Source organism: Endozoicomonas sp. ALB115, from assembly GCF_049310245.1.
Taxonomy (GTDB): Bacteria; Pseudomonadota; Gammaproteobacteria; order Pseudomonadales; family Endozoicomonadaceae; genus Endozoicomonas.
Genome location: NZ_JBLYZG010000013.1, coordinates 1 through 57671, shown reverse-complemented (window position 1 = coordinate 57671; position 57671 = coordinate 1). Strand labels below are relative to the sequence as shown.

Here is a 57671-nt window from a genome sequence, read left to right as displayed (position 1 = left end):
CTCTCAGGCATGGGACCTGTCTTTGATGATTTGCCAGTTGTGCTGTTCAAACCAGCGGTGCAGCTGCTGGACATGGTCGATATTCAGGTCCGCACCCCACTGTGCAGGATCTTCACCCTCAGCAATGTAGCCATAATGCGCGGCAACGGTGATCATGCCTGCTTGTTTTCCAGCTTCGATATCACGAATATGGTCGCCAATATAGACACTGAGCTGCGGTGAACTTCCGGACTGTCGGCAGGCAAGAAAGAGGGCTTCCGGGTCTGGTTTCGGCTTTATGACATCCTCCGGGCAGACAATGGCATGACTTCGTTCCAGCAGGCCAATTTGCCGAATCAATGAGAGGGCATAGGGTCTGGGTTTATTGGTGACAATACCCCAGGCGATATCCCGACGTTCAAGTTCCCCGATCAGTGACAGTATGCCGGGGTAGGGCCGGGCAAATGATGAACGACTGTGGTCCTGGATATGCCGATCATAGTATTGCAGAAACAGGGCCCTTTTCTGTTCCAGCTCATCGCCGGGCGCAAGATTGAAGGCAAGCTTCATCAGCGCCCGTGAGCCGGCAGAAACATTTTGCCGAATCAAATGGCTATCCATTGCCGGGTGCTGGTGATCTGCCAGCATTTGATTCACGGTAATCACAAAATCTTCTGCGGTGTCCAGCAGGGTGCCGTCCAGATCAAAAAAAACGCCTTCAATGGCTTTCATCATCGTTACTCTTGGTTATTCCCGGATGGCAGTGGTTCTCGTTGCCAGAAACTGAGCCATCAGTTAAGGGGTGGCTGACTTTGAGCCATAAATCAGGTAATTGACGTCTACATCCTTCGGGTTAAGCCGGTACACTTTCGTCAATGGATTGTAGGTCATCCCGGTCATGTCATGGATATTCAGTCCCGCTTTTCTCATGTCCCGGGTCAGTTCACTGGGCTTGATAAATTTCTTGTGCTCATGAGTGCCTTTTGGCAGCAGTTTGAGTATGTATTCCGCACCGATAATGGCAAACAGGAATGATTTGGGATTGCGGTTGATAGTGGCAAAAAAGATCTGTCCACCGGGTTTCAGGAGTTTGCTGCAGGCTTTGATGACGGAAGCCGGGTCGGGAACGTGCTCCAGCATTTCCAGGCAGGTCACCACATCGAACTGGCCGGGCATCTCTTCGGCCAGCTCCTCAGCGGTAATTCGGCGATAGTTCACCTCAACACCACTTTCCATGCTGTGCAGGCGGGCAACAGACAGGGGGGCTTCGCCCATATCAATACCAGTGACATGGGCACCCCGTTGCGCCATGGACTCACTCAGAATGCCGCCACCGCAGCCAATATCAATCACTTGTTTTCCGGCCAGTCCAACACGTTCATCAATATAATTCAGACGCAGGGGATTGATCTCATGAAGTGGCCTGAACTCACTGTCCGGGTCCCACCAGCGGCTGGCCAGTTCTTCAAACTTGGCGATTTCTCCGAGGTCCACATTTTGGGCTGAGCGCATGTCGGGCATTGTTCTGATCCGTCAAAGCAGTGTAATTGAGGCAGTCAGGGCTGCCATATCTGCGGATTATACCGTTAATCCTGCAGCCGACCACAGTGTTGAGTTTTGTAGTTGCCCGGGAGTGAAAAATTGAACTTCAGTACTGAATTTAATGTGATTAAGAAGAGATAAGGCTGAACCTTCAAATACAGCCTTTATGTCGCTGTCCGGTGTTTTACTGTTCTGCCAACTGCCTTCAGCACCCACTACATCCAGCCCGGTGCCGAGGCCCCGATAATGGTGGGTGGCACCAGTCGCACGTCATAAACGGCAGTGACCGACCCGGCGATCAGCAGGTGGTTCACCTGCTTCATGGTGAGTCGTACACCTTCTTGTCCGGGCTGACATGGACCTTCACACAAAACTTTTGCTCCAGATCCTCGCCGTCAATCGGGTCATTGATGCTGTCCACTGGCTGTCCCTTATATGTAACGCTGATTGATTTAATAGTCAGTCCAAGGTCCCTTGCAACTCTAACGGTGCTCTTGCCGTTGTCCGTCGTTTCCAGGAAGGCCGTTCGAAAATCATCCGAACGGTAATCTTTTTTATGTTGTATCAGAGTATCGATAGTTTTCTTATTAGTTATCGAATTCCGTTCAATGACCTCCGGCAGCTCCAGTAACAACTCGAGCGTGTCAAAACTCAGCATAAACTGATGGATAATCACATTGCTCATAAAGAAGTCTTTCGCCTTGGCAGCCTCCCCGGTCTTGTGGTTATCTTTAAATGTCCAGAGGTGTTGGGTAAAGTTGTTGACAAAACGATAGTTGGGGCCAGTAGTTTCCGCATCTTTGGTGAAGGTTTGGATGTGAGATCTGGTCAGCTTATCGAGTTTGGAAAATTCAGTGGCATACTTTGCCTTCAAAGTGGATAGCCGGTTTCGTATCTGCTGGTCCCACCAGATTCTGTCACGGTAATCGCCCAGAGTTTGCACGTCAGCCTTCAGAGTTCTCTCAACCATCCGCTCCCTGCGCACCGGTTTTCCGAAGGGATCGTCAAAATGTTTCATCTGAGGTATCAGAGCCCCAAGCTGGTGTTTAAACACCCGGTGCAGTTCCGGCCGCAGGCCCTCCTCCTGCTCTGCCAACCGCACAATCCGTCCGTCCGCCGTCATGCCAAGGGTGTTCAGTGGCTCATTGCCGGGGTTGTCCGCCAGGTAGCGCTCAATGGCCTGTGTTGTTGCTTCAGTCCTTGCTGATGTGGGGTTCATTGGGGATCTCCTTTTCCGGGTGAGGTTCAGTAACGGGGGGCAGTACCTGACTCATCCATGCCATGGGAGATACACCGCCTTGTCCGGGCTGACATGGACTTGCACGTTGAACTCTCCTGAGGCCTGTGGGATGGTAATCTCTCCATCGACCCCCTCAACTGGCCTGGTTTATAAAAAACGTTAAGGCTGTCAATAGTCACCGCTGTTATTTTTTTCATAGGGGGCGAGACGACTGGGGTCCAGCTTTCCGGGATTACCTGGTTTAACCGGTTTAGTCGCTACAACGGCAGGCTCATTTTTTTCATCAGGTGCTGTTTTAGTTGCTTTTGTTTTGTTACTTACCGCCTCAGCATTCTGAAGGGCACGGTCGGCAAGTGCTTTTTTGACATCCTCTTTTACTTCTGTACCATCGTCAATTGCAGAAGCCAGATAATTGACAAGGTTCCTTAATTCGTTTTTGGCTTCGACAGACCATTTATTCTCAAACCATGCCTGCTTTACTTTGCGTGAACAAGCAACTGCCAAGTCTACGTGCTCAGAAACTTTGTTATATACATTCGGGTCTATACCCATTCCACGGAGGAATTCTTCTCCTATCTGCATGGTAACAATCCTTTGTTGAGTTTAAGTATCAAGCGTCAGTGCTTACTTCAAATCTAGTCCGGTTCAGGAAAAAACACAGGTTTACCCAGTTGGTACTTTTTTGACAATTTCCTGAAAGCGGTTGTCCGCCCTGTGCCATTGATGGACCGGCAAAAAACATATTCCCAAAGTGATTGATGTATCTCGCGGATAAGGCATGAATTGTGGTAACATCGCGGTTTTGAAAATCAATTACCTTAGGCGATCATTCCATTGAGATGCTCTGGGAAAGAGCATTTTTTCTGTTTGGATAAGACTTTATTATCGGTGTCCTGGTCCACAGAACTGGGATGGATGCTGACCGCTATCTGTTGGCCGTAAGCAAAAGGACGACTGGGTTTCCATGACTGAAATTGCCAAAGAGATTCTCCCGGTAAATATTGAAGATGAACTCAAGCAGTCCTATCTGGACTACGCCATGAGTGTCATCGTTGGTCGTGCCCTGCCTGATGTACGTGACGGGCTCAAGCCCGTGCACCGGCGCGTACTGTTCGCCATGAGCGAACTGGGCAACGACTGGAACAAACCTTACAAAAAATCTGCCCGTGTGGTCGGGGATGTGATCGGTAAATACCATCCCCACGGCGACTCTGCGGTCTATGACACCATTGTCCGGATGGCGCAGCCATTTTCCCTGCGCTACATGCTGGTTGATGGTCAGGGCAACTTCGGCTCCATTGACGGTGACTCCGCCGCAGCGATGCGTTATACGGAAATCCGGATGGACAAGATTGCCCATCAGTTGCTGGCAGATCTCGACAAGGAAACCGTAGACTATGTGCCTAACTACGATGGCACAGAGCAGATTCCTGCCGTTTTACCCACCCGTGTTCCTAACCTGCTGGTGAATGGCTCGGCCGGTATCGCGGTGGGCATGGCCACCAATATCCCGCCTCACAATATGACCGAGGTGGTGAATGGCTGTCTGGCGCTGCTGGATGATGAAGCGCTGACGGTTGATGACCTGATGGAGTACATCCCGGGTCCTGACTTCCCTACCGCGGCGATTATCAATGGCCGGGCTGGTATCCTTCAGGCCTATCGCTCCGGTCGTGGTCGCATCTACATTCGTGCCAGGGCCGATATCGAGCACGATGAAAAGAAAAATAAAAGCACCATTATTGTCACCGAGATCCCTTATCAGCTGAATAAGGCGCGCCTTATTGAGAAGATTGCCGAGCTGGTAAAAGACCGCAAGATTGAGGGTATTTCCGAGCTGCGCGATGAGTCTGACAAAGATGGCCTGCGTGTGGTGATCGAGCTTCGCCGTGGTGAAAATGCCGAGGTGGTGCTCAATAACCTGTATGCCCAGACCCAGCTTGAGTCCGTGTTCGGTATCAATCTGGTGGCCCTGGTGGATGGTCAGCCTAAACTGCTCAACCTGAAGGAGTTCCTGGAAGCCTTTATCCGTCACCGCCGTGAGGTGGTCACCCGCCGGACCGTTTATGAGCTGAGAAAGGCCCGTGAGCGTGGTCATATTCTGGAAGGTCTGGCCGTTGCCCTGTCCAACATTGATCCGGTTATCCAGCTGATCAAGGACTCGCCAACACCGGCGGAGGCTAAAGAAAAGCTGATTGCCAAGGGTTGGAATCCCGGCCACATGATGGAAATGGCCGAGCGTGCCGGTGCCGATGCCTGTCGTCCGGATGATCTGCCTGAGGCTTATGGTCTCAGGGATGGGCTTTATTACCTGTCTCCGGTTCAGGCTCAGGCCATTCTGGAAATGCGACTGCACCGACTGACCGGTCTTGAGCATGAGAAGCTGCTGTCTGAATATCGTGAGCTGCTGGAGAAAATTGCCGAGCTGATTCTGATCCTCTGTGACCCAATGAAGCTGCGTGCCGTCATCAGGGAAGAGCTTGAGCAGGTTCGGGATGAGTTTGGCGATGAGCGCCGTACCGAGATCACCAGCTCCCGTCGTGACTTGACGGTTGAAGATCTGATTGATGAGGAGGATATGGTGGTCACCCTGTCCCACGGTGGCTATGCCAAGACCACGCCCCTGGATACCTATCAGGCACAGCGTCGTGGTGGTCGTGGCAAGTCAGCGGCTTCCGTTAAGGAAGAGGACTATGTCGAGCACATGCTGGTGGCTAACACCCATACCCAGATCCTCTGCTTCTCCAGCAAGGGTAAGGTCTATTGGTTGAAGGTCTATCAGATCCCCCAGGCTGGCAGAACCTCCCGGGGTCGACCGATCGTTAATATTCTGCCGCTGGAGCAGAATGAGAAAATCACCGCCATGCTGCCGGTGGAAGAGTTTACCGAAGGCCATTTCGTCTTTATGGCGACGCTCAATGGTACGGTGAAGAAGACACCTCTGGAGCAGTTTGCCCGCCCACGCTCTTCCGGCCTGATCGCCCTGGGTCTGGATGAAGGAGATACTCTGGTGGGGGCTGAAATTACTACCGGAGAAAAGCAGGTAATGCTGCTGTCTAATGGTGGTAAGGCGGTTCGCTTTGAGGAGACTGACGTTCGTGCCATGGGCCGGACAGCTCGTGGTGTCCGTGGTATGAAACTGCCTGAAGGTCAGCGGATTATCTCTCTGATTATTCCGGAGGAAGATACCCAGATTCTGACGGCCAGCGCCAAAGGTTACGGTAAACGAACTGCCGTCGATGAGTTCCGACTCACCAGCCGTGGTGGTCAGGGGGTTATCTCCATGCAGTGCACGGAGCGTAACGGTGAAATCGTGGGCGCTATCCAGGTTAAGAGCGGCGAGCAGATTATGCTGATTTCTGACCAGGGAACACTGGTGAGAACCGGGGTTGATGGCGTCTCTTCACTGAGTCGTAATACCCAGGGGGTTACGCTGATCCGTGTCTCTGAGGGTGAAAAACTGGTGGGTGTTGCCCGCGTTGAGGAGCCAGAGGCTGTGGATGCGCCTGAGCTTGAGACTGAAGGGCAGGATGATCCCATTGCCAGCGAAGGGACGGTAGAATCCTGATAGTTTGAAAAACGCCAGCCCAGTGCTGGCGTTTTTTCATCATGATACAGTTACTCACCCGAAGTCAGAGAGTTTGTCGGTAATGACCGGGGTAAACCGCCGTTTAGTGGCGAGGGAGTCATTGTGAAGCCTTGTGTAACAGATGGTGTAAATGATGTTCTGGCGCAGCTGGATCATCGGGTTTACAACTTTTCAGCCGGACCTGCACCGATTCCCTACGAGGTGCTGCAGCAGGCCCGGGATGAGATGATGAACTGGCAGGATGTGGGCGCTTCGGTGATGGAAGTGAGCCATCGGGGCAAGGAGTTTCTCGCGGTTGCCCATGGGGCCGAAAAAGACCTGCGTGATCTGTTGAAGATCCCTGATAACTACAAGGTGCTTTTTCTGCAAGGGGGAGCCCGGGGGCAGTTTGCGGCGGTGCCACTGAACCTTAAGGGAGACAAGGTTTTTGCTGACTATGTCAACAGTGGTTACTGGGCCCAGTCAGCTATTAAAGAAGCCCAGCGCTACCTGGATGTGAATATTGTTGCTGATGGCAAGGACAGGGGCTTTAATGCGATGCCTGCCGAAGACCAGTGGCGGATAAGTAAAGATGCCGCTTATTTGCACTACACGCCCAATGAGACCATCGGTGGTCTTGAGTTTTCCTTTATACCGGAGACCGGTGATGTGCCGCTGGTGGCGGATATGTCTTCCAATATCTTGTCCGGCCCGCTGGATGTCAGCAAGTTTGGTGTTATTTATGCCGGTGCCCAGAAGAATATTGGTCCGGCCGGTCTTACCGTGGTGATTGTTCGTGAAGACCTGTTGGAGCGCGGTTCATTGATGTGTCCTGCGGTGCTGGACTATAAACTGCAGGCGGGCAATGATTCCATGTACAACACGCCACCAACCTTTGCCTGGTATCTAGCCGGTCTGGTCTTTAAATGGCTGAAAAAACAGGGTGGGCTTGCAGCGATCAATGCGCTCAATCAGCGCAAGGCCAACAAGCTGTACGCTCAGATTGATGGCTCCGGTTTTTATCAGAACCCGGTGGACCCAAAGTGGCGCTCCCGCATGAATGTGCCGTTTACACTGATCAACCCGGAGCTGGATGCAACGTTCCTTGCCGAGTCCGAACAGGCAGGCTTTCGTTATCTGAAAGGGCACAAGGCAGTAGGCGGTATGCGGGCAAGTATCTATAATGCAGTGCCAGAGCAGCATGTGGCTGCTCTTATTGACTTCATGAAAGAATTTGAACGGCGGTATGGATAATGGCAGAAGAGAAGTTGGGGCAGTTGCGAATTCAAATTGATTCGCTGGATCAGCAAATCCTTGATCTGATCAGCGAACGTGCGCGATGTGCCCGGGAAGTGGCCCGTGTAAAAACAGAAGCTGACCCCTCTGCTGTGTTTTACCGACCTGAGCGCGAAGCCCAGGTACTTCGTAATATCATGAAGAAAAATGACGGGCCTTTGAATGACGAAGAGATGGCCCGTCTGTTTCGTGAAATCATGTCCGCCTGTCTGGCGTTGGAAGAGCCGGTCAAGGTGGCTTTTCTGGGGCCGGAAGGCACATTTACCCAGCAGGCTTCCCTGAAGCACTTTGGCCACTCTGCGGTTTGCGTGCCCATGGCGGCCATTGATGAGGTATTCCGGGAAGTGGCTGCCGGTGCGGTCAACTATGGTGTGGTGCCGGTGGAAAACTCCACGGAAGGTGTGGTCAGTCATACCCTGGACAGCTTTCTGGACTCTTCACTGAAGATCTGTGGTGAAGTGGTACTGCGCATCCATCAACACATGATGATTTCAGAAAACACCCGGCGGGATCATATTACCCGCATCTACTCCCATGCCCAGTCGTTTGCCCAGTGTCGCAAGTGGCTGGACTCCCACTGGCCCATGGCCGAGCGGGTAGCGGTCAGCTCCAACGCAGAAGCAGCGAAGCGGGTCAAGGGTGAGTGGAATTCTGCGGCCATTGCCGGTGATATGGCGGCAGAAATGTATGGTCTGGAAAAAATTGCCGAGAAAATTGAAGACCGTCCTGATAACTCAACCCGGTTTTTGATCATTGGCAATCAGCCGGTTCCACCCAGTGGTGATGACAAAACGTCAGTGGTCATCAGTATGCGCAACCAGCCGGGTGCGCTCCATGCGATTCTTGAGCCTTTCCATGTGCACAATATCGACCTGACACGGGTTGAGACCCGCCCATCCAGAACCGGCATCTGGAACTATGTGTTTTTTGTGGATTTTGAAGGTCATCAGGATGACCCTGTCGTTGGCAAGGTGCTGGAGAAGCTGGGTGAGCGTGCCAATGACCTCCGTGTGCTTGGTTCTTACCCCAAGGGTGTTCTCTGATCGTTGTTGTATTAAGCGGGCAGGGATGATGGCGGTTAAATGCCCAAGGCTCATGACCGGTGATGAGCCTTATAAGCTAACTTTTCTACCACCCTGCACAAAATATGCTTGCGGTCAAAGTGCAGGGCAGGTTGCTACCTGCCTTACTTGGGGATTTCCACGGGAGGCATTTCCGGCCTACATCCAGAACTCTAGTTCCATCTGATTATAACGATTGTAACCAGACAGAATTTTTTCCAACTCTTTTTGATCAACTGTGTTGAGCAACTTGAGTGCAGATTGTGCCTGTTCCATGGCGTTAGCAATGTCCACTGGTAATTCTTTTTCAGGCGCAGCTGACAGATGCTCCGGAAAATAATGCAGTGCTATCTGATCATCCAAATTGTGCAATACCCGAAAGAGGTGACCTGTTTCTACGCCCCTCTTACCCAGTTCCGCAAGTTTATGGGACAGGTAACAGGCTGCAATGCTCTGCTTCGCTTGCTTAACCTCATTATTTTTATCTCTGGTCTTTTGGTCCATTTCCCGTAACTCATCCACGGGTAATCCCATGGCTAAACCAATCAAAAACCAGTTATGGCTCAATGGTAAACGGCGCAGAAAATCCGGGGTTAGCGGTAGTGAACTGGTCGTGGTGACAGAGCTGTCATCATCCTGGCGATAGAGTGGTTTGATGACAGGGGGCTGCTCAGAACCGGGCTCCAGAACGGGCTCCAGAAATAAAGACAATTTCTTTCTGTTAATTGCAATGTAGCGATTTAACTTTCCTTCCAGTCTGGGTCCTGCAGCTTCGCGTAGAGCATATAAGATATGTGCCGGAGTCAGCAGCCCGGGCTGACAATGAGTTGCTGCAAGCAGTAGTTCGTATATCTGATCATGGTCGGCTTCATCAACAAATGATTCCTTGAGAATGCTCTGGATTATTGGCAATGACACCCCAAGGGCATTACCAATGGCGTCAGCAGGTATCTTGATCTTTGCAATTCCGTCAGCCAAACAAAGCATTTGTCTAGACAAATTGCCTTCATTTACAAGGCTAAAAGTTACTGGATGACCTCTTAAGGCCTCAATGAAACGATGTGCACAACGGATGGCCATAATCTCAGGGTGGCTCATTATTTTTACCAGCTCATTTGTGGTCATGACCCCCCCTTGTTTGTCCAGAATCCTCTTCAGCAAAATCATGGTTGAAAATCGGTTGACTCTTTTTGGGATAGATTGCAGATCCTGATCCATCATCAGTTCCGGATATCCGGCCGCAAAGGCAATTGTTGCCTCCGGAACTGTGCAAACCTGATAGTCATCTTTTTTGACGATCTGATGTAACTTGAAGAAATCCAGCTGATAATCCAGCTCAGCATTGGCATCAACAGTCTCTACTGAGGAAGGCGATTGAGTCCCGAGCCGATTCTGGTCAAATACAATACCAAAATTTTTACAGTGCAAATTAACCAGATCAAATCTTGAAATACCCAACAGCATTGTATGCAGTTTTTTATGGGTTATCAGCAGTTTTTCCATGATTGCTTTATCTTGTCGATTGACGACAGGCAGGGATAAATAGTTAGCCTGTGCATATTGCTGATGACTTGCAGTTTCTAAAATGTTGGCAATATCGGCTATTGGAAATCCCAGATATATGGCAAACAGTACCTGGTCCTCGGGTGATATGCCCCGGGTAAATTTATAGCCCAAATTATTCCAGTATACAGTGCCGTCCAGTGGTGTGTCAGGCAACCGGGAACATTCAGTGCCGGAGATGACACTCCGTTCAAGCATCGGGGCGACGTTGTTTGCATTAACAATGGAAGGCTCTGTTTTTACTGACTTCGGGGGGGGCGATTCAGTAGCTGGATTGACAGTGGGTGGCCTTTTCAATGATTTGAAAGTAATTCGACTTGTTGCAACTGTGCTCATCATAGCGTTGAGAAATTTTATGCTTTCCGAACCGAAATAAGGAACAACCCGGGCCATTAATTGTCCCTGTCTGGTGGCTTTAGCGATCTTCCCGGGTAATTTTTTTTCAGGTTGGTCATCCGCATGCTTTGGAAAGTAAGCCAGTGTTGCCTGATCATCCAGAATCTTCAGTGCCTGGTAAAGATGACCTGTTTCCAACCTCTTTAGAACCAGTGTTCGGGATAATTCCGGAGCTGCAAGGCTCAGCCTTTTTTTGTCTGGCGCACCGTTTTCAAAGATCGTTCTGGAACCAATCCTTTCCAGCTCATCCCCTGACAGCCCCATGGTTAAACCAATCAAAAACCAGTTATGGCTTAATGGCAGGTTACGCAAAAAATCCAGGGTCAACGGTTGCGAACTGACAATCCCGTTAGAGTTGTCATCTTCCGGCCGATAGAGTGGTTTGAGTTCAGGTAACTCTTCAGGAGTGAATTCGTTTAGCCAGGGTAAACATGTATTCCTTTTGTCTGATTTTTTATCCTTTTCTATCCATTTTTCTAACTCTTCGCGACAACCACTGGCACTGCCTGCTTCCCGCAGTGCATGGATAATGTGCCCGGGTGTGAGTCGGGGTGAGCAAAGGATTGCTTGATTGAATAAATCATCGAACATTTCTTGATTGCTTACCAAGTTATAATCTCTATCAACAATTTTCTGGATGATATGCAACGGTACCCCCAGTGCCCGGCCCAAATGTTCAGCGTTTATCCCAAGCACTGAAACCTGGAATGTCAGATCGACAATCTGCTTATTCCAGCTTAAGTTATGGCTGCGGAAAAAAGGTATGGTGTTGCCTTTCAGCGATTCAATGAGGCGGTACGCGCAGCTGATAATCATAATCTCAGGATTGTGCATTATTTTAACTATTTCATTTGTGGTAATGCTCCCACCGTGTTTATCCAGGATTTTCTTAAACAGGAGTGTGTTTACATAAAAGTTTGCTACGTCAAAGCATTGTTTAATATCCTGATCATCCATCAGGTCCGGGTATCCGGCAGCATAGGCTAATGTTGCCGTCGGAATATTATAAAAAAAAGGGCGTTTTTCTATTTGAAAGATCTTGATCAGCTTGAAAATATTCAGCTTGTGATTTAGCGCAGCATCATTATCTGCAGCCTGTACACAGGCAGGCCAGTCAGACAGGAACTGACTCTGGTCAATGGCAACACCCGACTTTTCACAATACAATTTCACCAGTTCTGGTCTTGAGGTATTCGCCAGCACTATGAGCCATTGTTCATAGGTTAACTTATGATTTTCCAGAGTTAAAAAATCTTCCAGCAGATGAAAAGGTGTAGTTGCATCATGCTGATTCGGAAATTTTTGCTCGAGTTTAAATAATTGATTTAACGGAAGATCCAGATAAATAGCGAACACATACACATTGAAGAACGTTAGGCTTTCTCTGATTTGCTGGTCCAACTCTCCCCATTTGACAAAGTCACCCGGTTGTTTTGCAGGCAGTGGGTCAGAGGCAAAGCCGGATTCAAGACTCCGTGCAGATATGGCAATTGCAGATGTTGATGATGCTGGCTCAATGGGTTCAGAGCCGCCCCCGGCAACGGCGACACGCTTTCCGGCAAAAGGGGAAATTGACGAATAACGGCTTGATGGCCCGTGGTCTGCCAATCCCGGGAGCCTGGCAGGTGGATCAGATGGAGGGATCGGTTGATGACCGGTTGAATTAATCATGAAACTGTCTCCAAAATTTTCATTGTTCAATGTCCAGCGGCACACGGCTGTTAATAGGGATTGGTAATCCGTGTTTTCGGTCACCCTGCATAATGAATATGCCAAACTCTCCGGGAGGCTGTCCGGTAATAATCTGTGCTGTGCAGCAATTGCTCCTGCATTAAATTGTTATGCCTGGCTTGGAGAATTAGCACTGAAAAAGCCGTACAAATGATTTAGACGATCGGACAGAAAAAAAGTTCAGTCGTCATTACTTAAACGCCTCACGAGACTGTCTTCCTGGCAGTAATAGCTGGAGCTGACGATCCAGAAAGCAGTCTTGTCCCGGCGTTAACCAAACACTGGACGATGTGGAAGTCGTTATGATGACACTGTTGAGAGTCGTTACAAATGCTCTGTTTGGCGCAGCAGACGAACTGTCCCCGGAGGACAAAAATCTGCTCAAGGCGGCTGGGAATGGCGACCTGGGATCGGTGAAGGCGATGTTGGATCAGGGGGCTGATATTGAGGCCAGGGACTGGTCTGGCAAAACCCCGCTATTTCGTGCGGTAATGTCGGAAAACCCGGAAGTTCTCAACGTTATTCTGGCTGCAGGTGCTTGCCTTAATGCCCGCGATTGTTATGGTCAAACTCCGTTGCACAAAGCCCGTAGCCGTGAGATTGTCAACGAGCTGCTGGCTTGGGGAGCCGATATTGAGGCCAGGGATAATGATAAAGCAACGCCACTAATGTGTGCGATTACACATCATGACAGACTGGAGGCGGCCAAGGCGCTTCTGTTCGCAGGTGCCAATATTGAGGCTGCTGATGAATTTCAACGGACACCATTGCATCTTGCGGCTATCTCTAAGTGCTCCGACTTGCGGTATATGGAGGTACTTCTGTCCGAGGGAGCCAATCTTGAAGCCAGGGAAAGAACTACACAATACACCCCGCTGCATGAAGCAGTATTTAGTGGTTCGGGCAAGAAAGTACAAGTATTGGTGGCTGAGGGTGCCAACTATAAGGCGCTAGATTGGAATAGGAGAACACCGTTGCATTTGGCCATGGGCAGAATTGACAAAATGAACGAACTGATGGCAGCGGTCGGCAGGTTTGACAGTATCGATTCGGATAATAAGCCGGTTAGTTTTCAGCCCCAATCACTTCAGGCCTGCGCCCGTACCGCTATCCGCTCGCGCCTGGTTAAACACCGGAAAAATACCGGACAACCGTTGTCAGAATCGGTACAGGATCTGCCGCTGGGTCCGACGCAGAAATCCTATCTTTATAAGCCCCTCATGGGAACTTATCTATAACCAGCGACTACTTTTAATCGTCGGTATTTAAACTCCTCCTGAAATTATCTTTTTGACAATAATTTGTTGGAGCTATTGATGAATAACTCATCAAGCAGGTCTGAACCAGGCGATAAGCAAACACTGAAAGCGCAGCAAATTAGCGAAATATTAAACGACAGTAATTTTAATTTGCTTGATGCAGCCAGTCATGGAGATCTGGCATCGGTGAAGGCGTTGCTGCAACAGGGGGCTGATATTGAGTCCAGGGACCGGGCGGGCAGAACCCCGCTGTTTCTGGCGGTAATGTCGGAAAATCCGGACGTTGTCAACGTTCTTCTGGACGCAGGGGCCAGAGTTAATACCTGCGATTGTGGTCATCGAACTCCGTTACATGAAGCCCGTAGCCGGGCGATTGTGGAAGCGCTTTTGGCAAGGGGAGCCGATATTGAGGCCAGGGATATGAAGGGTAGAACCCCGCTGTGCCTGGCGGCTAGTTCAGAAAACCCGGAAGTTTTCAACGTTCTTCTGGATGCAGGTGCCAATATTGATGCCCGCGATGATGTTGGTGAAACTCCGCTGCATAAGGCTCGTAGCAAAGAGACAGTGGAAGCGCTGCTGGACAGGGGTGCTGATATTGAGGCCAAGAGCAGGTGTAACGGAACTCCGCTGATGTCTGTGGTTTCTAATCCAGGCAGCTTTGGGGCTGTAAAGGCACTTCTGGTCGCAGGTGCCAGCGTTAATGCCCGCAATCGTCTTGGTCGAACTCCGTTGCATTTTGCCCATAGCCAGGAGGTTGTGAAAGAACTTCTGGCTTGGGGAGCCGATATTGAGGCCAGGGATCATACCGGAGAAACTCCACTGTTTTCGGCTTGTCATCAAGACAGTCTGGAGGAGTTAAAGGTACTTTTGGCCGCAGGTGCCTGCGTTAATGCCCGGGATGATTTAGGCCGGACTCCGTTGCATAAGGCCAGGAGCAGTGAGATTGTGAACGAGCTGCTGGCCTGGGGTGCCGACATTGAGGCCAAGGATAATGATAAAGCAACACCACTAATTTGTGCGATTATTATTTATGGCAAATTTGAGGCGGCCAAGGCGCTTCTGTTCGCAGGTGCCAATATTGAGGCTGCTGATGAATTTCAACGGACACCATTGCATCTTGCGGCTGGCGATATGCGTCACGACTTGCGGTATATGGAGGTGCTTCTGTCCGAGGGGGCCAATCTTGAAGCCAGGCAAAAAATTACACGATATACCCCGTTGCATGAAGCAGCATTAAGTGCTTCGGGCAAGAAAGTCCAATTATTGGTGGCTGAGGGTGCCAACTATAAGGCGCGTGATAGGCATGGGAGTACACCGCTGGGTGTGGCCATGGGCAGAATTGACAAAATGGACGACCTGCTGGCAGCGACTGGCAGATTTGACAACATTGACTCGGATGATGAGCCGGTTAGTTTTCAGCCCCAATCACTTCAGTCCTGCGCCCGTTCCGCTATCCGCTCGCGCCTGGTTAAACACCGGAAAAATACCGGACAACCGTTGTCAGAATCGGTGCAGGATCTGCCGCTGGATCCGACGCTGAAAGCCTATCTCTATAAGCCTCTCATGGGAATTTAGGAATTGGCCCGAAATAATTCCGACATTTCTGAGCCTCAAACTCCGTTCGTCCTGAGCCTGTCGAAGGGCGTGTACTCCGGCCTCGATTATCGTGCCAGTCACCCTTCGACTCCGCTCAGGATGAACGGAGACCGAGTTTAAAATGTCGGAATTATTTAAGGACAATTCCTTGTCTATAATCAGCGACTACTTGTTTTAATCGTCGGTATTTGAACTCCTCCTGAGATTATCTTTTTGACAATAATTTGTTGGAGCTATTGATGAATACCCCATCAAGCAGGTCTGAACCAGGCGATAAGCAAACACTGAAAGCGCAGCAAATTAGCGAAATATTAAACGACAGTAATTTTCATTTGCTTGATGCAGCCAGTCATGGAGATCTGGCATCGGTGAAGGCGTTGCTGGAACAGGGGGGCTGATATTGAGTCCAGGGACCGGGCGGGCAGAACCCCGCTGTTGCTGGCGGTAATGTCGGAAAATCCGGATGTTGTCAACGTTCTTCTGGACGCAGGGGCCAGAGTTAATGTCTGCGATCGTGATTATCGAACTCCGTTGCATGAGGCCCGTAGCCAGGCGATTGTGAAAGCGCTTTTGGTCAGGGGAGCTGATATTGAGGCCAAAGGCTGGTGTGAAGAGACTCCACTGATGTCTGTGGTTTCTTATCGAGGCGGCTTTGGGGCTGTAAAGGCACTTCTGGTCGCAGGTGCCAGCGTTAATGCCCGCAATCGTCTTGGTCGAACTCCGTTGCATAATGTCCGTAGCCAGGCGATTGTGAAAGAGCTTCTGGCCCGGGGTGCCGATATTGAGGCCAGGGATAATAACGGAGACACGCCACTGGCGGTTCAATACAATCTGGAAGAATTAAAGGCGCTTCTGGTCGCAGGTGCCAGTGTTAAAGCCCGCAATAACTATGGCCAGACTCCGTTGCATGAGGCACGTAGCCATGGGGCTGTGAAAGAGCTTCTGGCCTGGGGAGCCGATATTGAGGCCAGGGATAATTATCAGGCAACGCCATTACTTTTAGCGGTTTCAGGTGCTTACGAGCCGGAGGTGATCAAGGCACTATTGGCCGCGGGTGCCGATCTTGAGGCTACTGATCAATTAGGCTGGACGCCATTGCACCATGCGGCTGGTAATGGTGGATGCGACCTGCGGCATATCGGTGTGCTGCTGTCTGAAGGGGCCAACCTTGAAGCCAGAGCTGGTAACAGGCAATGGACCCCGTTGCATAAAGCGGCAATGGGGGCTTTCGGCAAGAAAATAAAAGTGCTGCTGGCTGAGGGGGCCAACTATAACGCAAAAAACAGCAGGGGCGTGACACCGTTGGACGTTATAGGTGGCAGCAACGAAGGCTTAAAAGCTCTGTTGGATTCAGGTGCCAGATGTAATCGCAGACTGACTGGCAGAAGGAGTTGCCTTATTCCGTGTAATTTTCAGCCCCACTCACTTCAGGCCTGCGCTCGCACCGCTATCCGCTCGCGCCTGGTTGAACACCGGAAAAATACCGGGCAACCGTTGTCGGAATCGGTGCAGGATCTGCCGCTGGATCCGACGCTGAAAGCCTATCTCTATAGGCCCCTGAGTTGGGAACTTATCTATAACCAGGGACTGTATTTGTCGTCAGTACTTAAACTTCCCTAGGGATTATCTTCTTGACAATAGTTGAAGCTGATAACAACATTTTCAGGCTGTTTTTGCCCGAAAAGCGTATTACCGCTGAAATTTTCCATAATCAATAAAAATTGCCACGAGTTGAAATGGCTTTTTCATCGGCTGAAATGAGAGAGCCCGTTTTCAAGTTTAATAACCCAACTGAAGGTCAAATTATGTCCTGTGATTTTCTGCAGCTGGCGGTACCCGGAGTAAGAGGAATGAGTCCTTATCAACCAGGCAAGCCTATTGAGGAGCTTGCCAGGGAGCAGGGCTTGAAGGTTGAGGATATTGTCAAACTGGCCAGTAATGAAAACCCTCTGGGGCCACCACCTGCTGCGCTGAAAGCAATGGCCGAATCCCTGGCAGAGCTGGCCCGTTATCCCGATGGCAGCAGTTATCAGTTAAAACAGGCGCTGGCAGAAAAACTGAAGGTAGCACCGGAGCAATTAACCCTGGGCAATGGGTCCAATGATGTGCTGGTGCTTCTGGCGGAGTCGTTTCTGGATACCAGCAGTTCTGCGGTTTTTTCTCAGTATGCTTTCGTTGTTTATCCTCTGGCTGTGAAGGCCGTCGGTGCTGAGAGTGTTGTGGTTCCAGCGCTGAACTATGGTCATGATCTGGATGCCATGGCGGAAGCGATTCAGGCCAATACCCGGATTGTCTTCCTGGCAAATCCTAATAATCCCACCGGTACCAGCTTTAGTGAACAGGATCTGCTGGGTTTTCTGGGTAAGGTGCCAAAAGAGGTGATCGTTGTCCTTGATGAGGCCTATTTTGAGTATGGGGTGGGTGGTGACCTGCCTGATGGTATCGACCTGCTTGACCGCTATCCCAATCTGGTGGTGACCCGAACCTTTTCCAAGGCTTATGGGCTGGCGGGGGCCCGGGTCGGTTATTCGATATCCAATCCTGAAATAGCCGATGTACTGAACCGATTGAGGCAGCCATTTAACCTGAATCTTCCTGCTCAGTTCGGTGCGGTTGCCGCGCTGAAGGATGAAGCTTATCTGCAGCAGTCCGTTGAGATTAATCAGCAGGGGATGGTATTCCTGGAGCAGGGGTTTTCTGGCCTTGGGCTGAACTGGATCCCTTCATCGGGTAATTTCATCACCGTCGATCTCAAGCGGAATGCCATGCCGGTCTATGAAGGGTTGTTGTCCAAAGGCATTATTGTTCGGCCAGTGGCCAATTACGGCATGCCTGAACACCTCCGTATTTCCATTGGTTTGCCGGAAGAAAATCGTCGTTGTCTGGAAGCGCTGAGCCAGGTTCTTGGTCAGTCGTCGTAAGGAGTTCGTTTGTGAAAACAGTTGATACACTGCTGGTGGTTGGGTTGGGCCTGATCGGGGGATCTTTTGCAGCGGCGGTAAAGTCTGCCGGTGCGTGTCGGCAAGTGTATGGTTATGACCAGAATAAAGCCTCACTGGAAGAGGCCGAGGCGCTCGGGATCATTGATTATGGCTGCGAAAGCCTCTCCGCCGGTGTTGCCGCTGCTGATGTGATTATGCTGGCCGTGCCCATGCTGGCAATGAAGCCCGTTCTTGCGCAGCTATCTTCCTTTTTGCCCGATGGCGTTCCTGCTGAAAAAGTGATTACTGATGCCGGGTCCAGTAAAAAAGCGCTGCTGGATGCTGCCCGTGAGGTTTTTGGCAAAGTTCCCTCCTGGCTGGTACCCGGCCATCCAATTGCGGGGTCGGAAAAAAGTGGTGTTGGTGCCGCAAAAGCTACCCTGTTTCAGGCCCATGATGTCATCCTGACCCCGTTGGCAAATACCGACTCTCTGGCACTGGCAAAGGTCAGGATGCTTTGGGAGGCCTGTGGGGCAGTGGTCACCAGTATGGATCCCTGTCATCATGATGAGGTTCTGGCAAAGACCAGCCATCTTCCCCATTTCCTGGCGTTCTCACTGGTGGATACGCTGGCCGGGAATCCGGATAATCAGGATATTTTTCGCTTTGCTGCGGGCGGCTTTCGGGATTTTACCCGGATCGCTGGCAGTGATCCTATTATGTGGCATGATGTGGCGCTGGGTAATCATCAGGCGGTGCTGGAAGCGCTGGATGAATTTACCGAGGGCCTTCAGGTACTCCGGGAAGCGATTGTGCAGAAAAACAGTCAGTCGCTGCTGGGAATATTCAGTCGTGCGCAATCAGCGCGTCAGCATTTCTCTTCTCTGCTGGAGAGCAGGAAGCAGCGGGTGAAGCCATTGCCTGATTCTGTCATGACGTCTGGTTTTTCGGGCTCTGTGCTGATTGAAGGTGAAGATTCAGATAAAGACGTTATGGACACTATGAAAGAAAGTACCCAGACATTTATTGCCAGCCCGGGAGGATCTATCTCCGGTGAGTTGCGTGTTCCCGGAGATAAGTCTATCTCTCATCGTTCCATCATGCTCGGTGCCCTGGCGGAGGGGGAAACAGTGATTGAAGGGTTTCTCGAAGGCGAGGATGCCCTGGCAACCCTGAAGGCATTTCGGGATATGGGGGTTCAGATTGATGGCCCCTATCTTGGCAAGGTCACCATTCAGGGAGTTGGCATGCATGGCCTCAAGCCGCCGGAAGGGCCGCTTTATCTCGGTAATGCCGGTACTGCCATGCGCTTGATGGCCGGGTTGATGGCAGCCCAGTCTTTTGATGTTACGTTAACCGGTGATCACTCCCTGTCCGGTCGCCCCATGAATCGGGTGGTGGACCCGCTTGGCCAGATGGGTGCCACCATCGAGACCTCAGAAGGTGGTCGCCCACCACTGAAGATCAAAGGCGGTAGACGGTTGCAGGGTATTGAGTATCATCTGCCAATGGCTTCGGCCCAGGTGCAGTCCTGCCTGTTGCTGGCGGGCATGTACGCAGATGGTGAAACGGTGACGGTTGCTCCGGGTATTGTTCGTGACCACACCAACCGTATGCTGAATGGCTTTGGTTATACGGTCTCGGTCGATGGTGAGGATGGCAGCAGGGTCGCGATTAAAGGAGGGGGCAAGCTGACAGCTACCCGAATCGATGTGCCCTCCGATGTGTCTTCAGCGGCGTTCTTTATGGTGGCAGCCTCAATCGCCGAGGGGTCAGAGGTTCGTCTTTGCCATGTTGGCATGAACCCGACCCGTTCTGGTGTGGTTGAGATCCTGCAGCTGATGGGGGCGGATATTACCCTTGAAAACGAGTCCGTTGTGGGTGGCGAGCCCGTGGCCGACCTGGTGGTGCGTTCCGCGCCGCTGAAGGGTATTGATATTCCTGAGCGTCTGGTGCCCATCGCCATTGATGAATTTCCGGTGCTTTTTGTTGCAGCAGCCTGTGCAGAAGGCAGAACGCTGCTCACGGGTGCCCGTGAGCTTCGGGTGAAAGAGAGTGACCGGATTCAGGCCATGGCCGATGGCTTGATTGCCCTGGGTATTGATGCACAACCATTGTCTGATGGTATGATGATCAATGGTTCCGGTAATGCTGCTTCTGAAAAGAAGGGGAAGCCTGTATTTAACGGTGGCACTATTGACAGCCATGGCGATCACCGGATTGCCATGTCATTCGCAGTAGCTGCACTGCGGGCAAAGGACGATATTCGCATTCTTGACTGTGCAAATGTGGCGACTTCATTCCCGGATTTTGCAGGCCTGGCCAATCGAGCCGGTATGCGTATTGTGGTAAAGGTAAATACCAGTGAGTGAGTCTCAGACACCAGTGACAGTGGTCACCATTGATGGTCCCAGCGGGTCTGGCAAGGGAACGATTGCAGCCCTGCTGGCCAGAGAGCTTGGCTGGAGGTTGCTGGACAGTGGGGCGTTGTATCGGTTAACCGCCCTGGCAGCGATGAATCATGGGGTTGATTTTGCCGATGAGTCATCCCTGGAGGTTTTGGCAGGCCACCTTGATGTTCAGTTCTTACCATCAGAATCAGGCGCAGGTCTGACCATCATTCTTGAAGGTGAGCGGGTGGGTGCCAGTCTGCGCACGGAAGAGGTGGGTGCCATGGCTTCCAGGGTTGCGGCACTGCCGGGTGTTCGGGCGGCACTGTTGCAACGCCAGCGCGATTTTGCCGAGCTGCCGGGTCTGGTGGCTGATGGCCGTGATATGGGGACGGTGGTGTTTCCCGATGCGGCGCTGAAAGTCTTCCTGACCGCCAGCGCCGAAGAGCGGGCCAAAAGACGTTATGACCAGTTGCATCAAAAAGGGATTGATGCTAGCTTTGATCGCCTTTTGGCAGATATTCAGGCCAGAGATGAGCGAGATAGTCAAAGAGCTGTAGCGCCGCTCAAGCCTGCCGATGATGCCATCATTCTCGACAGTACCCGCATGAGTATCCAGGAGGTATTCAATAAGGTGCTGGAACAGATGCGCCTGAGAGGGCTGGTTTAGGGATTTTCCTGACAGCCTGCCAGGGAAGTGGGTTCGCCACTTCAGCAAACCTGAGTGCGCCATAAGTTGCACTCAACATTATCTGGAGGTTCGTTTCTGGCGTTAAGCCAGCATTGCAGATTCGAACCTGATTAAAGTAACCCACTCCGGCTGGCGGTGTGGATGACAACCAGTGTACGTTATCCGGTTATCATTGGCTGGTTTTTGCTGATAAGGCAGGGACTTTGCAGATGCGTACACTGTCACAGGAAAAATCATGAGCGAAAGCTTTGCAGAACTGTTTGAAGAGAGCCTGAAGGAAATCGAAATGAAGCCAGGCGCCATTGTCAGTGGTGTTGTGGTTGATATCGACAGTGACTGGGTAACTGTTCATGCTGGCCTGAAGTCTGAAGGTGTTATTCCCAAGGCTCAGTTTCAGGATGAGAACGGTGAACTGACCATCGCTATTGGTGATGAAGTCCAGGTAGCTCTGGACGCGGTAGAAGACGGTTTCGGTGAGACCCGTCTGTCCCGTGAAAAAGCCAAGCGTATGGAAGCCTGGAAGGAACTGGAAAAAGCCTTCGAAGCTGAAGACGTTGTTAAGGGTGTTATCAGTGGCAAGGTCAAGGGTGGCTTCACTGTTGACGTGGCGACTATCCGTGCGTTCCTGCCAGGCTCTCTGGTAGACGTTCGTCCGGTTCGCGACACGGCGCACCTGGAAGGCAAAGAGCTTGAGTTCAAGGTTATCAAGCTGGACCAGAAGCGTAACAACGTGGTGGTTTCCCGTCGCAGCGTTCTGGAAGCTGAAAACAGCGCTGAGCGTGAGCAGCTGCTGGGCTCTCTGCAGGAAGGTCTGGAAGTTAAGGGTATCGTCAAGAACCTGACTGACTACGGTGCCTTCGTTGACCTGGGCGGCGTCGACGGCCTGCTGCACATCACTGACATGGCCTGGAAACGCATCAAGCATCCTAGCGAAATCGTTAACGTTGGTGACGAAATCAACGTTAAGGTCCTGAAGTTTGACCGTGACCGTAACCGTGTATCCCTGGGTCTCAAGCAGCTGGGTGAAGATCCATGGGTTGCTATCACCAAGCGCTTCCCTGAAGGTGCCCGTGCTTCTGGCCGCGTAACCAACCTGACTGACTACGGCTGCTTCGTTGAGCTGGAAGAAGGTGTTGAAGGTCTGGTACACGTTTCTGAAATGGACTGGACCAACAAGAACATTCACCCATCCAAGGTTGTTAACCTGGGTGACGAAGTTGAAGTTCAGGTTCTGGACATTGACGAAGAGCGTCGTCGTATTTCTCTGGGTATCAAGCAGTGCAAGACCAACCCATGGGAAGACTTCTCCGGCTCCTTCAACAAGGGCGACAAGCTGGCTGGCAAGATCAAGTCTATCACTGACTTCGGTATCTTTATCGGTCTGGACGGTGGTATCGACGGTCTGGTTCACCTGTCTGACATCTCCTGGAACGAAACCGGTGAAGAAGCTGTTCGTCAGTACCGTAAGGGCGACGAAGTAGAAGCGGTTATCCTGGCGATTGACGCTGAGCGTGAGCGTATCTCCCTGGGTATCAAGCAACTGTCTGAAGATCCGTTCAATGCCTACGCTGGCCTGAATGAAAAAGGTTCTGTTGTTAAGGGTATCGTTAAGGAAGTCACTGCCAAAGCGGCTGTTGTCGAGCTGGCGGAAGACGTTCTGGCTACCCTGAAAGCTTCTGAAATCAGTGTTGACCGCGTTGAAGACGCAACTAACGTCCTGAAAGAAGGTGAAGAAGTCGAAGCTCGTATCATCAGCATCGACCGCAAGAACCGCAACATCAGCCTGTCGATCAAAGCGAAAGACCAGGCCGATGAAAAAGCAGCGATGAAAGAGTTGCGTACCAAGCAGGACGAAGAAGCTGCCGGTCCGACCACCATTGGTGATCTGATCAAGGCGCAGATGGAAAACAAATAATCCATCCTGTTCCTGATTGCTCAAGGGGTGCTTTTGTTTGAAAAACTGCCACTGATAGCAAAGAAAACCGCGAGTGCTTTTGCCTCGCGGTTTTTTTTGATCAAAAGGTTGTGTGAGATTTAGCCATTGTATTGCTTCGCTCTCAGCCGGGAACAGGAAGTGGCAGGTATTCTTATGAAATGTGTGGGCTAATCAAAGGGTTGCTTGATTTCTCGGTGTGGGTTAGCTAGTGTAGAAACAGTCTGGTTATTTAAGGCGCATTTAAACAATAAGCGGTGTCTAAGAAGGTCTGCAGGATCTTTTAGACATTCCGGGAATGGCAGGGAAAGGAAAAACGACGATGACCCGGTCTGAACTGATTGAGCGGATTGCCGAGTTGCAACCGCAGCTCTCTATCAAGGATATTGAGTTAGCTGTAAAGGCTATCATTGAGCAAATGTCCGATTCGCTGGCCAATGGCGAGCGGGTTGAGATCAGGGGGTTTGGTAGCTTCTCCCTTCATTATCGTGCCCCAAGAGTCGGGCGTAACCCTAAAACCGGTGAAGCTGTGAGCCTTGATGGCAAATATGTTCCCCATTTCAAACCGGGCAAAGAGCTGCGGGAAAGGGTGAATCGTGGCTTACAGGCAGAAATGGATTGATCGTGAATTAAGTTTATGGCGGGCTACGAGTTGCCTCTTGTCAAGAGCAGTTTTACGACAATAGTCGTGTGGTTCAAACGTCTTCTGGTTTTGGCGTTGTTTGTTGTTTTACTGGTGTTTTTCGTCAACTTTACCCTCTCCAATACCGAGCAGATCAGCCTTGAAATGGGTGGGTTAATGATGCCGACCGTAAGCAGTTCCACGCTGGTTATGGTGCCCTTTGTACTGGGTGGCTTTGCCGGTTTGCTGGTTTCCCTGATGCTGGTTATCCGTTTGCGACTGGCTAATGCCAGCCTGAGAAGAAAGCTTGCGCGGCGTGACGCCGAACTCCAGAAGTTGAGATCCAGTGCCCTGAAAGGGTTAACGGATGCCTGATATTGCGTTATTGGGCCTTATTCTAGCTGCAATCGTCATTGGTTATTTTCTGGGCTGGCGTGATCAGAAGAGAAGGCGGGTGAATAGCTCTGGCCAGCTGTCGAAGGACTATTTTGTTGGTCTGAATTATTTGATTAATGAGCAGACGGATGAAGCTATTGATGTCTTTATCAAAGCCCTGGATATCAATAATGACACCGTTGATACCTATCTGGCGCTGGGAAACCTGTTTAGCAAGCGCGGAGAAGTGGAAAAATCCATCCGTGTTCATCAGGACTTGCTGGCGCGCCCAAGCCTGACGTCCATCCAGTCTTTCCAGGTTCAGCTTGCCCTGGCTCAAAACTACTCTTCTGCTGGTCTGCTGGATCGTGCTGAATCCATTCTGATTGATCTCAGTCGTCAGAATCATGAGCTGCGGGACCAGGCCTTGCAGCAATTGTTGCGTGTCTATGAACAGGAACGGGAGTGGGTTAAGGCAGCAGAAGTTGCAGAAAGGTTGAGGCCGGGCCGGGGAGAGCACTTTGCTGTCATTCTGGCACATTATTACTGCGAGCAGAGCGAAACAGCCCTTAAGCAGAATGACCGGGTAAATGCACGCCGCCTGATACGTCAGGCGTTTTCCCGGGATAAGAACAGTGTCAGGGCCAGCCTTTTGCTGGGTCAAATGGAATTTGACGAAGGCAGCTACAAAGAGGCAATTAAAGTGTTGCAGAGAATATCGGTTCAGGATATCAGCTTCATGCCCCTCTCGCTGCCATTATTGGAGAAATCTTTTGAGCATACGGGAAGTGTGAGAGGGCTTGGCGCTTATCTTGGCCGTTGCCTGAATGAGCGTCCCGGTACTGCGGTTATCATTGCAATGACTCGTCTTTTGCTCAGGGAGTCAGGGGAGTCTCAGGCTGTTAACTTTCTAACGGCGCAACTTGAGCGTCATCCTACACTGAGAGGCTTGAATGAGCTGATTGGTCTTCGTCGTCAGTTTCAGGGTGACCTGTCGGACAATGTACTGGAATTGATTCACCATCTTACGGCGCGGATGCTTGAGTTTAAACCGGTTTTTTCCTGTGGTCGATGTGGTTTTTCCGGGAAAGAAATGCACTGGCAATGTCCCCGCTGTCATCATTGGGGAACAGTGAAACCGATTCAGGGTTTTGAGGGAGAGTAGCTCCAGTATTTATTTATTGTATTAGTCTGAATATGTTTCTTGAGAATTTCTGTTAATCCCTTCTTGTTTTGACAGGACTTCAAAACGTTATTCTAGCTTTGAACCAGACTCAGGACTGCCAACGGCGCATCACGTTTTTTTGGAAGGGACCGGGTTGACCAGGGAAGAAAGTTAACTGGATAGTTCCAACGAGGTAAAGTTCACTTTTGATGAACCATAAGGGTAGAGTGCAGTGTACTGATAGAAGTGTGGCTCCCCGAGCTGGACTCGAACCAGCGACCCAATGATTAACAGTCATTTGCTCTACCAACTGAGCTATCGGGGATCAAAAGATAAGGTGAATGATACCTTGCTTGTTGTGCCTGTCAAGTTACTGAGTACCAGAAGCTGGTACTCAGTAAAAATAGTCGGTCAGGTCAGGGCCGCTTGAAGTCTGTCCAGAGCCTTTTCCAGCGCTTCATCGCTGGTGGCAAATGATAGTCTCATGCAGCCATCAGAACCAAAGGCAGAGCCGGGGACCAGGGCAACGCCATTTTCCAGGAAGAGAGCTGCCAGATCCGTATCCTTGGTAAAGCCCAGCTTTTTCATTGCTTCACTGAAATCAGCAAACGCGTAGAAAGTACCGTCACCCTCAATAGCGCTGACGCCCGGCAGCTGATTCAATCGGCGAACAACGTAGTCATGGCGCTTCTTAAACACCTTGACCATCTCTTTCACGCAATCCTGTGACCCATTCAGTGCCTCAACGGCAGCAGCCTGGGCGATAGAGCAGGGGTTGGAGGTGCTCTGGGACTGGATTTTTTTCATGTTTTTGATCAGCCACTCTGGCCCGCCAGCGTAACCGATCCGCCAGCCGGTCATGGAGTAAGCCTTGGAGACGCCGTTCAGAACAATCGTGCGGTCATAGAGTTCAGGGCAGACCATCAGGATGTTGCAGAAAGGCTCTTCAGTCCAGAGGATATGCTCATACATATCATCGGTGGCGATCATTACCTCCGGGTACTTTTTCAGCACATTGCCTAGCGCTTCGAGCTCTTTGCGGTTATAAGCGGTTCCGGTCGGGTTTGAGGGGCTGTTGAGTACCACCAGTCTGGTTTTGTCAGTGATGGCGGCTTCCAGTTGCCCGGGAGTGATTTTGAAGCGGTTTTCCAGACCGGCTTCTACGATAACCGGCACACCCTCGGCGATGACCACCATATCCGGGTAAGATACCCAGTAAGGGGCTGGAATAATGACCTCATCACCTTTGTTCAGCAGTGCCAGGGCCAGGTTGAAGAAGCTCTGTTTGCCGCCGCAGGAAACCAGAATCTGGCTTTGGCTGTATTCAAAGCCGTTATCCCGCTTGAATTTATCAATAATGGCCTGTTTCAGCTCGGTGGTTCCATCCACGGCAGTGTATTTTGTTTTCCCTTCAGCGATGGCTTTGACCGCTGCGGCTTTAATATGCTCCGGAGTGTCGAAATCGGGCTCTCCGGCACCCAGGCCAATAATGTCATGTCCGGCAGCTCTCAGTTCGGCAGCCTTGGCGGTGACTGCCAGAGTTGGAGATGGCTTGACCATTTGCACGCGTTGGGATGGATGACCAGTCACAGTTTTCCTCATTTATGGTTGTAACACTGAGAATTATAATGCTGTTTGCCTTCCGCTATTGGCTGGAGAAGTTCTCCCGGAGTCTGTGTAAGCTCTCTGCTGGTTTGGTTAGACTTCCTGTGGCGGAAACTATCTACCAATAGCTGTACTATAACGGTGATGAGTAGCAATTATCCGTCATGCGACCAACAGAAGGCATCATACACAATACGATGTACCGTTGGTATGCGTTTGTCGGTTACCGTTGGCAAATTTTTCTGCTCCAGATGGAAGGGTAGCATGAGTCGATCGTTTAAAGTTTCTTCCCGCTTCGGTCCTGCCGGTGATCAACCGGTTGCTATTGAACAGCTGGTCAAGGGCATTGATGCTGGCCTTGCCTGCCAGACATTGCTGGGGGTAACAGGCTCCGGCAAGACCTTCACGGTGGCCAATGTGATCGAAAAAATACAGCGGCCGACGATCATCATGGCCCACAACAAGACACTGGCCGCACAACTCTACGGTGAGTTCAAGGAGTTCTTTCCAGACAATGCTGTGGAGTATTTTGTCTCCTACTATGACTATTACCAGCCAGAAGCCTACGTACCCACGTCAGATACCTATATCGAGAAAGATGCATCGGTTAATGAGCATATTGAACAAATGCGTCTCTCTGCCACCAAGGCCCTGATGGAAAGACAGGATGCGATTATTGTGGCAACGGTTTCGGCCATTTATGGTCTGGGTGATCCACAGTCCTATCTGAAAATGATGATGCATCTGGACCGTGGTGACAGGGTGGATCAGCGAACCATTCTGCGTCGCCTGGCGGAATTGCAATATACGCGCAACGATGCGGATTTTCGGCGGGCCACTTACCGTGTTCGTGGTGATGTTATTGATATTTTTCCCGCTGAATCGGAAAAAGAGGCGGTCCGTTTGGAGCTGTTTGACGATGAACTGGAAGCCATCAGCGAGTTTGATCCGTTGACTGGCGAGGTTCTGAGAAAATTGCCCAGGGCGACCATTTATCCAAAAACTCACTATGTGACCCCCAGACAAACCATCCTGGATGCAGTGGAAGCCATTAAGGTAGAACTGGTGGATAGGCTCAACGTCTTACGCGATAACAACAAGCTGGTGGAAGCTCAGCGACTTGAGCAGCGCACACAGTTTGACTTGGAAATGATGATTGAGCTGGGTTATTGCACCGGTATCGAGAACTATTCCCGCTACCTCTCCGGCAATAAACCCGGCGAGGCACCGCCAACCCTGTTTGATTATATCCCGGATAATGCATTGCTGGTGATTGATGAATCCCATGTGACTGTGCCGCAGATCGGTGCCATGTATAAAGGGGATCGCTCTCGAAAAGAGACACTGGTGGAGTATGGTTTCCGCCTGCCTTCTGCCCTGGATAACCGTCCCATGAAATTTGAAGAGTGGGAAGGACGACGGCCGCAGACTATTTTTGTCTCTGCGACACCGGGTAAGTATGAGGAAGAGAACCAGGGGCAGGTGGTTGATCAGGTGGTCAGGCCTACCGGTCTGGTGGACCCGGAAATTGAGGTCCGACCGGCCTCTTCCCAGGTGGATGATCTGCTGATGGAAATTCATAAAACCGTTGCCAAAGAGGAGCGGGTGCTGGTCACGGTGCTCACCAAACGTATGGCCGAGGACTTAACCGAGTTTTTGCATGAGCAGGGTGTCCGGGTTCGCTACCTGCATTCAGATATTGATACAGTGGAACGGGTGGAGATTATCCGTGACTTGCGTATTGGTGCCTTTGATGTGCTGGTGGGTATCAACCTGCTGCGGGAAGGCCTTGATATGCCAGAGGTCTCCCTGGTCACTATTCTCGACGCCGATAAGGAAGGCTTTCTGCGTTCTGACCGTTCATTGATTCAGACCATTGGCCGTGCCGCCCGAAACATTAATGGCCGGGCAATTCTCTATGGTGATCGGATGACCGGCTCCATGGAACGGGCAATCAGCGAGACCGAGCGGCGTCGCAAAAAGCAGATGGCCTACAACAAGAAACACAATATTACGCCAAAAGGTGTTTTCAAATCGGTGGCTGATATTCTTGAAGGTGCTGTTGTGCCCGGACGGAAGAAAGGCACTAAAGCTCATAGAGCAGTGGCAGAGCCGGGAACTGAGTATCAGGTTCCCATGACCCCGGACGTCATGGCCGCCACCATCAAGAAGCTGGAAGCAAAAATGATGGAACACTCCCGTAACCTGGAGTTTGAACAGGCTGCTGCTGTCAGGGATGAAATTGTCTTGCTCAGAGAGCAGGTTTTAAAACACTGAGAGTAGGTATTTACCCTGTTAGAATTAAGCTGATTGAAGTGTTGCATTTTTTAGCTGCATTGATAATATACGCACCACTTCAGTCGGTTAGCTCAGTTGGTAGAGCACCACCTTGACATGGTGGGGGTCGCTGGTTCAAGTCCAGTACCGACTACCATTTCTTCTTCATGCTGCATTCCTGCTCTCTCGTTCGCTACTAAATAATTCTTTTGCTACCGGGTGGTCTCTGGCTCAGGTGCCTCTTCCATTTCCATTAGCTGATACCACTTCGCATCCAGTGCTTTCAACAGTTTTCCACTGTCGTCTTTTGTATCAACCAGCCAGCCAGATGGACAGTCAATAGAACGATAGCAGCGGATGACGGTTCTGCGGCGGTTTTTCTGGACCGGATAAAAATGAGTGGTCACCTGGTCTCCAGGCTGAAAAGGCATTTTCATGGCAGACTTCTGATATTTACCTGGTTTAGTAATCGACTTCGCATGTTGCTGTATTGCCTGTAAGGCTGACTGCTGAGACTATAAATAATATATCGGGTTTCTCAAAGCGGTTTCATTGGCGTGAAACAAGCTATTACATTCCTTGGGAACTATTCATTATTTAGACTATCCAGCCTGTTTGCGCTGAACAGTTTACATCGGCTTATCAGGAATTGACTTTACCAGGGGACTGAACTGCCTTCGACCGCAGGTCAGCCTGACTTCGCCAGTAGATAGCACGGCAGATATTGGGGGAGACTTTGCGTTAACGCGATCGGCTGCATCTGATCAAGATGGTCCATCAGTGAAGATGAGTTCTATGTCAATAATGGCTCTTTGGAGGGTACCATGAGATTGATCGATGGATAGTAAAAGAAGATTTATTGCTGCCCAGGGTTTAAGGCAGCATTTCATGCTTTTTTTACGACAGTAAACTTATATTTTCCTGAAAAGGATTTAAATTTTCAGTCTGATAAGCATCAGCTTAAACACGTGCCCACCAACTTTCAATTCGACCTTTTCCTGCTTTAAAAGCAGCTTCACTAGCAGCCCCGGCTCTCTTAGCTGCCTGTAAGTATTGCCCATCCGCTAGCTCTTCCTTCATCTTTGAGGTATTTGTCCTCATTGCTTCTTCGTTTGTAAGGATAGCCAACTCTGATTTTGATTCATCTCTGGATTTTTTAAGGGCTGCTCGTGCTTCCTGACTACGATAAAAGTGAAGTGTTAAACTCACATTGCAAGTAAATATTTTAAAGTAATGTTTAAACTTTTCTAGCCAGACAATTTTACGCTTGGAAAGATCTTTTCCGCCAATTTCAACCTTGCCTGGTTGAGGTGCTCTTTTAGCATGTACTTGTTCAGTCTCTCGGTCAAATGCTTTACCTCTTCCAGTTTTTTTAGTGTCTTTAGGTTTTCCAGCTCTTCCAGCTTTTTCAGCTTTTTCAGCTTTTCCAGCGATTTTATTGTTAAGTTCACTAGCGGCTTGAGCAAATGATGCAGCGCTATTTTTAAATTCTTTAGATTGTTTATTTGTTTTTCCGAGTCTAGCCCCACGATTTTCAAATTGAGGCTGCGTCGGTGGTGTATGCCCTGTTCCCTTGAAAAAAACAAACATAGTCCGTACTCCTTTCTAGACCAATTTTTTCGTCAATATATGGAATAATGAGTAAAGGTAAAATTATACTTTAGTACCATTTCTCTATAAAAATAAGCTAATCTATTGATCTATATAGAATTATATTAAATCAGGTGGTTGCTTTCAGTTTTAAAAGTGACGGATGGCTGCCAGGATGCCTTGTCTGTAAATTGCAGAGCCATTCTTTTGCAAGCCTGCTGGCCACGACTTGGTCTGTTTTCCCTGAAGGCAAACGGGTTATATGTGCTATTATTGCCGCTCAGAATAAAGGAGTGGTTATGACCGTTGCTATTATAATGGGGTCCAGGTCCGACTGGCCCACGATGCAGCATGCAGCTGAAATGTTGGAAAATTTCGGCATCGACTACGAAACAAGGGTTGTTTCTGCCCATCGCACTCCACAACTACTGGCAGATTATGCCTCTCAGGCTGCTGCCCGGGGAATCAAAGTGATTATTGCCGGTGCCGGGGGGGCTGCACACCTGCCGGGAATGGCTGCCGCCTTTACCAGCCTGCCGGTGCTGGGGGTTCCTGTTAAATCCAGGGCATTGAACGGTATCGACTCGTTATTGTCTATATGCCAAATGCCCAAAGGTGTTGCAGTCGGTACTCTGGCCATTGGCGATGCCGGGGCGGCCAATGCCGGTCTGTTGGCAGCACAGATTCTTGGTTGTCAGCAGCCAGAGTTGCAGGCCAGAATTGATGATTTCAGGAAGCTGCAAACCGAAACTGTATTAGCGAATCCTGATCCTGCCGAGTGATAAAAAGCAGTATGAATATTCTAGTGTTAGGCGCGGGCCAGCTTGCACGCATGATGAGTCTTGCGGGCGCACCGCTGAATATCAATATCCTCTCCTATGATGTCGGCTCCACAAAGCTGATGCATCCCCTGACGCTTCAGGTCAGCGATCAAACCCTTTCACAGGCTATTGCTGAATGTGACGCCATCACCGCTGAGTTTGAGCATATTCCTGACGATGTGCTGACTCTGTGTGCTGCCTCCGGAAAGTTTTATCCTGGTAAGCAGGCCATTAAAGTCGGCGGTGATCGCAGCATGGAGAAAGCGTTACTGGATAAAACCGGTGTGCCCTGTGCGCCTTACCAGCTGATCACCGATCGTTCTCACTTTGATGCAGTCATCAAGAAGCTTGGGCTGCCACTGGTTATTAAAACCTGTCAGGCCGGCTATGACGGTAAAGGGCAGTGGCGGGTCTGGTCAGACAGTGATATTGAGCAGATCTGGTCGGAAATGTCAGAATTTCTGGCTGTTGGCAGTGAACATTCACCCCACTCGATTATTGCCGAAAAAATGATTCCCTTTCAGCGCGAGGTGTCGGTCATTGGTGCCCGGGACAAACAGGGTAATATGGCTATTTATCCGGTCACTGAGAATGAGCATACCAATGGGGTTCTGACGCTATCTATTGCGAAATCCATCTCTACCGGGATTCATCAACAGGCGGTGGACGCCTTCAGCAAGCTGGCTGCTGAAATGGACTATGTCGGGGTCCTGGCCATCGAGTTTTTTGATGTGGATGGCCAGCTGATGGTGAATGAGATAGCCCCCCGGGTGCATAACTCCGGCCATTGGACCCAGCAGGGAACCCTGTGCAGTCAATTTGAAAACCATCTCAGGGCCATTGCCGGTTTACCCCTTGGCACCACTGAAGCCATTGGCCCCAGTGCCATGATTAACGTTCTGGGTCAGCCTGATATTCCCGCTGAAGTGTTGTCCGTTGCCAATGTCACCAGCCACTGGTACGGCAAAAGCCAGCGCCCCGGTCGTAAAATGGGGCACATCAATCTGGTGGCTGAGTCAGAAGAGGCGCTGGGTGAAATGCTGGTGGCTCTCTCTGCGTTTTTACCTGAAGATGACTATCCCGGGGTTGCCCGGCGAGGTCTGGATTTATCACTGGACTAATTCAAAGATTTTCCTTTCAAACCGGGGGCGATGTAACTGAATGGTTATGTCGGCTTCTCTATTATCTACCGAAGTTTGGCTTGATTCTCTCTTATCATTTTTTATTCAAGCAAGATGCTTTTTGATCAGGAACTGCAATCAAGCATAACTTCAACCCATTCTCCATTAATATCGAAACAGAACAACTTCCACAGGGTTAGTCATAGGATGTTAGTACAACTGACAAATCGGTTAGTGATTTATATAAAAGCACATTGTTAACTAGCCAATGATCTGAATAGAACCTGTCCGACAGTTTTTAACATACAAGGTGAAATGTAATGGATACCAGCAGACCCCCAGGATTATTAAATGAATCCTATACTTATATCAAAAACACGCTGGCAGAATTTGAAGCAATTCATAAGAATCATCAATTGGCAGAACTGAACATTTCCCTTGAATTGAAACACGCTGGCGATCCTCATGAGGGCGAGGTATGGCATCGAAAAGTTAAGGTAGTTCAATCTGATACCTCTTTGCAGCAACGTTTTTTAAGCCTTTTCACAACAGAGGGTCGTAAGCAACGCCGACAAAATCATGAAGCGGCTGCTTTATTCCGTGGTCAGTTATGGGAATTACTCCAAACTGAAAAAACGCCTTACATTCTAAAAAAACAGGTCATACAGGCCGTGGAAAATGGCGTTCTGCCTTTTCTTAAAGAATCAGAGTATAAAGCGATAGTCAGTAGTCAGGATACCATTCTAATTAACCCGAAAGAACGTAAAATTTTCCGTGAAGCCGCTGGATTTCTGAAAAAAGAACTTTCCAGATTGTTGTCTCGCCTACCCCGGGTGACGTTGGATGATAGCAGAGAAGTGCTGAAAGCCTATTATAAACTCATTATTCTGTCACCGGAATTGTTACCGGATGAGCATAAAGCTCACAAAGCTTTCAGAAAGCTGGAAAAGCATTTTCGTAATACCCGGCAATCGGTTGGTTTTACTGACCTGAAAGATACCATCGCCCTGTCCGTTTTACATGACATTCGGGAGGAGCTGTCGCTTGCAGAGTATCAACAATTAACGAAACGAATCGGTAATGTATTTACCAAACCATACTCCCCTCGTAAGCGGGCTTTGCGGAATGCACTTAACCTGATTTTTGGTAATGGCCTGGGTAGTTCGTCTGTGCAGGGCCATCCACGGGAGTTGGTTTCTGCCAGGGATCTGGCCTTGCTTAAAGATAGCTATCAGGGGCTATTTTTTCGTTACTCGCGAGTACACCGGCTAGAGGAAAATCTGTTTGCCGACGGTCGTGCTGTAGCGGCCAGAATAAGTCGATTACCCAGTGAATTGAGAACGCTTGATCTGGACCGGGTTAAACAAGACTTTCAGCAGTATGAGTCCTTAAGGAGCACTTTGTCCGCAGAAAAACAGGAACAAGACCAGGAATTTAAAGCACTCGAAGCCCGTTGCAAAACACATCGGGCCTTGATAGCAGAGGGTCGGGCGGCATTATTGCATGTTCAGCTGACTCAAGGGCGGCTCTGGGAGTTAAATCTGTTATTAGAAGGTATAGGAAAGGCCAATATCTATGGTACTGATTCTGAACACAATCAGCAGATGTTCAAAAAGCTGCTGGATTTGGCTCAGTTAAGAGGACTACAAGTGGATTTAGCCCAGCTGGACTGGATCATAGCGCAGAACAAGAAAGCCAACAGACATCCGAATGTTGCCATTGAAGGCGCTGGGCCAACAGGGCTGATGCTGGCTTTCACCCAGTTTCAGGAGGGGGCCAATGTCTCAGTGTTTGAGAAACGGAGCACTGCATATAACCGGGTGCAAGTGGTTCGACTGGACCCTAAATGGATGGATATGCTGAAATTTTATCTTGGAGAACATTACTACGACCTGTTCGGTGAAAATGGACAGGCTGGAAAGGGTATGGTTCGTACGGATGGTTTGGGAGAAAAGGCAGGCGAAATTGTCACTCACCGGCTGGAAGAGGCTCTGAATCATAGACTGGCTGACCTGATGGCACGCAATTACGATCATACTTCCCAGCGTGATGACCCGCAGAAAAACCGATTGGAGCGGTTAGCTGCCTATGAAATGACCAGGGTAGAGGCCGGTGAACAAGGCTATACAGTACAGGCTAAATATCACCCCGGGAATGATCCCTCTCCCTTTGCCAGCGGCAAGAAAAAGCCACCTGCCGGTTATCAGAAACCTGAAGCAACGGTAACCCGTCCTGTGGATTTAGTGATTTGCGCCGGGGGTAAACATAGTCAGCTGCGTAATAAATATATGCGGGACAGGGCCGTAACGTCTGCCCGAAGCTATGGTGTCTGTTCCTGGGAAGGCCCAAAGGACCAGCCCCTGCAAAATGATCGGCTGGAAACTTTTCCGGATTTTCGCGGGGTGGTGGTACTTAATCAACAGTTTCAGCAGTTTTTCCAGGAGCAGATGCTATCTCAGGTGGAAAGGATTGAGGGGCTGAGTTCAGATGAGCGAAGATTGCTTGGCCAGCAAACCCATGAGCAGTCCAGCGGTGTTCGCAGCCTGCAGTCATCCATCCATGGAAGAGTGATGAAGACCCGGTGTTTTGACAATAACAACCTGGTTTATATCGGGATGGAGTTGCCTGAAGCATTTACTCAATTCTGCCATAAGGTTAAGCAAAAGTTAGCTGCATTACCGGTGCCAGATCTGGATCAAAATGGCGATAAACGATCAGCAGCCGACCAGAAAGCTTGGCGTAATCAGCGCGTAGCCAAGGTGCAGAAAGCGCTTTCCAAGGCTTGGTTCCAAACAGTGGCACACGGCTATGGTATTGACCAGTCGCTGGGTGTTACTCAGGAAATGATTGATGACTCATCGGTGGCGGTATTCTATTTACAGCAACGCCGGGTTGGGCGAAATGTGATAAAGAAAAAATCAGGCTCCCGTCAAGTGATGATCACTGCTGCTGGTGATGCTGCTACTACTCCCCATTTTATGACCGGCAGCGGCCTGACTGGAGCCAGGGAGAATGTGCTGCATCTGCAAAACTACACAAGGGATGTGTGGAACGGACCAAGAATATATCAGGAATATGGGCTGGAACAAAGGCAGGACAGGCTTGAGCATGCACAACTGGATACGGCGGACTTTGTGATCCGGCAAGGACTGAATTTCCTGATTTAATCGGGAATAAATTGACATAAAAGGAGAAATGGAATGGATTCAGGCAGACCAGCCGGGTTATCAAATAATGAACCCTATGCTCATATCAAAAACACGCTGACAGAGCTCGAAACAATTCATCAGAATCGTCAACGGGCAGAACTGAAAGTTACCCGGAAATTGAAGCACCCCGGCGATCTTCATCGGGGTGCAGTTTGGCATCGAAGGGTAGAGGTAATTCAGTCTACTACTTCTTTTCTTCAACGTTTGTTAAACCTGTTCACGACAGAAGGCCGGAAACAGCGAAGACAAGAGCAGGAAGCGGCTGCTTTATTTCGTGGTCAGTTATGGGAATTACTGCAAACTGAAAAAGCGCCTTACAGTCTAAAAAAACAGGTCATACAGGCCGTGGAAAATGGTGTTCTGCCTTTTCTTAAAGAATCAGAGTGTAAAGCGATAGTCAGTAGTCAGGATACAATTCTAATTAACCCGAAAGAACGTAAAATTATCCGTGAAGCCGCTGGATTTCTGAAAAAAGAACTTTCCGGATTGCTGTCTCGCCTACCCCGGGTGACGTTGGAAGATAGCAGAGAAGTGCTGAAAGCCTATTATCAACTCATTATTCTGTCACCGGAATTGTTACCGGATGAGCATAAAGCTCATGAAGCTATCAGCAAGCTGGAAAAGCACTTTCGTAATACCCGGCAATCGGTTGGTTTTACTGACCTGAAAGATACCATTGCCCTGTCCGTTTTACATAACATTCGGGAGGAGCTGTCGCTTGAAGAGTATCAACAATTAACGAAACGAATCGGTAATGTATTTACTTATCCATACTCCCCTCGTCAGCGGCCTTTGCGGGATGCACTCAACCTGATTTTTAATAATGGCCTGGGCAGTTCGTCTGTTCAGGGCCACCCCCGGGAGTTGGTTTCTGCCAGGGACCTGGCCTTGCTTAAAGATAGCTATCAGGGGCTATTTTTTCGTTACTCGCGAATACACCGGCTAGAGGAAAATCTGTTTGCAGACGGTTGTGCTGTAGCGGCCAGAATAAGTCGATTACCCAGTGAATTGAGAACGCTTGATCTGGAGCGGGTTGCACATGACTTTCAGCAGTATGAGTCCTTAAGGAGTACTTTGTCCGCAGAAAATCAGGATCAAAACCAGGAATTTAAAGCACTCGAAACCCGTTGCAAAACACATCGGGCCTTGATAGCAGAAGGTCGGGCGGCATTATTGCATGTTCAGCTGAATCAAGGGCGGCGCTGGGAGTTAAATCTGTTATTAGAAGGTATAGGAAAGGCCAATATCTATGGTACTGATTCTGAACACAATCAGCAGATGTTCAAAAAGCTGCTGGATTTGGCTCAGTTAAGAGGGCCACAAGTGGATTTGGCCCAGCTGGACTGGATCATAGCGCAGAACAAGAAAGCCAACAGACATCCGAATGTTGCTATTGAAGGCGCTGGGCCAACAGGACTGATGCTGGCTTTCACCCAGTTTCAGGAGGGGGCCAATGTCTCAGTGTTTGAGAAACGGAGCACTGCATATAACCGGTTACAAGTGGTTCGACTGGACCCTAAATGGATGGATATGCTGAAGTTTTATCTTGGAGAACATTACTACGACCTGTTCGGTGAGAATGGACAGGCTGGAAAGGGTATGGTTCGTACGGATGGTTTGGGAGAAAAGGCAGGCGAAATTGTCACTCACCGGTTGGAAGAGGCTCTGAATGATAGACTGGCTGAACTGATGGCACGCAATTACGATCATACTTCCCAGCGTGATGACCCGCAGAAAAACCGATTGGAGCGGTTAGCTGCCTATGAAATGACCAGGGTAGAGGCCGGTGAACAAGGCTATACAGTACAGGCTAAATATCACCCCGGGAATGATCCCTCTCCCTTTGCCAGCGGCAAGAAAAAGCCGCCTGCCGGTTATCAGAAACCTGAAGCAACGGTAACCCGTCCTGTGGATTTAGTGATTTGCGCCGGGGGTAAACATAGCCAGCTGCGTAATAAATATATGCGGGACAGGGCCGTAACGTCTGCCCGAAGCTATGGTGTCTGTTCCTGGGAAGGACCAAAGGACCAGCCCCTGCCAAATGATCGGCTGAATACTTTTCCGGATTTTCGCGGGGTGGTGGTACTTGATCAACAGTTTCAGCAGTTTTTCCAGGAGCAGATGCTATCTCAGGTGGAAAGGATTGAGGGGCTGAGTTCAGATGAGCGAAGATTGCTTGGCCAGCAAACCCATGAGCAGTCCAGGGGTGTTCGCAGCCTGCAGTCATCCATCCATGGAAGAGTGATGCAGACCCGGTGTTTTGACAATAACAACCTGGTCTATATCGGGATGGAATTGCCTGAAGCATTTACTCAATTCTGCCAGAAGGTTAAGAAAAAGTTAGCAGCATTACCGGTGCCAGATCTGGATCAAAATGGCAATAAACGATCAGCAGCCGACCAGAAAGCTTGGCGTAATCAGCGCGAAGCCAGGGTGCAGAAAGCGCTTTCCAGAGCTTGGTTTCAAACAGTGGCACACAGCTATGGTATTGACCAGTCGCTGGGTGTTACTCAGGAAATGATTGATGACCCATCGGTGGCGGTATTCTATTTACAGCAACGTCGGGTTTGGCGAAATGTGATCAAGAAAAAATCAGGCTCCCGTCAAGTGATGATCACTGCTGCTGGTGATGCTGCTGCTACTCCCCATTTTATGACCGCCAGCGGCCTGACTGGAGCCAGGGAGAATGTGTTGCATCTGCAAAACTACACAAGGGATGTGTGGAACGGACCAAGAATATATCAGGAATATGGGCTGGAACAAAGGCAGGACAGGCTTGAGCATGCACAACTGGATACGGCGGACTTTGTGATCCGGCAAGGACTGAATTTCCTGATTTAATCGGGAATAAATTGACATAAAAGGAGAAATGGAATGGATTCAGGCAGACCTGCCGGGTTATCAAATAATGAACCCTATGCTCATATCAAAAACACGCTGACAGAGCTCGAAACAATTCATCAGAATCGTCAACGGGCAGAACTGAAAGTTACCCGGAAATTGAAGCACCCCGGCGATCTTCATCGGGGTGCAGTTTGGCATCGAAGGGTAGAGGTAGTTCAGTCTACTACTTCTTTTCTTCAACGTTTGTTAAACCTGTTCACGACAGAAGGCCGGAAACAGCGAAGACAAGAGCAGGAAGCGGCTGCTTTATTTCGTGGTCAGTTATGGGAATTGCTTCAAACTGAACAAGCTCCTCATAGCTTAAAAAAACGCATTATAAAGGACGTAGGAAATGGCGTTTTGCCTTTTCTTAAAAAATCTGAGCGTAAAACGATACTCAGTAGTAAGGACACAATACTCAGCAGCACAAAAGAACGTAAAATTATTCGTGAAGCCGCTGGATTTCTTAAAGCAGAACTCTCCGGGCTGCTGTCTCGCTTGCCCGGGGTGACTTTGGAAGATAGCAGGGAAGTGCTGATAGCCTACTATCGACTTATAATTCTGTCACCGGAATTGTTACCTGAGGGGCATAAAGCTCATGAAGCCATCTGCAAGCTGGAAAAGCACTTTCGTGATACCCGACAATCTGAAGGTTTTACCGAACTGACAAAAACCATCACTTTGTCCGTTTTACATAACCTTCGGAAGAACCTGTCTCCTGAAGGGTATCAACAATTAACCGCACGTGTAGGACATATACTTTCTTATCCCTACTCCCGGCGTGATCGCGCTTTGCAGAATGCGCTGAACCTGATTATTGATAATGAAATGAGTATTCAAGGTCATCCCCGGGAGTTGATTTCCGCTGACGATCTGACATTGCTTAAAGAGAGTTATCAAGGGCTATTATCTGGAACCTCGGGATTATTCAGTATTGAGGAAGATCTGAAAACAGATGTTTCTGCTGTAGTACGCAAAATAAGTCGATTACCCAGTGAATTGAGAACGCTTGATCTGGCCCGGGTTGAAAAAGATTTTCAGCAGTATGAATCCTTACGGAGTACTTTGTCTGCAGAAAACCAGAATCAAAGCCAGGAATTTAAAGAACTTGACGCTCGTTGCAAAGTCTATCGGGGCTTGATAGCACAAGGTCGTGCGGCATTGTTGAAGATTCAGCTGAATCAAGGGCGGCGCTGGGAGTTAAATCTGTTATTACAAGGTATTGAAACGACCGCTGTATGGGGCACCGATTCCGAACACAATGAGCAGATGTTCAAAAAGCTGCTGGATTTGGCTCAGTTAAGAGGACCACAAGTGGATTTAGCCCAGCTGGACTGGATAATAGCGCAGAACAATGAAGCAAACAGTCATCCGAACGTTGCCATTGAAGGGGCTGGGCCAACAGGACTGATGCTGGCTTTTACTCAGTTTCAGGAAGGAGCCAATGTCTCAGTGTTTGAGAAACGGAGCACTGAATATAACCGGGTGCAAGTGGTTCGACTGGACCCTAAATGGATGGATATGCTGAAGTTTTATCTTGGAGAACATTACTACGACATGTTCGGTCAGGATGGAAAAGGCGTTATTCGTACGGATGGTTTTGGCGAAATGGCTGGAGAAATTGCCACTCACCGGTTGGAAGAGGCTCTGAATCATAGACTTGCTGAACTGATGTCACGCAATTACGAACATATTTCCCAGCGTGATGCCCCACAAAAAACCAGGTTGGAGCGGTTAGCTGCTTATGAAATGACGATAGTAGAGGCTAATGAACAAGGCTATACAGTAAAGGCTACATACCACCCTGAGAATGATCCCTCTCCCTTTGCCAACGGCAAGAAAGAGCCGCCTGCTGGTTATCAGAAACCTGAAGCAACGTTAACCCGTCCCGTTGATTTAGTGATTTGCGCGGGGGGTAAAAATAGTCAGATCCGTAAAAAGTATATGGGGAACAGAGCCGTATCGGCTACCCGAAGCTATGGTGTTTGTTCCTGGGAAGGACCGAAAGACCAGCCCCTGCAAAATGATCGGCTGGATACCTTTCCAGATTTTCGTGGGATGGTGGTACTTGATCAACAGTTTCAGCAGTTTTTCCAGGAGCAGATGACATTTCAGATGGAAAGGATTGAGGGGCTGAGTGCAGATGAACGACAACTTCTCAGCCGACAAACCCGTCAGCAGTCAAGTGGTGTTCGCCACTTGAAGGCGTCAACCCTTGGAAGAGCGCTGCAGACCCGGTGTTTTGAAAATAAAAACCTTGTCTACATCGGGATGGAGATACCTGAAGCATTTAATCAATTCTGCCAGAAGGTTCAGAAAAAGTTAGCGGTATTACCGGTACCAGAGTTGGATCAAAACGGCAATAAACGATCAAAAGCCGACCGGAAAGCGTGGCGTGATCAGCGTGCAGCCAAGGTACGCAAAGCACTTTCCAGAGCATGGTTTCAAACAGTGGCGCATAGCTATGGTATTGATCAATCGCTGGGCGTTACGGAGGAAAAGATTAATGACTCATTTGCGACTGTATTCTCTTTACAGCAACATCGGGTCAGGAAAAATGTGGTGGAGAGAAGATCAGACTCCCATCAAGTGATCATTACTGCTGCTGGTGATGCTGCTGCCAGTCCTCACTTTATGACCGCCAGCGGCCTGACTGGAGCCAGAGAGAATGTGCTGCATCTGCAAAACTACACGGGGGAGGAGTGGGGCGGAAAATCCGTATTTCTCGGACATGGGGCGACCATTATGGATATACTTAAGGATAAACAACAAAGTACTGCGGATTTTGTGATCCAGCGAGGGCTGATTTTCCTGATTAAATCGAGATTACAACGGTTATTAGATTAATTAATAACCATTTGGGATTAACTGGTTAACCATCACTCACTATCCCCATGGTTCTTTAATATAGGCGGCACCCAATAACCTTCGTTGATCACCCTGATCCTTAATCATGGCAAAATAAAAGGGGCGATTGATGTACAGCAGATTAGGTCTCCCACCGCCACGAATTTGGAATGAAGCCGCAACATGGGCACCTGCCTCATTGATGCTAAGGTTTGTCCTGTGTTTTCCTGAACCGAGCAACTCAGGGTATTCTGTCTCATAGACATAATCGAATTGATATTTGGGTAAACACAGTGAGACGTTCCCTTGATCAATTTCATCGTCAAATAATGAGTTCAAGCCTGTGGTCAGGATATGGCTGACTTCGTCACTGTGTTCTTGTTGCGCCGCTTTGGGAGGCATTATGAAAACAGCTTTCAACCCGGATTCCTTAACGGGCAAGGCAATAAACTCAAAGTCTGAAATATTTTTATAAGTAACTAAGGTTGTCCCCTTGCCGCTTTTCATCCAGACGATCTCCGGCTGCTTCTGACCGTTCCAGGTCATTTCTGTTTGATATTTCTGGGGTATTGCCATGAAAGGTTGTTTCCACGATACATTTTGAAACAACCAGCTTACTAACAAGAAAGCTGTTTTTGGGTCTTTCAGCGTGCCAGGGTTGAGCAGGTTGGTAATCACTCCGTTTGTATCTTTGGCAATCTGTTCATTGAGCCTTTGAGTGGCGTTATCGTACCCTTGTTGTCTCAGTTCACGACTGCTGGTACAGGGGACGCCCAACTGCTTCAGCGTCATGTCAATGGTTGTGGTTTTAGAGAACAAATGGATTTTCTCCAGTGAACTGTGATCTGCCGGGTTATCAGGTTTATCACTTATGTCATCGGGTTGTAGTAGTCCCAGTAACTCGTTGGCTACCTTTTCTGTTTCAGAAACCAGAAACGGTGAAGCCGCAATATTTCGATCACGAATATTTTTTTTCGCTATCTCCATAAAACGTTTAACATCCGACCCCAGATCGCTCATCTCTTCAAGAGAGTGAAAAAACCTGGAGTACGACGAGTCCGTTAATGGTTGTGCGCTTGCGGATGCAGCGGTGGGTGAGTATTGTGCTGAGGGGGAAAAAGCAGGAGGAAAATTCATTTCATGGACTCCTGAACCAAAAATGAGTTCTCATTATCGCCCTCAGAGCCTAGCTGCTTATTTTCATTTATCCACACTGTAGTGATGATCGATAATACCAGGATCCATACAAGCCGACTTTTGCTTTTGCCTTTGCCACCATAGCAATGGTGAGGCAATCGCCAGCATGCCAGCGGCATACGCCATTTTCCACCCGAGGCCCCAGGCAAGCATAAAGCAGAACAGGCAGCCAAGCAGGTTCATCCAGTGGTATTTAGCAGGCAGCAGTCGGAAGGCTGCCAGCATGGAGGCCAGGTAAATAATAACGAAAACCCCATTGACCCAGGAAACCAGATCTTCCAGATCCTGATCGGTACAGTGAGTAAAGATCAGAATCGCTGCAATGATAAGTAGCACGGTTGCCAGGGCGCGTTCGGAAACACCGTAACGATTCTGTTTACTGAACCAGGCTGGCAACACTCCTTCCTGGCTGAAACTCAGTGTCAGACGAATCAGACTGGCGATGTAGACATTGACAGTTGCAATACCACCTGCCAGCCCGAGAGTCCCGATGATTGGTGAACCCAGTCCGCCCAACAGCTGATCAAAAACACCCGCCATGGCCAGGGGAGCCGTCACCGGTATGGACAGTATCAACCATGTACAGGCGAGATAAATACAGCCAACGATGGTAACGCCGATCATGATGGCCGGTTTCAGGTCTTTTTCGGGGTTTCGAAAGTCACCTGCCAGATGGGACATGGCTTCCATTCCCAGAAAACTCCAGAAAGCAAGCCCGGCGGCTTTAAGAATCATGCTGCTGCTAACGACAGTTTTCTCCGGGGAGGCGGGTACATCAACTACCCCCCGGGCCACCATCATCAGAATCAGTACCGCCATGATAGAAAAAGTCAGTATCAGCTGAAGGGTGGCAGAAATATGTATGCCCCGAAAATTCAGAGCATAAAGCAAGACCAGGAACGCTAATTGAACGACAATGATTATTGAGCCCGGCACCATAAACAGGGCATCAATAAACTGGTAGGTCATAATGATGGCAGCAGGTGCACCCAGGGGGACAGCGCAAAGAAAAATGATGCCGATGGTTCTTCCGGCGACAGAGCCAAAGGCCTTTTCCACGAAATAGGCCGGTCCGGCTGCATGGGGGAACCGGCTGGCCAGACTGGCAAACACCAATGCCACCGGAATAATGGTCAGGGTAAGCAGGGCCCAGGCCCACAGGGCTCCGTAGCCTGCCAGTTCAATGGTTAACTGGGGAAGAATAAATACGCTGGTGCCTAGCAGGGTAGTGGTGAGCAGCCCTGCTCCCTGCCAGCATCCAATTCCGGAAGTTTGTAACTGCACTGTGATGACTACCTCTGGGATATCACTTGTTATTTGTTTCTATGGCAACGGATTAAGGCATTTACTATAGGCCAGATTGACTTGGGATTCCGTCGAATTATCGGATACCCGGGGGAAATAATACAGTTGGTTTTCAGCTATAGAATGGCCAGGGCATGTTCAATGGCGCTGTCCACGTCATGCTGCCAGTTTAATAATATATGGCCGTGTAAAAATAGCTTCGGCTGATAGCATATCTCTGATTCACTTCATCATTACTCAGCAGTTTATTTCTCCATAAATAGCCTCTGACAAGATTGCTTTCCCGATCAGACAGTGGTTCATTTGACTGATATTTACTGAGCAGAGGCTGGATACGACTCTCTTCTTCCTTAAGGGCCTTCCGTTCTTTGTTGACAATGTCATGCATTGGCAGAGTGAGAAACCCGATAGCGGATTCGTTTGTGGTTGGGTCACGCCACGATTCCCAGTCATCGACTATCCGCCCTGCAAAGAATAATGCCTGACTGTGTTCCTGAATCAGGAATATTCGCTGCATCAGAGCGTTTTTAACGTTCAGATCGAAGCAGGCTGGTAGTGAGTCACACAACACTTCTACATCAAGCTTCTGTAAACGATCATAAGACTTGCGGGTCATCAGCCGTGGATAACCGACGCGGCATCCTTTACGGTATCTAGCGTTTATACTGTCAGCGGATGGCGCAATGATGTCTCTGAACGGGTAAAGACAGGTATCGTTATCAATGCCGATGACCCGGCCAGTTTCGTAGTCTATGAAGTAATTTCCATCATGTCGGTCTGGTTGGGCACAAATGGCATCCAACAGCTCAAGGTCAGCCAGGCCGCTGAATATTTTGCTCCTGATTTCCCGGTTGCCCTCCTTATCCAGCAGTTCCTGATGGGCCAGCTTTTTCTTTTGTTTAGGAGCAGCGCTGGCACGTACACTGGTCCTGGCTGATACTCCTGAAGCCAGTTCCATCTCCAGTCCAATCTGGTGGTTATGTTCGCAAAATGACATATCGGGCATCACGTTCATGCCCAGCAGGCGGGCAATCTCGCCGGTGGCCAGATTTCTGGCCGTAAGATTTGGATGATACCTGTCGTGGTACAACTGTGGAGAGATGATTTTTCTCCAGCTTGAGATGTCAACGGCCAGTTCAGGTTTGAACACCCGCTTTACTGTGTCATTTCCGGTTTTATAGGATAACAGGTACACCGTATTCTCCTTCCCACTACCCAGCTTCCGGGGAGGATTGTCAGGATCCAGAAGTCGGTCAGTCCATCGGCCGGGAAGGGTGAGTTCATCGTTCAGATCATAGCCAACCCGCTTGAACTCCATTGCCGCCTGCCAGCTGATTTTTCCGGCAATAGATGTTAATGCCGGTGAGTCTAATACCTGAAACAGCAGCAGTTGATCATTTCTGAGATCGGTGATTTTATGCCTTAAAATCATGAGTTTTAACTGTTCCGGATGATGAAGGTGCTGATCGATTATGTTGCTTATTTCATTCTGGATTGCTCTATTACTGGTTAGAATCTGCTTCGCTTGCTGTTCTGCCGCTGTCTGTTCAGTGGGTATTTCCCGGGTTAACTGCTGCTCATAGTTACTGATCATCTCGTCAGCCAGAAGCTCTCCGGCATCTGTATTCATCTTTTCAGATAATGGTCTGGATACTTGCTTATGTTCAGACAAACAGCGCAGTTGTTTCTGGGTAACAGCGGGTTGATTGAAGCGTTCCGTGACCCGTTCCTGAATAGCCTGTTTCCTTACGGCCAGCTGCGTTGGTGTTAACTGACCAGGGTTGACTGACTGGTTATAGGCTGACAGTTGTTCACGGGCATGGATGATCTCCCGCCTGATGCAATCAGGTTTTACCAGTTCCAGTTCGCCACGCTTGTGCAGGTTTCTGATGTGGCTATGAAGCAGGGCAAGATCTTTGGGAACCCCTCTGGCTATATCAGCCTCTGCCTGGTGCCACTCTTTTTTTACCAGGGCCTCCAGGCGGTTCGCATAATACTTGCTTTGTGGTTCGTCTCTGCGTTGTGCGATGATGGTTACACCCTGACCAAATGGGTTGGCCAATACCCTGGTATCCAGACCGGGAAATAACTCTGCCGAACCAATCCTGGGGTCCAGGGTCGAGGGATATTCAAGAACTGCAGCAGGTCTTTTTCCCTGATAGACACTGAGCACCTGCTGCTCTGGGGATTGCAGTTCGGACCGATCAAGCCATTGGTAATGGCAGCGTTTCGAAACCGGGTGCCTTGTCTGCTCTGCAATGATTGATTTATAAGCCTGGCTGGGTTTCACCACCGCTACGATTGGCAGCAGGGGATTAAGCCCGGGCGTTTGCCCCTTAACCCGGGGACAAGCCTTACCTTCTTGAATTAATACGACATCAACCCACTGTTGATCCTCTTTGCTCAGGAATTGATCGAGCCAGGCAGTATCATTCAATGCATCGGGATCGACCTCTACCCATGGTGGCAGGGGCTTGAGGCAGGCACCCTTAAATGCATTACTGAGTCTTAACGTGACAACGGTTTGATCTATGTGCTTGCTTACCGCTGTATTGGGTGCGTCAGAGAAACCTGCAGAGGTTAACGGTTCGGGCCTTGTCTCCGGTTTTGTCAGACAGTTATCAGTGACCACTTGAGCGATAGTGCGTTGTTCAAGGCTGGTAAAGCAGGCACCAGGTTCAGAGACCATAGAGCTGAGTGTTTGCGGCGCAACCGGAGGTGCCTTGGCAAAGTCTTTTTTAACCTCGACCGGGGGTTGGTTCTCTGAAGGGTAACCTGGAGGTATCACAGGAGTCTCCATAACCTATGACTGACAATCCACCTATCGGCTGTTAACCTGGATATTTCATAAAGGCAGTAAAAGGTACTTTAGTATTATTTCCGACGCCACACAGGACGTTATTCCTTTTTACTGAAGATCTTGCTGTATCGGCATTATCAATAACCGCTCACCTCGCCTGCTCTTTACAAATTCTAACAAACCGATCCATAACGCTACCGACTTATACGCGCCATCTCTTTCCCGGGCTGTGGCTTTTGGATAAGCTACCGGGTTATTCATACAGACGGGCTCATGACTGGCCCCTGGTTTTCGAACCGGATTTCACTTGTTGGGGACAACGATGATCATTAAACCAAGGATTCGTGGATTTATCTGCACAACCACTCACCCGGTAGGTTGTGAAGCCAATGTGAAGGAGCAGATTGCTTACACCCGGTCATTGGGTCCCGTAGCCAATGGCCCCAAAAAAGTACTGGTGATCGGTGCTTCCAGTGGTTATGGACTGGCTTCTCGTATCACCGCAGCTTTTGGTTCCGGTGCGGCCACCATTGGTGTGTTCTTTGAAAAGCCGGCCACCGAAAACAAGCCGGGAACCGCGGGCTGGCACAATTCTGCGGCCTTCGATCAGCTGGCCCACGAAGCTGGCCTCTATGCCAAAAGCCTGAATGGCGATGCCTTCAGCCACGCAGCCAAAGAAAAGACCATTGAGTTGATCAGACAGGATCTTGGCCAGGTGGATATGGTGGTTTACTCGCTGGCATCACCCGTGCGAAAACTGCCGGATACTGGCGAGGTGATTCGCTCGGTACTGAAGCCGATGGGTGAGCCATATCGCGCTACCGCAGTGGATACCAACAAAGATGCATTGTTTGAAGCGACGGTGGAACCGGCCACTGACGCAGAGGTGGAAGCAACGGTTACGGTCATGGGGGGGCAGGACTGGGCACTGTGGATGAACGCGCTGTCTGCTGCGGGCGTTCTGGCAGAAGGCTGCAAGACAGTGGCCTACAGCTATATTGGTACGGAACTGACCTGGCCGATCTATTGGGATGGTGCCCTGGGTGAAGCCAAGAAAGATCTGGACCGTACAGCCCATGCCATCAACGATTCGATGAAATCAATCCATGGTTCAGCCAATATCGCGGTACTGAAGAGTGTGGTCACTCAGGCCAGTTCGGCGATTCCTGTTATGCCGCTCTATATCTCCATGGTTTTCAAGAAAATGCGGGAAGAGGGCGTACACGAAGGGTGTATCGAACAAATCAACCGTATGTTCCGTGAGCGTCTTTACCGTAGTGATGGTGCGGCTGCGGCAGTGGATGACAGCAACCGTCTTCGCCTTGATGACCTGGAGCTGAGAGAAGATATTCAGAAGCACTGCCAGGATATCTGGCCACAGCTGACCAATGACAATCTGGCGGAGCTGACCGATTATACCCTCTATAAAGAAGAGTTTCTGAAGTTGTTTGGTTTCGGTGTTGAGGGTGTGGATTATGATGCTGATGTGAATCCCCAGGTGCCTTTTGAGGTAATTGATATCTGACAGGTCGATCAGCAAGGCAGGGATGCCGCTGCTTGAGAATACGGGATATCAAAGTTATATGGGGTTGTCCGTCAAGGGGGCCAACTGCTTCAGACTACGCCGGAAAGCTCCGGCGTGGCCGTAAGCTCAGCAACAAAACGGCGTTCGGTATTGTCATGGATATGCTTGCCATAAAGATCTTCCAGTTCATCGAAAGACTCATAGGGCTCTTCAAACCAGTAGGACATAATACTGCGGTTATTATTAAGAGAGTGCACAAACCGCAGGTCTTTCTTTTCCAGTGCTCTCAGTCGGATACTGCTTTTCATCCGGTAATTCCGTCAGTCAGAGATTGACTCTGTATATCAATAAGACTTCTAAGTAGTTGGCCAAATGGAATCGTATATTTCTGGCTAAGTGGGCAGTTGCTATGCAAGGCGCAACGTAGGGAGCATAGCCGTAGCTATGTGACCGGAGTTGCAACGCCGCAGAGTGACTGACAACTTAGTCAGAAATATATGATTTCATTTGGTTAACTACTTACAGTCTGCCCCCTGTATTAGAGTGCAGAAGTTTCGGTATTCTACGTGAATGTAGGGGTAAGTGGCTATCTGGTTCTCGCCCGACAACACAACCAATCAAAAGTGTTGGAATTTTATTGAATAAACATGGCTCACTGTAGAAGGCAGAACGACTGATTATTTATTGCCCCATTTTCAGTAAGGAGTTTTTTGCAAGTAGTGTGGCCATACCTGGTAGCAAAGCTCAGAGCTGTCGAGCCTGTGTCAGTCTGCTCATTGATCTGGATATCCGAAACGTTCAATAACGCCTTGACGATCTTTGTGCGGCCATAGCGGGCAGCCAGGTGAAGAGCTGTCCAGTTATATTTTTCCCTCTCATTGACCTTGATGCCCTCAGCGAACAGTAAAGCAATGACGGTTTTTGTGCTGGCGTATTTGGCAGCTAAGTGGAGGGCCGTCCAGTTAGCCTTAGTCTTCTCATTGACCTTGATGCCTTCAGCGGACAGTAAAGCAATGACGGTTTTTGCGCTGGCGTATCTGGCAGCTAAGTGGAGGACTGTCCAGCCTGCGTTAGTCTTCTCATTGACCTTGATGCCGCCAGCGCCCAGTAACGCCATGACGGTTTCTGTACTGGCGTATCTAACGGCTAAGTGGAGAGCCGTCCAGCCGAATTTACCAGCGATATTGATATTCACTCTACCGGTTTTAATGAGCTTTTTAAGGCATTTGGTGCGGCTCTTGGCAGCGGCAATATGCAGTGGGGTTCTGCCTTTCTTATCGGTGGCATTGACGTATCTCAAGAAGATCGGGTTATCGATACATTCTAAAGAACCTTTTCTGACAGCAGTGTGCAGCAGGGTCGTAATATCCGCTCCTTGTTCGACCAGAATGTTCTGGCTCTCGATATTTTCTGCCAGGACCGCACTGTACAAGGCATCATCAAGGTCCTTCGCTCCCGCCTTGATCAGGATTTCAAGGCACTGCGTCTGCCCCTGTATGGCGGCTTCGCGCAGAGCTTTATCAAGAGCAAGTTGGCCGGGTTGAGTGCTGCTCAGGTATTTAAGGAGGTCAGTATTGCCCTCCCAGACAGCGGTGCGCAGTAAGTTAATGATATTCGCCCCGGCCCGGGTCAGCATTTGCAAGTAATCGGTGCGGCGCTGCCGGGCTGCAATGTTCAGGGGTGTCACACCATTGTGATTGGCGGCATTGACATCAGCATGGCTGTCGATCAGGGCTCGAACGCAATCAGTATGGCCGTAATTGATGGCAACAGTTAACGGGTGTTCAGGATGACCGGTGAGCGCCGAACGGTAAGTCCGTTTTGCCAAAGCCTCGTCTTCGCGCAGCAGCATTTTCAGGTTGCCGAGATTCCCGGTACGGCAGGCATTAAGCATCATGGATTCACAATAATGTGATTCGTCGTCAAGGACGCTTTCCCCGTCCAGACGAATCAATGGCAGCGCCGGTTGCAGGCATTGAGTGCATTGGCGTTGGTCAAGATTTATTGCGGCCTGCTGTTCACTCTCAACCCATTGGGTGAAGCATTTCAGGTGGAAAACGTGGGATGCCGGGCAAGAGGTTTTGACCAGTGAATTTCCACCAGGTTGTCCTCTGATATACCCGTTATGGTTACAGATAGGACAGAGAAATGGGAAATCTGCCGCGTTGCTCCTGACATCATTCATTGCTTTGGCCTGCTTCATGACTCAAGACGATGAGTAGGACAAGAATCAGTTGGAAAAATTCCATAATCGTTTTCTGTTACCAATAAAGCTATTATGCACAGAGACAGTTGCAAGAAAAACACAGGACACTGTCCTGCAAATCAGAAAGAATAAATTACAGAAAAAGTGAGTTTCACTATGTCTTCTGCACCTAACCCGTCACAGGAAAGCATTGTTATTGTTTCCGCTGCCCGTACCCCAATGGGTGGATTTCAAGGTAATCTGTCGTCTATAACAGCGGTGGAACTGGGTACTGTTGCGATCCAGTCAGCATTGGAGCGGGCAGGCGTTGCTCCAGAGGATGTATCAGAAGTACTGATGGGCTGTGTATTGCCAGCAGGTACCGGCCAGGGGCCTGCCCGTCAGTCGGCACTGCATGCCGGTATTCCCGACCATGTCCCAGCCACTACAGTGAACAAAATCTGCGGTTCCGGTATGAAAACGGTGATGCTGGGAGCAACCCAGCTGAAAACCGGTGAAGCCGATCTGGTGGTGGCCGGTGGTATGGAAAGTATGACCAATGCCCCTTACCTGCTGGATAAAGCCAGGGGAGGGATGCGACTGGGTCACGGCCAGGTCAAGGATCATATGTTCACCGATGGTCTGGAGGATGCTTACCAGGGCGTGGCCATGGGGGTCTTTGCCCAGGCAACCGCTGATCGCTTTGGCCTGGGCCGCGAGGCTATGGACGACTATGCCCTTGCATCTCTGGAACGGGCCAGCAAAGCGAACAGTTCTGGTGCGTTTGCTGAAGAAATTGTGCCGGTTGAAACCCGTAAAGGGCTGGTTGATATTGATGAGCAGCCGGGCAAGGCCAGGCCGGAGAAAATCCGTCAGTTACGTCCGGCCTTTAGCAAAGAGGGCACCGTGACAGCGGCAAACTCCAGCTCTATTTCCGATGGTGCAGCGGCGCTCGTGTTAATGCGTGAAAGTGATGCAGCAGCACAGGGCTTACAACCTCTGGCAAGAATTATTGGCTACCAAAGCCATGCTCAGAAGCCTGAAGAATTTACCATTGCTCCGGTAGACTGCATCCGTAAGCTACTGGAAAAAATTAGCTGGCAGGCCAGCGAGGTAGACCTGTTTGAAGTGAATGAGGCGTTTGCCGTAGTGGCCATGATGGCTATCCGCGAACTGCGCCTGGATCATGATAAGGTCAACATTCATGGCGGTGCCTGCGCACTTGGTCATCCCCTGGGTGCCAGCGGTGCCCGCATTCTGGTAACACTGTTGCATGCCCTGAAAAAGACCGGCGGCACCAAAGGTGTTGCTTCACTCTGCATTGGTGGAGGAGAAGCTACCGCCATCGCGGTCGAGATGTTATAAAAAAACTTACCGATACTTTTCGTGTGCACCAACCTGGCGAGCATGCACTAACCACTAATAAAAATGCCGCATGCCCCAGGCCTCACAAATAACAAAACACAAGAGGCGGCATTTTTATATGGATTATCACCTTTCTGAACAGCAGGTCGCTTTTCGTGATCTGGCCCGGCAATTTGCCGATGCCGAATTGGCCCCCCATGCAGCACAGTGGGATCTTGATTGTCATTTCCCGGTTGATGTAATCAGGGCAGCGGGAGACCTTGGGTTCTGTGCCCTGTATACCCATGAGTCCATGGGTGGGCTGGGCCTGTCCAGGCTGGACTCCCATATTGTTTTTGAGCAGCTGGCCATGGGGTGTACGGCTACCACCGCCTATATCACCATTCATAATATGGTTACCTGGATGATCAGTGAGTTTGCTACGGATCGGGTAAAGTCAGATTGGGGGGAAGGGCTGGTCAGTGGCAGCAAGCTGTCGTCCTATTGCCTTACCGAGCCCGGATCGGGCAGTGATGCCGCATCGTTGACAACCAGCGCCGGGCGGGATGGCGATGAGTATGTGCTCAATGGCTCGAAAATGTTTATTTCCGGGGCTGGCAGTACCGATCTGCTGCTGGTGATGGCAAGAACCGGCGAAGACGGTCCGAAAGGCATTTCCGCCTTTGCCGTTCCCGCCAATCTGGCAGGTATCCAGTACGGCAAGAAGGAGGAAAAGATGGGTTGGAATGCCCAGCCAACCCGACTGATTTCATTTGACAATGTTCGTATACCTGCAGACTACCTGTTGGGCAAGGAAGGTCAGGGCTTCTCTTTTGCGATGAAAGGTCTGGATGGTGGTCGAATCAATATCGCCACCTGCTCCATAGGTACAGCTCAGCAGGCACTGAACACGGCTCGGGCCTATATGAAAGAGCGGAAGCAGTTTGGTCGTGAACTGGCCGGTTTCCAGGCCTTGCAGTTCAAGCTGGCGGATATGAATACCGAGCTGGTGGCTGCCCGCCAGATGGTTCGACTGGCAGCCTTCAAACTGGATAATCAGGATCCGGAAGCAACCGCATACTGTGCCATGGCTAAACGTTTTGCTACGGATATCGGGTTTAGGGTCTGTAACGAGGCCCTGCAGATTCATGGCGGTTATGGTTATATCAGGGAGTATCCTCTGGAGCGACATGTGCGGGATACCCGGGTCCACCAGATTCTGGAGGGAACCAATGAAATTATGCGCTTGATTGTCGCCCGTCGTTTACTTTCCGAGAGCATTTCTGATACCGGTATGGAGTTACAGTGATTATGTCTGAAAAGTTACGTCTCACCTGTAAAGAACGTACCGCCATTCTCACCCTGGACAATCCTCCGGCCAATACCTGGACGCCAGAAAGCCTTGATGAGCTGGAGCAGATTATTCACCAGTTGAACCGTGAGCCTGATGTGATTGCCCTGGTGATCACCTCGGCTTCGGAGAAGTTCTTCAGTGCAGGCGCTGATTTAAAGCGCTTTGATAACCTGACCCCGGAGGAAGCTCGCCCATTTGCACAAAGCTTTGGCAGGGCTTTTGAAGCCCTCAGTAACTTTTCGGGGCTCAGCATTGCGGCCATCAACGGTTATGCCATGGGTGGTGGGCTGGAAGTGGCGCTGGCCTGTGACCTGCGCATCGCTGAACAGGGTGCCATTATGGCCCTGCCTGAAGCGTCGGTGGGGTTATTACCCTGTGCCGGCGGAACTCAGAACCTTACCCTGCTGGTGGGCGAAGCCTGGGCCAAGCGCATGATTCTCTGCGGCGAGAAAGTGACCGCAGAAAAAGCATTGGCAATTGGACTGATAGAGGAAATGGTGGACAGTGGTAAGAGTCTTGAACGGGCGAAAGCGCTTGCGGCCAATGCCGGAAACCAGAGTCCGGATGCCTTGAGGGCCTGTAAAAAGCTGATCCAGATGGGGCGTTCCGGATTTTCCAGAGATGTCTTGCCAGAGGAAAGGGAGCAGTTCCTGACGTTGTTCAATGGCAGGAACCAGCAGGAAGGCGTCAGTGCGTTTCTTGAGAAGCGCAAACCTGAGTGGCATTACGACTAATCCGACTATTTTGAATAAGGATGATATTAATGACAAAAATTGCATTTATCGGCCTTGGCAATATGGGTGGTCCCATGGCTCAGAACCTGGTGAAAGCCGGGCATGATGTCTGTGGTTATGATCTGGTTCCTGAGGCGCTTGATCAATTGGAACAAGCCGGAGGCTCAAAGGCCGAATCCGTGACTGAGGCTGCACAGGGTGCCAGTGTGGTGATCAGTATGTTACCGGCTGGCAAACAGGTCGAATCACTCTACCTGGGAGATGATGGACTCTTCCAAACGATAGGCAACCGTTGTCTGGTGATTGATTGCAGCACCATAGAAGCTGAAGTTGCCAGAAAAGTCGGGCAGCAGGCAAAAGAGCAGGGTATCGACTTTGTTGATGCACCGGTGTCCGGTGGTACCGCCGGAGCTGCTGCTGGAACACTGACGTTTATGGTGGGTGGCAGTGCCGAGACCGTAGAGCAGGCCCGGCCCTATCTTGAGATAATGGGGCAGACTGTTTTTCACGCTGGCGAGACGGGTGCGGGGCAGCTGGCCAAGATCTGCAACAATATGCTGCTGGCTATTGTTATGACAGGCACATCGGAAGCTCTTAAACTGGGTATCGACAATGGCCTTGATCCGGCAGTACTGTCAGAAATCATGAAGAACAGTTCAGGTGGGAACTGGGTACTGGACAAGTACAACCCGGTGCCGGGCGTCATGCCCCAGACTCCGGCCAGTCATGGTTACCAGGGCGGTTTTATGGTGGCACTGATGGCCAAGGATCTTGGTTTGGCTCTGAATACGGCTGCCAGCAGCCATACCGCAACGCCCATGGCATCACTGGCTGACAATCTGTATAAAATGCATGCAATTCGCTCCGGCAATCACCAGGACTTTTCAAGCATTATTCAGCTGTATGAGTCAGCAGATTAGACGATTATTGGCTACTATTTCTTTGAATGCATGATCAATTTTATTATTTAATAGATAGATGCCGATTATCGTTCAGTTTATTTTTCTTCTGTTGATATGACTCAATGTTTTGCTTAGAAGCTGTTCTAATTTTGAACAGTTGTGTCAGATAATGGTTCTGTTTTTGTAAATCAGGTTATACAATCCCCCGGATTTATCTGAAGTTCTCGCCGGGTCACCGGTCGGCACCGATCATCCATCTGAGGTCACCTTTTCCCATGCAAATACTTATGAGTCTGGTGGGCATTGCCAGCCTTCTGGCACTTGCCTTTTTACTGTCCGATAACCGAAAAGCGATCAACCTGCGAACTGTGGGTGGTGCCTTTGCCATTCAGGCCGGACTGGGAGCGTTGGTTCTTTATGTTCCCCTGGGTCAGGAAATTCTTGGTGGTGTCTCCAACGCGGTCAGTAATGTGATCAGCTACGCCAATCAGGGTATCGGCTTCCTGTTTGGTGACCTGGGTAACTTCAAGGTCGGCTTTATTTTTGCCATCAACGTACTGCCGATTATCATTTTCTTCTCCTCTCTGGTTGCTGTTCTTTACTATCTGGGTGTTATGCAGAAGGTGGTTACCTTCCTGGGTGGTGCGTTACAGAAAGTACTGGGTACCAGTCGTACAGAGTCTCTGTCGGCAACGGCAAATATTTTCGTTGGCCAGACGGAAGCTCCTCTTGTGGTAAGACCCTATATTGGTCGTATGACTAATTCTGAGCTGTTTGCCATCATGGTGGGTGGTCTGGCTTCTGTTGCAGGCTCTGTTCTGGCGGGTTATGCAGGCATGGGTGTCGAGCTTAAGTACCTGATTGCAGCTAGCTTCATGGCGGCACCTGGTGGTCTGTTGATGGCCAAGATGATCAAGCCGGAAACCGATACGCCGGATAATTCTGAGCTGGTTGATGACGAAGGTGACAATGAAAAGCCTGCCAACGTAATAGACGCAGCCGCTTCTGGTGCTTCTTCCGGTATGAAGCTGGCCGCAAACGTTGGTGCCATGCTGCTCGCTTTCATTGCCCTGATCGCCATGGTTAACGGTATCATGGGCTGGATTGGTGGCTTCTTTGACTACCCTGACCTGAGCCTCGAAATCATTCTCGGCTATCTGTTCAGTCCGCTGGCCTTCCTGATTGGTGTGCCAATGAATGAAATCGTGACAGCGGGCAGTTTCATTGGCCAGAAGCTGGTGGTGAACGAATTCGTTGCTTACATGGATTTTGTTAATTACCTGAACCCTGAAGCGGCTGCGGCGGCTGGTGTTGAAGTGCTGTCACAGCGTACGCAGATCATCATCACCTTTGCACTGTGTGGTTTTGCCAACCTGTCTTCTATTGCCATTCTCCTGGGTGGTCTGGGCGTTATGGCACCACACCGTCGTCAGGATATTGCCCGCATGGGTATCAAGGCAGTGGCTGCTGGTACTCTGTCTAATCTTATGAGTGCAACCATCGCTGGTCTGATGTTGTCTCTGTAATGTTTTTTGGGCCACGGTCTGACCGTGGCCTGCTTTCCTTCCTGTATTTTCCCTTCATCAGCTGAATCTAACGCTTTTCAGGAAATGGCCGAATGACATAGTGAAATAACTATGTCGGGGTATCTGTGTGTATTGCTGGCATGGATATCTTTCTGAACCTGTCGTGAGTGTGCAAGGATGAACCTGACAACAAGGATTTTATGCTCCCGTAAAGACAAGAAATTTTCGCAGCAGGCCCTGGCGGATTTGATTGGTGTATCCAGAAGTGCACTGGCCCAATGGGAAACCAGTATGAGCAGTCCCAGTCTCGAGAATCTGCGAAAAATGGCTGAAATTCTTGAGGTGTCTTTCGAGTGGCTGGCCACCGGGCGTGGAAACCAGTACCTGGTCAGCTCTGATGAGGTAATCAGTGACTCGGAAGTGGATGGGGAGATTATCGGTCAATTACATCGAATGAACCTGATGAAGAAAAGAGCCATTCTGAATGTGATGAGAGCCATGGCATAAAGTAACAAAATACGCTCAGACAAAAGCGCCTTACCGGCGCTTTTTCGCTTTTTGCAGAACAGTTTCAGAATGCAGTGGGCGTCTATTTGATCATTTCTCGGAACTTGTTGCCCGGCTTGAACTGAGGCAGCTTGCAGGCGGGGATATGAATTTCTTCACCGGTTTGTGGATTGCGCCCCTTCCTGGCCGCCCGATCTGCTACCGAAAATGTGCCAAAACCAATAAGTTGAACGATGTCGCCGCTTGCCAGTGTCTCCTGTGTGTTGCTGATAAAGGCATTGACAACCAGCTCGGCCTTGCTTCGGGACAGGTTAGCTTGTTCAGCGACTTGCTCAACCAGTTCTTTCTTGTTCATATCCAGTCTCAGGGAATTACCAGTTATGTGGAAAGAAAATACCAGAAGATGGGTGATCCGCCTCTGGCTTCGCTTGGCTCAGGGAAAAACCTGGGCAGGTGGTGAAACACAATCAGCCTGACGTGTATCTCTTGCTGGAAAAACAGATGATGGGAGAAAACCTTGTAGGAGCCTGTCGGACTTAAGACTGTCCTACTGCGGTTGCGATAAATTGGTCTAAAAATTCCTGCTTCTTCGTCAAATAGCCCCGCTATTC

General features: G+C 49.8%; 41 protein-coding genes, 2 tRNA genes and 1 pseudogene. 28 read left to right on the top strand and 16 right to left on the bottom strand.

From position 1 onward, the window contains the following. Positions 1-3: 3 nt before the first annotated feature. From ACO6VE_RS08455 to ACO6VE_RS08440, 4 genes are all read right to left on the bottom strand, one after another. The gene (locus ACO6VE_RS08455) at positions 4-714 is read right to left on the bottom strand and encodes an HAD family hydrolase (protein ID WP_422448320.1); all 711 of its coding nucleotides are present in this window, start codon (positions 712-714) and stop codon (positions 4-6) included. A gap of 60 nt (positions 715-774) precedes the next feature. After that, positions 775-1491, bottom strand: coding sequence for a bifunctional 2-polyprenyl-6-hydroxyphenol methylase/3-demethylubiquinol 3-O-methyltransferase UbiG (gene ubiG / locus ACO6VE_RS08450; protein ID WP_422449556.1), 717 nt, complete (start codon positions 1489-1491; stop codon positions 775-777). A gap of 349 nt (positions 1492-1840) precedes the next feature. Continuing rightward, positions 1841-2740 (bottom strand): hypothetical protein, encoded by a 900-nt coding sequence (locus ACO6VE_RS08445; RefSeq protein WP_422448318.1) that lies wholly within the window; start codon positions 2738-2740, stop codon positions 1841-1843. A gap of 189 nt (positions 2741-2929) precedes the next feature. Further along, complete coding sequence (locus ACO6VE_RS08440; RefSeq protein ID WP_422460788.1) at positions 2930-3343, bottom strand: hypothetical protein; 414 nt, start codon at positions 3341-3343, stop codon at positions 2930-2932. A gap of 382 nt (positions 3344-3725) precedes the next feature. Here ACO6VE_RS08440 and gyrA point away from each other — a divergent pair, with 382 nt between their 5' ends. From gyrA to pheA, 3 genes are all read left to right on the top strand, one after another. Next, positions 3726-6329 (top strand): DNA gyrase subunit A, encoded by a 2604-nt coding sequence (gyrA, locus tag ACO6VE_RS08435; protein ID WP_422460787.1) that lies wholly within the window; start codon positions 3726-3728, stop codon positions 6327-6329. A 123-nt stretch (positions 6330-6452) separates the two neighbouring features. Next, positions 6453-7583 carry a 3-phosphoserine/phosphohydroxythreonine transaminase gene (gene serC / locus ACO6VE_RS08430; protein ID WP_422460785.1) on the top strand — a complete coding sequence of 377 codons (1131 nt, stop codon included), beginning with the start codon at positions 6453-6455 and terminating at the stop codon, positions 7581-7583. After that, positions 7583-8668 carry a prephenate dehydratase gene (gene pheA, locus ACO6VE_RS08425; protein ID WP_422448311.1) on the top strand — a complete coding sequence of 362 codons (1086 nt, stop codon included), beginning with the start codon at positions 7583-7585 and terminating at the stop codon, positions 8666-8668. Before serC ends, pheA begins: the two co-directional genes overlap by 1 nt. 177 nt (positions 8669-8845) lie before the next feature. On the opposite strand, the gene ACO6VE_RS08420 is transcribed toward pheA, so the two are convergent. After that, a complete protein-coding gene (locus tag ACO6VE_RS08420; protein WP_422460783.1) occupies positions 8846-12316 on the bottom strand; it encodes a hypothetical protein in 3471 nt (1156 codons plus the stop codon). Positions 12317-12678: 362 nt separating this feature from the next. Between ACO6VE_RS08420 and ACO6VE_RS08415 the strand changes: the two genes are divergently transcribed. From ACO6VE_RS08415 to lapB, 11 genes are all read left to right on the top strand, one after another. Continuing rightward, the gene (locus ACO6VE_RS08415; protein WP_422460781.1) at positions 12679-13614 is read left to right on the top strand and encodes an ankyrin repeat domain-containing protein; all 936 of its coding nucleotides are present in this window, start codon (positions 12679-12681) and stop codon (positions 13612-13614) included. Between the two features lie 78 nt (positions 13615-13692). Beyond that, entirely contained in the window at positions 13693-15210 is a 1518-nt protein-coding gene (locus ACO6VE_RS08410; protein WP_422460779.1) for an ankyrin repeat domain-containing protein, read from the top strand. A 260-nt stretch (positions 15211-15470) separates the two neighbouring features. Beyond that, a complete protein-coding gene (locus tag ACO6VE_RS08405) occupies positions 15471-15629 on the top strand; it encodes a hypothetical protein (RefSeq protein WP_422460777.1) in 159 nt (52 codons plus the stop codon). 1 nt (position 15630) lies between these two features. Further along, complete coding sequence (locus ACO6VE_RS08400; RefSeq protein ID WP_422460846.1) at positions 15631-16851, top strand: ankyrin repeat domain-containing protein; 1221 nt, start codon at positions 15631-15633, stop codon at positions 16849-16851. Between the two features lie 185 nt (positions 16852-17036). After that, positions 17037-18152, top strand: a complete 1116-nt coding sequence (gene hisC, locus ACO6VE_RS08395) for a histidinol-phosphate transaminase (RefSeq protein ID WP_422460775.1) — start codon at positions 17037-17039, stop codon at positions 18150-18152. Positions 18153-18163: 11 nt separating this feature from the next. Then, positions 18164-20524: a bifunctional prephenate dehydrogenase/3-phosphoshikimate 1-carboxyvinyltransferase gene (locus tag ACO6VE_RS08390; protein ID WP_422460774.1), complete on the top strand. Its 2361-nt coding sequence runs from the start codon at positions 18164-18166 to the stop codon at positions 20522-20524. Then, a complete protein-coding gene (cmk, locus tag ACO6VE_RS08385; RefSeq protein ID WP_101749089.1) occupies positions 20517-21212 on the top strand; it encodes a (d)CMP kinase in 696 nt (231 codons plus the stop codon). Before ACO6VE_RS08390 ends, cmk begins: the two co-directional genes overlap by 8 nt. 256 nt (positions 21213-21468) lie before the next feature. Continuing rightward, a complete protein-coding gene (rpsA, locus tag ACO6VE_RS08380) occupies positions 21469-23148 on the top strand; it encodes a 30S ribosomal protein S1 (protein ID WP_101749090.1) in 1680 nt (559 codons plus the stop codon). A gap of 340 nt (positions 23149-23488) precedes the next feature. Beyond that, positions 23489-23788 (top strand): integration host factor subunit beta, encoded by a 300-nt coding sequence (gene ihfB, locus ACO6VE_RS08375; RefSeq protein ID WP_209199672.1) that lies wholly within the window; start codon positions 23489-23491, stop codon positions 23786-23788. A 15-nt stretch (positions 23789-23803) separates the two neighbouring features. Continuing rightward, positions 23804-24163 (top strand): hypothetical protein, encoded by a 360-nt coding sequence (locus ACO6VE_RS08370; protein WP_422460772.1) that lies wholly within the window; start codon positions 23804-23806, stop codon positions 24161-24163. Continuing rightward, positions 24156-25328 (top strand): lipopolysaccharide assembly protein LapB, encoded by a 1173-nt coding sequence (gene lapB / locus ACO6VE_RS08365; RefSeq protein ID WP_422460770.1) that lies wholly within the window; start codon positions 24156-24158, stop codon positions 25326-25328. Before ACO6VE_RS08370 ends, lapB begins: the two co-directional genes overlap by 8 nt. A 249-nt stretch (positions 25329-25577) precedes the next feature. On the opposite strand, the gene ACO6VE_RS08360 is transcribed toward lapB, so the two are convergent. Both ACO6VE_RS08360 and ACO6VE_RS08355 read right to left on the bottom strand, forming a co-directional pair. Next, a tRNA-Asn gene (locus ACO6VE_RS08360) sits at positions 25578-25653 on the bottom strand. A gap of 86 nt (positions 25654-25739) precedes the next feature. Continuing rightward, the gene (locus ACO6VE_RS08355) at positions 25740-26888 is read right to left on the bottom strand and encodes a pyridoxal phosphate-dependent aminotransferase (RefSeq protein ID WP_422460844.1); all 1149 of its coding nucleotides are present in this window, start codon (positions 26886-26888) and stop codon (positions 25740-25742) included. A gap of 309 nt (positions 26889-27197) precedes the next feature. On the opposite strand from ACO6VE_RS08355, the gene uvrB reads away from it, so the two are divergent. Both uvrB and ACO6VE_RS08345 read left to right on the top strand, forming a co-directional pair. Continuing rightward, on the top strand, positions 27198-29210 hold the full coding sequence (uvrB, locus tag ACO6VE_RS08350; RefSeq protein ID WP_422460768.1) for an excinuclease ABC subunit UvrB: 2013 nt from the start codon (positions 27198-27200) through the stop codon (positions 29208-29210). An 81-nt stretch (positions 29211-29291) separates the two neighbouring features. Continuing rightward, a tRNA-Val gene (locus ACO6VE_RS08345) sits at positions 29292-29367 on the top strand. Between the two features lie 55 nt (positions 29368-29422). Here ACO6VE_RS08345 and ACO6VE_RS08340 read toward each other — a convergent pair. Then, positions 29423-29647: a hypothetical protein gene (locus ACO6VE_RS08340; protein ID WP_422460766.1), complete on the bottom strand. Its 225-nt coding sequence runs from the start codon at positions 29645-29647 to the stop codon at positions 29423-29425. A gap of 523 nt (positions 29648-30170) precedes the next feature. Further along, positions 30171-30800 carry a hypothetical protein gene (locus tag ACO6VE_RS08335; RefSeq protein ID WP_422448287.1) on the bottom strand — a complete coding sequence of 210 codons (630 nt, stop codon included), beginning with the start codon at positions 30798-30800 and terminating at the stop codon, positions 30171-30173. Positions 30801-31099: 299 nt separating this feature from the next. Here ACO6VE_RS08335 and purE point away from each other — a divergent pair, with 299 nt between their 5' ends. The 5 genes from purE (at position 31100) to ACO6VE_RS08310 (ending at position 41681) form a co-directional block, all read left to right on the top strand. After that, the gene (gene purE, locus ACO6VE_RS08330) at positions 31100-31582 is read left to right on the top strand and encodes a 5-(carboxyamino)imidazole ribonucleotide mutase (RefSeq protein WP_101749099.1); all 483 of its coding nucleotides are present in this window, start codon (positions 31100-31102) and stop codon (positions 31580-31582) included. 11 nt (positions 31583-31593) lie between these two features. Then, positions 31594-32742 carry a 5-(carboxyamino)imidazole ribonucleotide synthase gene (locus tag ACO6VE_RS08325; protein ID WP_422448285.1) on the top strand — a complete coding sequence of 383 codons (1149 nt, stop codon included), beginning with the start codon at positions 31594-31596 and terminating at the stop codon, positions 32740-32742. A 320-nt stretch (positions 32743-33062) separates the two neighbouring features. Continuing rightward, the gene (locus ACO6VE_RS08320; RefSeq protein ID WP_422460764.1) at positions 33063-35909 is read left to right on the top strand and encodes a hypothetical protein; all 2847 of its coding nucleotides are present in this window, start codon (positions 33063-33065) and stop codon (positions 35907-35909) included. 33 nt (positions 35910-35942) lie between these two features. Continuing rightward, entirely contained in the window at positions 35943-38792 is a 2850-nt protein-coding gene (locus ACO6VE_RS08315; protein WP_422460762.1) for a hypothetical protein, read from the top strand. A 33-nt stretch (positions 38793-38825) separates the two neighbouring features. Continuing rightward, on the top strand, positions 38826-41681 hold the full coding sequence (locus ACO6VE_RS08310; RefSeq protein WP_422448281.1) for a hypothetical protein: 2856 nt from the start codon (positions 38826-38828) through the stop codon (positions 41679-41681). Between the two features lie 39 nt (positions 41682-41720). Here the strand turns inward: ACO6VE_RS08310 and ACO6VE_RS08305 are convergent, their stop codons facing one another. The 3 genes from ACO6VE_RS08305 to ACO6VE_RS08295 all read right to left on the bottom strand — a co-directional run bounded on the left by ACO6VE_RS08305 (position 41721) and on the right by ACO6VE_RS08295 (position 46971). After that, complete coding sequence (locus ACO6VE_RS08305; protein WP_422448279.1) at positions 41721-42818, bottom strand: serpin family protein; 1098 nt, start codon at positions 42816-42818, stop codon at positions 41721-41723. Positions 42819-42881: 63 nt separating this feature from the next. After that, positions 42882-44162 (bottom strand): L-methionine/branched-chain amino acid transporter, encoded by a 1281-nt coding sequence (gene yjeH / locus ACO6VE_RS08300; RefSeq protein WP_422448277.1) that lies wholly within the window; start codon positions 44160-44162, stop codon positions 42882-42884. Between the two features lie 190 nt (positions 44163-44352). After that, positions 44353-46971, bottom strand: coding sequence for a hypothetical protein (locus ACO6VE_RS08295; RefSeq protein WP_422460760.1), 2619 nt, complete (start codon positions 46969-46971; stop codon positions 44353-44355). A 334-nt stretch (positions 46972-47305) separates the two neighbouring features. On the opposite strand from ACO6VE_RS08295, the gene fabV reads away from it, so the two are divergent. Further along, positions 47306-48508, top strand: a complete 1203-nt coding sequence (fabV, locus tag ACO6VE_RS08290) for an enoyl-ACP reductase FabV (RefSeq protein ID WP_422448273.1) — start codon at positions 47306-47308, stop codon at positions 48506-48508. Positions 48509-48633: 125 nt separating this feature from the next. On the opposite strand, the pseudogene ACO6VE_RS08285 reads toward fabV, so the two are convergent. Continuing rightward, positions 48634-48816, bottom strand: a pseudogene (locus ACO6VE_RS08285) (spermidine acetyltransferase); the annotation flags it as partial. Between the two features lie 344 nt (positions 48817-49160). Continuing rightward, on the bottom strand, positions 49161-50693 hold the full coding sequence (locus tag ACO6VE_RS08280) for an ankyrin repeat domain-containing protein (protein ID WP_422460759.1): 1533 nt from the start codon (positions 50691-50693) through the stop codon (positions 49161-49163). 177 nt (positions 50694-50870) lie between these two features. Between ACO6VE_RS08280 and ACO6VE_RS08275 the strand changes: the two genes are divergently transcribed. From ACO6VE_RS08275 to ACO6VE_RS08250, 6 genes are all read left to right on the top strand, one after another. Beyond that, a complete protein-coding gene (locus ACO6VE_RS08275) occupies positions 50871-52058 on the top strand; it encodes a thiolase family protein (RefSeq protein ID WP_422460758.1) in 1188 nt (395 codons plus the stop codon). Positions 52059-52176: 118 nt separating this feature from the next. Further along, the gene (locus ACO6VE_RS08270; protein WP_422448267.1) at positions 52177-53346 is read left to right on the top strand and encodes an acyl-CoA dehydrogenase family protein; all 1170 of its coding nucleotides are present in this window, start codon (positions 52177-52179) and stop codon (positions 53344-53346) included. A gap of 2 nt (positions 53347-53348) precedes the next feature. Continuing rightward, positions 53349-54125, top strand: a complete 777-nt coding sequence (locus ACO6VE_RS08265; RefSeq protein ID WP_422460756.1) for an enoyl-CoA hydratase — start codon at positions 53349-53351, stop codon at positions 54123-54125. A 29-nt stretch (positions 54126-54154) separates the two neighbouring features. Further along, positions 54155-55045 carry a 3-hydroxyisobutyrate dehydrogenase gene (gene mmsB, locus ACO6VE_RS08260; protein ID WP_422460755.1) on the top strand — a complete coding sequence of 297 codons (891 nt, stop codon included), beginning with the start codon at positions 54155-54157 and terminating at the stop codon, positions 55043-55045. A gap of 257 nt (positions 55046-55302) precedes the next feature. Further along, positions 55303-56553: a NupC/NupG family nucleoside CNT transporter gene (locus ACO6VE_RS08255; RefSeq protein WP_422460753.1), complete on the top strand. Its 1251-nt coding sequence runs from the start codon at positions 55303-55305 to the stop codon at positions 56551-56553. A 177-nt stretch (positions 56554-56730) separates the two neighbouring features. Beyond that, positions 56731-57060: a helix-turn-helix domain-containing protein gene (locus tag ACO6VE_RS08250; RefSeq protein ID WP_101746298.1), complete on the top strand. Its 330-nt coding sequence runs from the start codon at positions 56731-56733 to the stop codon at positions 57058-57060. Positions 57061-57142: 82 nt separating this feature from the next. On the opposite strand, the gene ACO6VE_RS08245 is transcribed toward ACO6VE_RS08250, so the two are convergent. Then, the gene (locus tag ACO6VE_RS08245; RefSeq protein WP_101746299.1) at positions 57143-57415 is read right to left on the bottom strand and encodes an HU family DNA-binding protein; all 273 of its coding nucleotides are present in this window, start codon (positions 57413-57415) and stop codon (positions 57143-57145) included. A gap of 23 nt (positions 57416-57438) precedes the next feature. Next, a partial coding sequence (locus tag ACO6VE_RS08240) for a hypothetical protein (protein ID WP_422460751.1) occupies positions 57439-57671 on the bottom strand: 233 nt, incomplete at its 5' end.

Coding starts and splice junctions, on each gene's coding strand:
- ACO6VE_RS08455 (WP_422448320.1), bottom strand. CDS start 714: ATGATGAAAGCCATTGAAGGCGTTTTTTTTGATCTGGACGGCACCCTG.
- ubiG (WP_422449556.1), bottom strand. CDS start 1,491: ATGCGCTCAGCCCAAAATGTGGACCTCGGAGAAATCGCCAAGTTTGAA.
- ACO6VE_RS08445 (WP_422448318.1), bottom strand. CDS start 2,740: ATGAACCCCACATCAGCAAGGACTGAAGCAACAACACAGGCCATTGAG.
- ACO6VE_RS08440 (WP_422460788.1), bottom strand. CDS start 3,343: ATGCAGATAGGAGAAGAATTCCTCCGTGGAATGGGTATAGACCCGAAT.
- gyrA (WP_422460787.1), top strand. CDS start 3,726: ATGACTGAAATTGCCAAAGAGATTCTCCCGGTAAATATTGAAGATGAA.
- pheA (WP_422448311.1), top strand. CDS start 7,583: ATGGCAGAAGAGAAGTTGGGGCAGTTGCGAATTCAAATTGATTCGCTG.
- ACO6VE_RS08420 (WP_422460783.1), bottom strand. CDS start 12,316: ATGATTAATTCAACCGGTCATCAACCGATCCCTCCATCTGATCCACCT.
- ACO6VE_RS08415 (WP_422460781.1), top strand. CDS start 12,679: ATGATGACACTGTTGAGAGTCGTTACAAATGCTCTGTTTGGCGCAGCA.
- ACO6VE_RS08410 (WP_422460779.1), top strand. CDS start 13,693: ATGAATAACTCATCAAGCAGGTCTGAACCAGGCGATAAGCAAACACTG.
- ACO6VE_RS08405 (WP_422460777.1), top strand. CDS start 15,471: ATGAATACCCCATCAAGCAGGTCTGAACCAGGCGATAAGCAAACACTG.
- hisC (WP_422460775.1), top strand. CDS start 17,037: ATGTCCTGTGATTTTCTGCAGCTGGCGGTACCCGGAGTAAGAGGAATG.
- rpsA (WP_101749090.1), top strand. CDS start 21,469: ATGAGCGAAAGCTTTGCAGAACTGTTTGAAGAGAGCCTGAAGGAAATC.
- ihfB (WP_209199672.1), top strand. CDS start 23,489: ATGACCCGGTCTGAACTGATTGAGCGGATTGCCGAGTTGCAACCGCAG.
- ACO6VE_RS08370 (WP_422460772.1), top strand. CDS start 23,804: ATGGCGGGCTACGAGTTGCCTCTTGTCAAGAGCAGTTTTACGACAATA.
- lapB (WP_422460770.1), top strand. CDS start 24,156: ATGCCTGATATTGCGTTATTGGGCCTTATTCTAGCTGCAATCGTCATT.
- ACO6VE_RS08355 (WP_422460844.1), bottom strand. CDS start 26,888: ATGGTCAAGCCATCTCCAACTCTGGCAGTCACCGCCAAGGCTGCCGAA.
- uvrB (WP_422460768.1), top strand. CDS start 27,198: ATGAGTCGATCGTTTAAAGTTTCTTCCCGCTTCGGTCCTGCCGGTGAT.
- ACO6VE_RS08340 (WP_422460766.1), bottom strand. CDS start 29,647: ATGAAAATGCCTTTTCAGCCTGGAGACCAGGTGACCACTCATTTTTAT.
- ACO6VE_RS08335 (WP_422448287.1), bottom strand. CDS start 30,800: ATGTTTGTTTTTTTCAAGGGAACAGGGCATACACCACCGACGCAGCCT.
- purE (WP_101749099.1), top strand. CDS start 31,100: ATGACCGTTGCTATTATAATGGGGTCCAGGTCCGACTGGCCCACGATG.
- ACO6VE_RS08325 (WP_422448285.1), top strand. CDS start 31,594: ATGAATATTCTAGTGTTAGGCGCGGGCCAGCTTGCACGCATGATGAGT.
- ACO6VE_RS08320 (WP_422460764.1), top strand. CDS start 33,063: ATGGATACCAGCAGACCCCCAGGATTATTAAATGAATCCTATACTTAT.
- ACO6VE_RS08315 (WP_422460762.1), top strand. CDS start 35,943: ATGGATTCAGGCAGACCAGCCGGGTTATCAAATAATGAACCCTATGCT.
- ACO6VE_RS08310 (WP_422448281.1), top strand. CDS start 38,826: ATGGATTCAGGCAGACCTGCCGGGTTATCAAATAATGAACCCTATGCT.
- ACO6VE_RS08305 (WP_422448279.1), bottom strand. CDS start 42,818: ATGAATTTTCCTCCTGCTTTTTCCCCCTCAGCACAATACTCACCCACC.
- fabV (WP_422448273.1), top strand. CDS start 47,306: ATGATCATTAAACCAAGGATTCGTGGATTTATCTGCACAACCACTCAC.
- ACO6VE_RS08280 (WP_422460759.1), bottom strand. CDS start 50,693: ATGAATGATGTCAGGAGCAACGCGGCAGATTTCCCATTTCTCTGTCCT.
- ACO6VE_RS08275 (WP_422460758.1), top strand. CDS start 50,871: ATGTCTTCTGCACCTAACCCGTCACAGGAAAGCATTGTTATTGTTTCC.
- ACO6VE_RS08270 (WP_422448267.1), top strand. CDS start 52,177: ATGGATTATCACCTTTCTGAACAGCAGGTCGCTTTTCGTGATCTGGCC.
- ACO6VE_RS08265 (WP_422460756.1), top strand. CDS start 53,349: ATGTCTGAAAAGTTACGTCTCACCTGTAAAGAACGTACCGCCATTCTC.
- mmsB (WP_422460755.1), top strand. CDS start 54,155: ATGACAAAAATTGCATTTATCGGCCTTGGCAATATGGGTGGTCCCATG.
- ACO6VE_RS08255 (WP_422460753.1), top strand. CDS start 55,303: ATGCAAATACTTATGAGTCTGGTGGGCATTGCCAGCCTTCTGGCACTT.
- ACO6VE_RS08250 (WP_101746298.1), top strand. CDS start 56,731: ATGAACCTGACAACAAGGATTTTATGCTCCCGTAAAGACAAGAAATTT.
- ACO6VE_RS08245 (WP_101746299.1), bottom strand. CDS start 57,415: ATGAACAAGAAAGAACTGGTTGAGCAAGTCGCTGAACAAGCTAACCTG.